We start from the raw sequence: 57,671 nt of genomic DNA, 5'->3' as shown, positions 1-57,671 counted from the left end.
TTTAGACCGCATTGAAGAGTTAATGGTGTTGTTGGGTATCGATATTGAAGACGAAGAGAAAGACGACGAAGCGGAAGAAGATATGTACCGCTTGTTGAAAGGACAGTAATGCTGCATGGCAGGGAGGATGGTCTCTCTGCCATTCATCAGAAGGATTAATTGATAATGCATTGGCTTGGATCAATTCCTGCCGGATTATTCGTCTGTTATCTCGTCTGGAGTGTCAGTAAACTTTTACGCTTGTCGCACAGGAAATCTGTGTTGACCCGACGTTTATTTTCTCGTAATGGGCGAGTTAAGCGCGACGGTAAAGCCAACGTAAGAGGTAAACATGCAGCTGCAAGACGTCGAATGGGATCAGGCACTGATTGAAAAATATAATTCTTCCTCCCCCCGTTATACCTCTTACCCTACGGCCCTAGAATTTAGCCCTCGCTTTTCTGACGATGATTTCCGTAAGGCCGCACAACGCTATCCTACGCGCCCACTTTCCCTGTATCTGCATATCCCGTTCTGCCATCAGCTTTGTTATTTTTGTGGCTGCAATAAAGTCGTCACTAGACATCCGGAAAAAGCCGCGCGCTATTTACAGCAGCTAATCGTTGAGCTTCGCCAGCGTGCGCCGCTGTTTTCCCAACGCTCGGTGACACAGATCCATTTTGGCGGCGGCACCCCGACCTTTCTTAGCGATGCGCAACTTGCCGAAGTGATGAGTGTGATAGCTGAAGTGTTTAAGGTAGCCCCTTCAGCCGAGATCTCCTTGGAATTGGACCCTCGACAATTTCCGACCGAACGGTTGCAGGCCCTACGTCTTATTGGCTTTAATCGTTTAAGTATGGGGGTTCAGGATTTCGATCCTGTGGTGCAGCAGCGGGTCAACCGTGAGCAAGATGCGGCGCAGATTATCGACCTGATCTCGACGATGAAGGCACTGGGATTTACTTCAACCAATATCGATTTAATTTACGGCTTACCTCAGCAGACGGCAGAAAGTTTTGCGCACACTATCGAGAGGGTGCTGACACTGCGTCCTGACAGAATGAGTGTGTTCAACTATGCCCATATGCCTGAGTTATTCGCCGCCCAGCGGAAAATTAAGTCAGACGAACTGCCGACCCCCGCACAAAAGCTACAGATTTTGCACCAGACCATTCAGCAGTTGCAGGCGGGAGGCTATCAATTTATTGGTATGGATCACTTCGCTTTGCCGGAGGACGAACTGGCTCGCGCGCAACGGGCTGGCAGTTTACAGCGTAATTTTCAGGGGTACACTACGCAACGTCAGACGGACTTACTAGGTGTTGGGGTATCGGCTATCAGTATGGTGGGTGACACTTACAGCCAGAATGAAAAGACACTTACCGGCTGGTCGTCACGCTTGGCTGAGGAAGGCCATGCTTTAGTGCGCGGTCTGTCGCTTAGTGTAGAAGATTGTCTACGCCGTGACATTATCACGACCCTAATGTGTCAATTTACCCTTGAGTTTCGCCAGGTTGATGCAAGGATCCCGCAACCCTTTAGCGACTATTTTGCCGAAGAACTTCGCTTATTGGCACCGATGCAGGAGGATGGCTTACTTATCATTACTCCAGAGCGGATACAGGTCACGGCCAAAGGTCGATTGTTAGTTCGCCATATTTGTCTGTGTTTTGATCAATACTCGCGAGCCCGTAGCGCCCAGCAGGCGTTTTCACGAGTGATTTAATCGGGCCTAAGCGTGCTTAGACCCGATTAGTACTACTCCATTCCTAACTCTTTCAATTTACGCGTCAGCGTATTGCGGCCCCAACCCAGTAGGCGCGCGGCTTCTTGTTTATGTCCGCGGGTATGTTGCAGTGCGGTGTTGAGTAGCACCCGCTCCATTTCCGGCTGAGCCTCTGACAGTAAATCTTGATGTCCGGAGCGTAATGCTCTTTCCGCCCACTGGGCAAGCAGTCCAGACCAACTTTCAGGGACCGATGGGCTGCTGTTATTTTCCTGCGGGACAGTGTTATCAAACAGCTCGGGCGGCAAATCTTGTAATAATACCTCTTGACCCGCCGCCATTACGGTTAACCACCGACAGGTATTTTCTAATTGCCGAACGTTACCTGGCCATGTCATATGGGTGAGGGCGTTAATGGTATCAGTGTGCAAGACTTTGGTTTCGACTCCTAGCTCGCGTGCCGCCGTTTGTAGGAAGTAGTTCGCGAGGCGAGGAATATCTTCGCGGCGCTCACGTAGCGGCGGTAGATGGATACGGATCACATTGAGTCGATGGAATAAGTCTTCGCGAAACTTACCTTCTTGGACTCGTAGCTCAAGATTTTGGTGTGTCGCGGCAATAATCCGCACATCGACCTTGACCGGCGCATAACCGCCAACGCGATAGAACTGGCCATCCGCCAAGACCCTTAACAGCCGAGTCTGTACGTCTAAGGGCATGTCACCAATCTCGTCAAGGAAAAGTGTCCCGCCGTCCGCTTGTTCAAAGCGGCCTTGTCGCACTTGTCCTGCACCGGTAAATGCCCCTTTTTCGTGGCCGAATAATTCCGATTCGATTAAGTCTTTAGGGATAGCAGCCATATTTAAGGCAATAAAAGGAGCCTTCACACGCGGGCTATGGCGGTGTAGGGCATGGGCCACTAACTCTTTACCGGTACCCGATTCACCGTTAATCAAGACACTGATGGACGAGCGTGATAGCCGACCGATAATGCGGAAGACGTCCTGCATAGCAGGTGCCTCACCGATAATATCCGTTGTCGGACCATCTTCTTGTTGATGGCGCGGTTGTTGTTGCTCTTGATAATGACTGATCGCCCGTTCGGTCAGGGCGACGGCCTCATCAATATCGAAAGGTTTAGGTAGGTAATCAAACGCGCCTTGCTGATAAGCGCTGACGGCGGCATCGAGATCGGAATGCGCGGTCATAATAATCACTGGTAGCATGGGGTGGCGTTTTTTTATCTGTTTGAGCAGTCCCAAACCATCCATACCAGGCATACGAATGTCGGATAACAAGACATCCGGCGTTTTGGTCGCTAACGCATCTAAGACGTCGTGGCTACTTTCAAAGGCAGTACATACCAATCCGGCGCCAGTCAGTGCGCGTTCAAGCACCCAGCGGATGGAACTATCGTCATCGACGATCCAAACTATCCCTTGTTGCATAGAAACCTCACTGACGAATAGGGAGAAAAATTGAAAATTCGGTATGGCCCGGCCAACTCTTGAACTCGATTTTGCCCGAATGCTGATCGATCAAGCTACGCGCAATCGACAGTCCCAATCCAGTGCCGTTTTCGCGGCCACTGACCATGGGGTAAAACAGGGTGTCATGCAGGTGAGTCGGAATGCCCGGTCCATCATCTTCAATATCGATTTGTGCGACTAAGCGATAACGTGTGCCATGGAGCGTTAGCTGAAAGGCGGTACGGGTACGCAACGTGATCGTCCCCCCCTCGCGGCCTAACGCCTGTAACGCGTTACTCACCATATTAAGTAAAACTTGTTCGATTTGGTCGGGATCATGCTGTAGTTCAGGAAGACTTGGATCGTAGTCACGCACTAAGGTGACATTATCCGGTAATTCCATCGATACCAGCTTCACTACGCGTTCGGCCACTTGATGGATATTTTGCATCACATGCATACCCGGCTGCTGTGGACCTAATAAACGGTCAACGAGATTTCGCAGGCGGTCTGCCTGTTCGATAATCACGTTGGTGTATTCTTTTAATGCCGGATCGGGCAGAGCTTTGGAAAGTAGTTGAGCTGCTCCGCGCAATCCCCCTAAGGGATTTTTAATTTCGTGGGCGAGCCCGCGAACCAGATCACGCGCAGCGATCTGCTGGGCATGCTGGAGTTGCTCTTGGCTTAGTCGGCGCTGATTATCCATTGGCGCCATCTCAAGGAGAATCTGTTGGTCAGGTAACGGCTGGGCAGTCAGTGCCAGCGTATGTGCTCGACCATCTACGACAAGCGTGACTTCGCTATCGGTAAAGCCTTGTCCAACACTCAGGCTTTCGTGCATCACTTCAACATTCAGGGAGAAATACCCGGTTAGCTCTGGAAGCGGAGTTCCAAACAGCTTACGTGAACTCTGAGCGAGTAATTGCTGCGCCGCGGGATTGGCATAATGGATCACTAATTCATGGTCGACAACGAGGACACAGTTGATCAATGAATTGAGGATCTGCACGGCATCTGAGGCGGTATTGCTAAGCATTACATCTCTCCAGAATGGGGTGGCCCGCAGGTAAGATACCCGAGAAAAAAGCCCATCCGAGGATGGGCTAAGACTTCACGGCAACACACTACAAACGAAAATTAGACGCTGTAGTAAAGTTCAAATTCAACCGGGTGTGGAGTCATACGTACGCGATCGTTATCCGCTTTACGTAATTCGATGTAAGCATCGATAGCTTCGTCGGTGAATACGCCGCCACGGGTCAGGAACTCGCGGTCTTCGTTTAGGGCATTCAACGCTTCTTCCAGTGAACCCGCTACTTTTGGAATCTCTGCATCTTCTTCCGGAGGCAGATCATAGAGGTTTTTATCCATCGCATCACCAGGGTGGATTTTGTTAATCACACCGTCTAGGCCTGCCATCAATAGCGCAGCAAAGGCTAAGTATGGGTTAGCCGCTGGATCAGGGAAGCGTGCTTCGATACGACGCGCTTTAGGGCTAGCAACAACTGGAATACGGATTGAGGCAGAACGGTTACGGGCAGAGTAAGCCAGCATAACCGGAGCTTCATAACCCGGTACCAAACGCTTATAAGAGTTGGTGGTTGGGTTGGTTAAGGCGTTAAGCGCTTTTGCGTGCTTGATGATACCGCCAATGTAGTAAAGCGCGATATCAGACAGACCGCCGTACTTATCGCCGGCAAACAGGTTGTTACCATCTTTCGATAAAGACATGTGGCAGTGCATACCCGAACCGTTATCGCCAAATATGGGTTTTGGCATAAAGGTTGCGGTTTTGCCGTATACGTGTGCAACGTTATGAACCACATACTTATAGATCTGGATTTCGTCCGCTTTTTTCACCATGGTGTTGAAGCGAGTTGCCACTTCGTTTTGACCTGCGGTCGCCACTTCATGGTGGTGTGCTTCAACCACTAAGCCCATTTGCTCCATGGTTAAACACATTGCTGAACGGATGTCTTGCGCAGAATCGACCGGTGGTACTGGGAAGTAGCCGCCTTTTAAACCAGGACGGTGGCCTTTGTTACCGCCTTCGTACTCTTTACCGGTGTTCCATGCAGCTTCGATATCGTCAATCGCAACATGGGAGCCAGAAGTAGAAGAACCGAAACGGATATCGTCGAATAAGAAGAATTCTGGTTCTGGTCCAAACAGGACGGTGTCAGCGATACCGGAGGTACGTAAGAAATCTTCAGCGCGTTTGGCGATCGAACGAGGGTCGCGATCATAGCCTTGCAAAGTGCCTGGCTCAAGAATATCACAACGGATGATTAGCGTTGGATCTTCGAAAAATGGGTCAAGGACGGCGGTGGTTACGTCAGGCATCAGTACCATGTCTGATTCGTTAATCCCTTTCCAACCCCCGATGGATGAGCCATCGAACATTTTACCTTCTTCAAAGAAGTCTTCATTCACCTGATGTGCAGGGATGGTAACGTGTTGTTCTTTACCTTTACTGTCTGTAAAGCGCAGATCAACAAACTTGACTTCATGTTCGTTCATCAACGAGAGAACGTGTTCAACGGACATATCTACTCTCCTGAAAGCTCTATTATCGTGGGGGAAATGGGAAGCATTATGCTTACGAGGGCTCACCCCTTTAACCCGAAATCCGGCAAGCGCCTAAAAACGTTTTTTAGCTATCGTTTTCGCTTATTTTTCTTAAAGCGAAAAACGTGCCAACTTTTCTAAAACACCGAAAAGACCCAGCAGAGGCGAGTTTGGCCCGCCCTCACCGTTGTCGTATTACAGGGCATTGCACCAATAATGAACAATACCGTCAACTTTAGTGACCCATAATGGTGCATTATGGGTAAAGAGTAGTCATTTTGCACTGAAATTGCACAAAAAAAGCTGGTAAAGCGGAGTCATAAAAAAAAACTGCATAAAAGGGCTGTGAATCGTCTGATCGTGTTCAGTCTTTCGCCTAATCCGTGTACAATAGCGCGCTATTTCTAATGCCTGAGGCAAAGCTGTGATCGAAAAATTGCGTAATATCGCCATCATCGCGCACGTTGACCATGGAAAAACCACCCTAGTCGACAAACTTTTACAACAGTCCGGTACCTTTGACGAGCGTACTGAAGCGACTGAGCGTGTGATGGACTCCAATGACCTGGAGAAAGAGCGTGGAATTACTATCCTCGCAAAAAACACCGCTATTAAGTGGAATGATTACCGTATCAACATCGTTGATACCCCGGGACACGCCGACTTCGGTGGTGAAGTTGAACGTGTTATGTCTATGGTTGATTCCGTACTGTTAGTCGTTGATGCGATTGATGGTCCTATGCCACAGACCCGTTTCGTGACTAAGAAAGCGTTTGCTCATGGTCTAAAACCAATTGTTGTTATCAACAAAATTGACCGTCCGGGCGCACGTCCTGATTGGGTGGTTGACCAAGTCTTCGATCTGTTCGTCAACTTAGACGCGACAGATGAGCAATTAGATTTCCCAATTATCTACGCTTCTGCAATCCAAGGGATTGCGGGCGACGATCACGCAGACATGGCTGAAGACATGACGCCACTGTACGAAGCGATCGTAAAACACGTTCCTGCGCCTAATGTTGATCAAGATGGCTCGCTGCAAATGCAGATTTCGCAACTTGATTACAACAATTACTTAGGTGTTATCGGTATCGGCCGTATCAAGCGCGGTAAAATCAAACCTAACCAACAGGTTACGGTCATCGATAGCGAAGGTAAAACACGTAACGGTAAAGTCGGTAAAGTACTGGGCCATTTAGGTCTTGAGCGTATCGAATCTGATTTAGCGGAAGCGGGTGATATTATTGCAATCACTGGTTTAGGTGAACTGAACATTTCTGACACGATTTGTGATACTCAGAAAGTTGAAGCCCTGCCAGCGCTGAGCGTTGATGAGCCTACTGTTAGCATGTTCTTCTGTGTAAACACCTCTCCATTCTGTGGTAAAGAAGGTAAGTACGTGACTTCACGTCAAATCCTTGACCGCCTGAAGAAAGAGCTAGTCCACAACGTTGCTTTACGCGTTGAAGAAACTGAAGATGCTGATGCGTTCCGTGTTTCAGGCCGTGGTGAACTCCACCTATCGGTACTGATCGAAAACATGCGTCGTGAAGGCTTCGAGATGGCAGTCTCTCGTCCTAAAGTTATCTTCCGTCAAATTGATGGACGTAAACAAGAGCCATATGAAAACGTGACCCTTGATATCGAAGAACAGCACCAAGGTTCTGTGATGCAAGCTATGGGTGAGCGTAAAGGCGACATGAAAAACATGGATCCAGATGGTAAAGGCCGCGTACGTTTAGACTATGTTATCCCAAGCCGTGGATTGATCGGTTTCCGTAACGAATTCATGACCATGACTTCAGGTACAGGTTTACTGTACTCAACCTTCAGTCACTACGACGATATGCGTCCAGGTGAAGTTGGCCAACGTCAAAACGGTGTATTGATTTCTAACGGTCAAGGTAAAGCTGTTGCGTTTGCTCTGTACAGCCTGCAAGACCGCGGTAAGTTATTCTTAGGTCACGGTGCGGAAGTGTATGAAGGCCAAATCATCGGTATTCACTCACGTTCTAACGACCTGACCGTTAACTGCTTAACCGGTAAGAAACTGACTAACATGCGTGCGTCAGGGACTGATGAAGCGACTACACTGGTTCCAGCGATCAAAATGAGCCTTGAGCAAGCGCTTGAATTCATCGATGACGACGAATTAGTTGAAGTAACGCCAGTCTCTGTCCGTATCCGTAAGCGTCATTTAACTGAAAATGACCGTAAACGTGCATCGCGTGGCGGTAAAGAGTCTTAATTCTCATTTTCTGAGTATTAAGCTAAACCTGAACCAGACTCTTCTGGTTCAGGTTTTTTTTTGCCTTGCCTCTAGCCTACTGAAGGCTGTGCGCAAAACTCGCTCAATTTTCAAAACTCGATTGGTAGAATGAGGAGGTCGGCTTTATAGTGTAGATAAGTAAAATTACGGGAGAGAGGCCATGTTATATATTTTCGATTTGGGAAACGTTATCGTTAATCTCGACTTCACCCGTGCTTTAGGCGTCTGGAGTAATCTAAGTGGTACTCCGCTTGCGCATGTTCAACAACACTTCCAACTCGGCCCTCAGGTTGAGCGCCATGAGAGGGGAGAGATATCAGATGAACAATTTGCTGAGGCACTGTGTGACGAGTTAGCGATCAACCTCAGCTATCCACAATTTGTAAGCGGCTGGCAAGCGATTTTCACTGGGGTGAATAAAGCCGTTCTAACGCTTATCCAGCAACTGCGTGCAGAGGGATATCGCGTCGTTCTCCTTTCTAATACCAATCAAATTCATACTGAATTTTTGGCGCAGCAGCATCCTGAGTTACTCGCGGTAGCCGACCAATGCTATTTCTCGCATCGTATTGGGCTACGTAAACCGGATACGGCTATTTTCCACCATGTGCTGACTGAAGAGGGCGTTGCCCCCGAGCAAGCGTTCTTTGTTGATGACCTCTTTGAAAATATTGAAGCGGCAACACAGTTAGGGATCAACACTCATCTTTACCAAGACGTTGAAGGGTTAGAAGCGGCAATTCAAGGTACTAGTAATTTTTCGTAGGGAAGCAAATTATCTATGCGGGTTAAACTCAGGACACGTTCATTCCTTCGCTGGCTGGGTGTACTTTGGCGGCGAATTAACGACGATAACATGACGGTACAGGCGGGAAACCTTACCTTTGTTTCATTACTCGGGTTAGTCCCCTTTGTGACGGTGATTTTCGCTATCTTTTCAGCGTTCCCGGTTTTCAACGATATCAGTGGTGAGATCCGACATTTTATTTTCCGAAACTTTGTTCCCACCACGGGTAACGTGATTGAAGAGTATATCGACCGCTTTGTCGTGAATGTCCATCGTATGACGGTGTTTGGCGCGATAGGCCTTATTTTTACGTCGCTGCTGTTAATGTTCTCCATCGATAGCGCGTTGAACAGCATCTGGCGAAGCTCGCGTAAGCGGCCCTTAGTATTTTCGTTTGCCGTGTACTGGATGATCCTAACTCTGGGGCCATTACTCGCTGGAGCGAGTATTGTGCTGAGTTCCTACTTGCTCTCACCGCAGTGGCTGAATATGCCCGGCATTAGCGAGATCGTTCAGTTAGTGCTGCGAAGTTTTCCCTTACTTCTCTCGTGGCTAGCCTTCTGGCTACTGTTTAGCGTGGTACCTACCTGTAATGTGGCGGGTAAGGATGCGCTGATTGGCGCGTTAGTTGCCGGTGTATTATTCGAGATTGGCAAAAAAGTTTTCACGCTGTACGTGACGATGTTCCCTGCTTATCAGCTTATTTATGGTGTGCTTGCCGTTATTCCCATGCTCTTTCTATGGGTTTACTGGACGTGGTGTATCGTGTTACTGGGTGCAGAGATTACTGTCTCGCTTGAACACTACCGTAAACTTCGTCGTCAGCGTCAACAAGAAGCGGATATCTCATGATTGCATTAATTCAACGTGTTTCAGCAGCTCAAGTCAGTGTTGAGGGAAGCGTGGTCGGTAAGATCGCGAGCGGTCTTCTTGTCCTGCTCGGTGTCGAGAAGGATGATGATGAGGCGACGGCGCGTAAGTTAGCCGAAAAAGTAGTGAACTACCGGGTATTTAGCGATGATCAAGGGAAGATGAACCTTAACCTACAGCAAGCCGAAGGGGAGTTGTTGGTCGTTTCACAGTTTACCCTTGCCGCCGATACCCAGAAAGGGATGCGTCCCTCTTTTTCCAAAGGCGCCTCCCCCGACAGCGCGCGTGAGTTGTACCATTTTTTTAGCAACTATTGCCGAGAACTGGGTATTAACACAGAAAATGGACAGTTTGCTGCAGACATGCAAGTGACGCTAACGAATGATGGTCCTGTCACTTTCTGGCTTCAGTGTTGAGGAGGGAGCAAATAAATGTATCAATTACGCGTTCCTGAAACCGACAGTGATCTTGCCGAGTATTTCCAGTTTCGTTGGCAGATGCTACGCAAGCCGTTAAATCAGCCGCCGGGTTCAGAGCAGGATGCTTGGGATACCACGGCGCATCACCAAATGCTCGTTGATGATCAGAATCGCGTGGTGGGCGTTGGACGGCTCTCTATCAGTGGCGATAACGAAGCGTCTATAAGGTTTCTCGCAGTCTCCCCGGAACTACGTGGTAAGGGACTGGGCCGACTATTGATTATGACCTTAGAGTCTGTCGCACGACAAGAAGGGGTTAAGCGAGTGACGTGCAGCGCGCGGGAGGATGCCGTCGAGTTTTTTGCTCAGCTGGGTTATATCAATCAAGGTCGAGTCACCGCTTCGCAAACCACTCGGATTCGCCACTTTTTGATGATTAAACCGATGGCGTCAATGGATGATATTCTTCATCGCGCTGATTGGTGTGAGCAGTTACAGCAGGCTTGGTATCAGCATATTCCCTTAAGTGAAAAAATGGGGGTGCGTATCCAGCAATATACCGGCCAGAAGTTTATGACGACCATGCCGGAAACCGGTAACCAAAATCCCCACCATACGCTGTTTGCCGGCAGCCAATTTTCCTTGGCCACCTTGACCGGCTGGGGACTGATTTGGTTACTGCTCCGGGAGCGAAAATTGGGTGGGACCATCGTGTTGGCAGATGCCCATATTCGCTACAGTCACCCCTTACAGGGCCGGCCAACGGCCAGTGCCGATTTGGGGTCGCTAAAAGGTGATTTAGATCGTCTTGCTTGTGGCCGTAAGGCGAGGGTGAGTTTAGACGTGACCTTAAGTGATGAGCATCATCAAGGAGCGGTGTTTCAAGGGGTATATCTTGTATTGCCAGCGGAAGCTGAGAAACCCTTGGAACAGGGCGGCTCAGCGCCTCACTAATACGTTAGGATGGGTGATAAGCCTCGCTTATCACCCGACTCCTCATTCCGATCCGACTTGCTGGCTAAAGGTCGGCGTAGTAAAGGTTCCCTGTAATGAAGAGGGTGATGCAGTGAGCGAAGGCAGATTACCCTTAAGTTTGACACTAAAGTTGCCTTGTCCGGACAAAGGACGTGGCCAGAACCAATGCGTGAAAGCCTCGTAAGGCACTCTTTCTCCCTGAAGTGAGAGGGTAAAAGGGTGCGTCGGTGATTGGGATATCGCCAAGTTGCCGATCATCGGCCCCTCCTGTATCAATCCCTTTATATCTCGCACACTTAATTCGTCAGGGGTCGCACTGACTTTGAACCAGAGCGCCCGAATATCTTGGCGATTAAAGGTTGCGGCGGCGGCATAGTATTCTGCCTCGCCCTTCCAAAGCCCCCAATGGTGCTGTTGGGCGATCTGTAGCTGACTCCCCGTAATATGAGCGGCGGTCATCTGGAAAGGAAAGTCGGGGTTAATATCAATGAAGAGGCCATTTTCCACACTGAGGTTATTAAGCGTAATCGACTGAATAGCCTGTGGCAGCGGTGACTGTAGGAACTGACGCCAATCACTGGGTAGGGTATAGCGAATATTACTGAAATCCAGCTTATCTAGCTGCAGCGCTCCGGTTTTTCTTAGCCACTGGCCTTTGGCGGAGACGGTCCCTTTCGCCCAATCGGCATCGAATTGGTCGAGAGTAAGGTTGCCCTCAGCAGCGGTGAGTCGTAGATGAGGTTGTGACCACTGTTCTGTGCCCAAAATTAGGCTCTCTGCATTGAGCGCTAAGTGACCTGCGAATCCTGAGGTGTTGCTAAGGTTCTGGCCATTGGCTGAAACATCGTTGATCACCCAATCTGGGCCAACAATACTGAGATGGTTGATCGTGAGGTCTTGAATTGTCACAGGAGGTAGCATCGCTGGGGCGAAGAGATCGGCTAACCCTTTATCGGTTTGAAAACGGATATTATCGAGTTGCAGTCTAGGGATTTGCCATTGGCCTTCCGCCGACCGTGAAAGTTTCCCCTCAAAAGTCCCACGCTCAACGGCACCAGATAATGCGGAGATCGTTAACTGCTGAAAATCTTTACTCCCCTGCGCGGCTAATTTGTCGAATTGCCGATGCGCGACATGCACATCTTCCGCTGAGAAATTGAAGGTGAATCGTTTACCCAAGACCGCTTGTGGACTCGGTGTCCAAGGGGCTAATACCCCATTAAGCTGCTTTGCAGAGAGGCAGTTGGTTGGATACGGGTTTAATAATTTAACCGTCTGAAGCTCTAAGCGATCGGCGCTGACCGGGAGTATCGCTTCAGGGGTTAAATTACTGAGGACCAATGTGCCTTGTTCAATTGTAATCTGCGCGAAATGTGTTGGGCTAATTAGCTGGCGAGCAGAGAGCGATAGCGATAATTCACCAGCAATCAGCAGCGCAGGTTGACCATCTTCACCGAAGGTGACTTGATCGATATGAAAAGTTAAGGGATGCGACCAATCATGGGAAAGTCGCGCAATCGATAAATGATAAGGCGTCGCATCACTGATCCAGCGGCAGGCTGCGGCGATGCCCCAATGGCTACGTAGCACGGCATAGCCGAGACTTAGTAGGACCAGGAGGAGTAGCACGAGAGAGAGCAGTAATTTAACGAGTAACTTCATCGACGTTTCCTAATGATGAGCGAACTGTTGGTTATGCCTCAAAATCACCGTTAGCTCAAGGAGCATCAAGACGACTGACTATCTGGATCAATAATCAGTCGGATAATATGACTTATTCCTCGCGAGGCAAGATCAGGTTTAACACGATAGCGGTTACGCCACCGGCGGCGATTCCTGAGGAAAAGAGTGTGCGCAGCCACTCAGGCGCAAACTGAAGGATTTCTGGGTGTTGCGACACCCCTAATCCAATCCCTAAAGATAATGCCATCACCATGATTGCACGGCGATTTAGGGTTTCCCGTGCCACAATACGTACACCTGAAGCGGCAATGGTACCAAACATCACTAAGGTTGCGCCACCGAGCACCGGCTCGGGGATATTCTGTACAATATCACTGACCGCAGGAAAAAGCCCCAACAGCATCAACATTATCGCGACAATAAACCCGACATAGCGGCTGGCCACCCCAGTCAGTTGGATCACACCATTGTTTTGACCAAAACAGGAATTAGGGAAAGTATTAAGCAGTGCCGAAACACAGCTATTGATACCGTTAGCCAGCACCCCGCCCTTGAGACGCTGCATATAAAGAGGGCCTTTTACCGGCTGTTCTGAGACGTCTGACGTTGCGGTAATATCACCAATGGTTTCCAGCGAGGTCACCATAAATACCAACATCAGCGGCAGTAATAAATTCCAATCGATCTCAAGCCCATAACGTAAAGGCTGCGGCCACATCACCAGTGGATGCGTGGTGCTTGGCAGCGCACTCGGTAATAGTCCCATCGCCCACGCTAGAACGTAGCCGATAAGCATGGCAATAAACAGCGCGGCAATTCTTAAGTAAGGGTTTTTTTGGCGATTCAGCAGGATGATGGTGATTAGCACCACCCCTGCCAAGAGTAAATTCGTCGGTGAGCCAAAACTATGGTCTGCCATAGCGCTAAAGCCTCCCCCAACGGAGGTTAAGCCGACCTGAATCAACGAGAGGCCGATGATCATGACGACAACTCCTGAGACTAGAGGGGTGATGACACGCTGAACATACGGGAGTATTCGCGAAATAATCATCTCGGTACAGGAAGCAATCATGAGGGTACCGAAGAGTGCCGCCATCATGTGAGAGGTGTCTGCTCCCCCTTGTTTTAAGGCAAGGCCCCCCATAATGAGCGGCGAGACAAAGTTAAAGCTCGTCCCTTGAACCGACAGTAGCCCTGATCCGATTGGGCCCCAAGTTTTAATCTGTAATAGCGAGGCGATGCCAGAGGCAAAGAGCGACATGCTAAGAATATGTCGTGTGTCTTCTGCCGGTAAGTTTAAGCCCTTACAGATTAGCAGTGCTGGCGTAATCACGGCCACAAACATGGCTAGCAAGTGTTGTAAGGCGGCAAAGACCGCTTGTGGAAGCGGAGGACGAGCTTCCAGCGTATAAATGAGCTCACTACGCGGAGCGGGTGGCGGGTTTTCAGTCGGTTCGACACGTTCGGCGGACATAGTTTTTCTCTGGCAGAGTCATAAAAAGGGGCAATTTTAAAGGAGTTGGGTAGGATTGCAAACGATTGCTTTGACGTAAGCCACTCGCGATGGCTTATACATTACTGAACAGCGTTTTGGCCGGTAACCATCGTTCAATCAGTGCCTTCGACTGTTCGGGATAGTGCTGGTGGAGATGCTTGGCGATACGCTGGATTTCTGGGATTAAGCGTTGATCACGCACTAAATCCACGACTTTAAATTCAGCGTTTCCGGTTTGTTTGGTCCCGAGCAGTTCCCCCGGGCCACGAATCTCCAAGTCATGCTGAGCAATGACAAATCCATCATTGGTATCGCGCAGCACCTGTAGGCGCTTTTGCGCCGTTTTACTAAGAGGCGGTTTATACATTAAGACACAGTGTGAGGCGACAGCACCACGACCGACTCGTCCGCGCAACTGGTGCAGCTGGGCCAGGCCAAGACGCTCGGCATTATCAATAATCATCAAACTTGAATTCGGGACATCTACGCCCACTTCAATGACGGTCGTTGCAATTAGCAGATCCAGTTCATGAGCTTTAAACTGTTGCATGATCTGCTGTTTTTCAGCCGGTTTCATTCTACCGTGTACTAAACCGATGCGCATTGCGGGAAGGGCTACTTGAAGTTCGAGTAAAGTGTTCTCAGCGGCTTGCGCTTCGAGCTGCTCTGATTCTTCAATCAAGGTACAGACCCAATAAGCTTGTCGACCCTCGGCACAAGCTTTCTCGACGCGGGAAATTATCTCACTACGTCGAGAGTCTGGAATGGCGACGGTAGTGACCGGGGTACGTCCAGGGGGAAGCTCATCAATGGTCGATGTCTCGAGATCGGCATAGGCCGTCATCGCTAAGGTACGGGGAATAGGAGTCGCCGTCATGATTAATTGATGCGGATGGAAGCCTTGTTGCTGACCTTTTTCCCATAGTGCGAGACGTTGATGAACACCAAAACGGTGCTGCTCATCGATGATTACCAGCGCCAAATGTTGGAATTGGATATGTTCTTGGAAGAGGGCGTGAGTGCCTACGACCATGTGCACTTCGCCGCGGGCAATACGTTCTTGCTCGGCAGCGCGCGCTTTTCCTTTCTGTTTTCCAGCTAACCAGCCGACTTGAATGCCAAGTGGTTCGAACCAAGTTCGGAAATTATGAGCATGTTGTTCAGCAAGTAGCTCGGTGGGAGCCATCATTACCACTTGCTGGTCGGCGGCAATGACTTGTAATGCGGCCAGTGCAGCCACCAAGGTTTTTCCCGATCCCACATCGCCTTGTACCAGTCGTAACATCGGATAGGGATGCGCCAAATCCTGTTCAATCTCCTTGACGACCCGTTGCTGAGCACCGGTCGGCGTAAAGGGGAGCTGGCTTAACAGTTGTGCCGACAAACGGTTATCTGGTTTAAAGGATAAGGCACGATACTGCTGCGCTCCGGCCCGTGCTTGTAACATACTGAGCTGATGTGCCAATAGCTCTTCGGTAATCAGGCGTAGTTGTGCTGGATGACGGCCCAACTCGACATCGGCTAACTGCATCTCCGGAGGTGGGCGGTGTAATAGCTGTAATGCTTCCGTCAGTGACAATAGGCTGCGACAAAGTTCTTGCGGCAATAGTTCCTGAATAGGGTTATGTTGCAGTAATACCAGTGCTTGATCCGTTAAATTACGCAGCGTAGCTTGGCGTATGCCATCGGTTGCGGGGTAAACCGGAGTTAAGGTCTCCTGCAGAGCGATAGATTGTTGCTCATCCTGCTGGCGATATTCAGGGTGTATAATTTCTGGACCGCGCTGTCCGCGTCGGATCTCGCCCCAGGCAATGATTCTTTTGCCAGTCGCTAGGCCATTTTTCATTCCGGCATTGAAGTTGAAAAAGCGCAGCGTGAGGGTACCTGTCCCATCACTGATTTGACACACCAGCATGCGTCGACGGCCAAAGGTGATCTCGCTGTGTATCAGCTCGCCGCAGACGGTGGTATGTGAACCGGCTTGTAAGTCTTTGATGGCGGTGAGATGGGTACGATCTTCGTAGCGTGAAGGCAGATGTAACAGTAAATCTTGTAGCGTATGAAGGCCGATTTTCGCTAACTTGGCGGATTGGCTGGCCCCGACACCGGTCAGCGTAGTGAGCGGAATGGCATCAAGCAGGCGACCTTTCATCGTTTTCTCGTGGCCTGCATACTGTCCCACCATGCCTGTTCGGCATGAATGTTACCGTCGTGGTCAATATGTGGATAAGGTAAGCCCTTATGCTTGGCGACCCGAGCAAGGGTAGGATAGCCCCCTTCAAACAGCAGTCGTTGCTGCTCTTGTGGGTCTATATCGCTATAGTCGCGCTGATATAAGCCGGCGACTTGGCGTTGTCGCTGGGCTTCATACAAGATTAAGGCCGCAGCTACCGAGACATTGAGTGACTGCACCATTCCGAGCATGGGGATCACGATATGGTGGTCAGCCAGGGCTAGCGCTTGATCACTGATACCCGTTTTTTCTTGGCCAACAATAATACAGGTCGGTTTGGTGTAATCGATCGCTCGAAAATCGACCGCTTTATCGCTTAAGTTGGTGGCGAGGACCTGCATCGTTTGCGCCTTGAATACAGACACTGCCTCCTCAATGCTGTCATGGGTATGGACATTGACCCAGTTATTGCTGCCAGCTGAAGAGGAGACAGCCGTTCGCATCCGTTCTTCAGGCCACACGGCATGAATATTGTGGATACCAATGGCATCGGCGGTGCGAATAATCGCCGAAATATTGTGTGGCTTATGGACTTGTTCAAGACACAGGGTCAGGTCGGGCTGGCGTCTAGCCAGCATTTCCTGAATTCGAGCAAGTCGTTGGGAATTCATAAGCTTAGTTACGATTCCGTTGGACTTTGATGACATCGGACATCACACGCAGTTTACGCATGATATTCGCAAGATGGACACGATCATGAACGGTAAGCCGTAAATAAGCGGTATATACCCGGCCATCACGCTCTTCGGTATTCAAGCTTTGAATATTGGAGCGTGCTTGGTTAATCGCAGCCGTTAAGTTGGCTAATACCCCTTGATGATTGAACATATCGACCTTCAATTCGGCGATAAAGTCTTGTTCAGTATGGGTATCCCACTCGACTGGCATAAATTTCTCAGCGTCTTTACTGAAGCCGCGGATATTACGGCAGGACTCATGATGCACCACTAACCCTTTGCCAGGGCTAATATGTGCCAAGATCGGATCGCCAGGAATCGGACGACAACATTTTGCAAAGGTAATCAATACGCCCTCAGCCCCTTTGATAGGAAGCTTGTGGCGCTTCGGATTACCGCTAGTTGTCGTCTCATACGATTCAGGTTGCGGCAGAAGGTTCTTGGCCACGACGACACTCATCGCGTTACCGAGGCCAATTTCGGCCAGTAGGTCGTCGAAGCTGGCGAGCTTCATACGCTCTAGCTCGTGCTGAATACTCTCTTGTGGGACTTCAGCCAGTTTTTTACTGCCACCCAGCGCGTGGCTGAGTAAGCGGCGACCCAATAATACGGAGTCTTCGCGTTTAAGATTCTTAAGCAGCTGACGAATTTTTGCGCGCGCTTTTGAGCTGACGACAAAGTTCAACCACGCTGCGTTAGGGCGAGCCCCTGGCGCGGTAATGATTTCTATCGTCTGGCCACTGGTCAACGGTTGTGACAGAGGATAGGGTTGTCGATCCACTCTTGCCCCAACACAGGCATGACCAATATCGGTATGAACTGCATAGGCAAAGTCGACCGGTGTCGCCTCGGCGGGCAGTTCAACGATACGGCCTTCTGGGGTGAAGACATAGATTTCATCTGGGAACAGGTCGGACTTCACGCTCTCGATAAACTCAAAAGAGTTACCCGAGCTTTGCTGAAGTTCAATTAAGCTCTGCAACCAACGTTGGGCGCGTAGTTGTGCGGTCGTCACGCTTTCGCCTTGCTGTTTATAGGCCCAGTGTGCAGCGACCCCCATTTCAGCCATCTGGTCCATATCTTCAGTACGAATTTGGACTTCAACGGGAACCCCGTGCGGGCCGATCATCGAGGTATGCAAGGATTGATAGCCGTTCGCCTTGGGGATAGCGATATAGTCTTTCATACGGCCTGGGCGTGGCTTAAATAAGCTGTGCATTTGGCCCAGGACGCGATAGCAGGTATCGATATCTTTGACGATGACCCGAAAGGCATAAATATCCATAATGGAATGAAAACGCTGCTCTTTCAGGTGCATTTTACGGTAGATCGAGTAAAGATGCTTTTCACGTCCGCTGACGCGACAAGGGATACCCGCTTCTTGTAAACGGCCGTCTATCTCACTCAAGATGCGTTGAATCATCTCTTTACGGTTGCCGCGTGCCGCCTTAACGACTTCTTTGATCACCCGGTAACGGTTAGGATACAAGGCTTCGAAGCCGAGTTCTTCCAATTCCGTTTTTAGGTGATGGATACCGAGTCGATGGGCAAGCGGGCTGTAGATTTCGAGGGTTTCAAGCGCGATACGACGACGTTTATCGGTACGCAACGAGCCGAGCGTACGCATGTTATGCGTACGGTCAGCCAGTTTAATTAAGATCACGCGGATGTCTTGCACCATCGCCATGATCATTTTACGAAAGTTTTCTGCTTGCGCTTCTTTCTTATCCCGGAATTTAAGTTTATCCAGTTTAGAAACGCCCTCTACCAACTCTGCGACGCTTTCACCAAATAGCTGCTCGATTTCTTGATACGTGACGGCGGTATCTTCAATCACGTCGTGCAGTAAAGCGGCCATGAGTGTTTCATGGTCAAGCTTCATCCCTGCCAAAATACAGGCAACGGCTACTGGGTGGGTGATATAGGGCTCACCACTCGAACGAGTTTGCCCTTCGTGAGCATCACGCGCGACAAGGTAAGCCTGCTTGAGACGTAGAATTTGGTCTTCAGGCAGGTACTTTTCAATCAGTTGGTTAAGGCTTTCAAACAGATACAAGGGCTACCTTCACTATAAGAATTAACGACGGCCTTCAGCGATAGCATTGACGGCTTGTAGTTCTGCCGCTTCTTGCTCGTGCTGGTCTTGGCGTTCACGCACATCAAGAATACTATTGGTAATTAAACCTTCTTCGATTTCGCGTAAGGCGATCACGGTTTGTTTATCATTTTCTTCAGGAACCAGTGCGTCTTTGCCGCCGGTTTGTAATTGACGTGCGCGGCGTGCAGCAACTAACACTAAGTCAAAACGGTTGCCCACTTGTTCTACTGCATCTTGTACGGTTACGCGTGCCATATAGGTATTACTCCACTGATCGGGTATAGATAAGGCATGATACTGAAGCTAATTCAGTCTGCCAATAATTTGCTAATTAGCGCACTGTGTCGAGATTTTTGACGATGCATCCGTAAGCGTTCTGCGCGGATAATCGTCTTTAAGTCAGACAGTGCGAGATCGAAATCGTCATTGACGATCAGATAATCGTATTCGGCATAGTGGCTCATCTCATCAACCGCTTTTGCCATTCTAGACGCGATGACATCACCGTCATCTTGACCTCGCCCACGTAATCGACGATCGAGCTCATCTTGTGAGGGAGGGAGGATAAAAATACTCCGCGCGCTGGGCATTTGTTGACGAACTTGCTGAGCACCCTGCCAATCAATATCCAAGAAAACATCCACACCCGTCGCCAACACTTGTTCGATGGCATGACGGGAGGTGCCGTAATAGTTTCCAAACACTTGTGCATGTTCGAAAAAAGCGTTCTCAGCGATCATCGCGGTAAATTCTTCTTTCGTCACAAAGTGGTAGTGCTCACCGTGCACTTCGCCTGGACGGATATTTCGCGTGGTGTGAGAAACAGAAACCTGAGTGTCGTACAACGGCTGGGTTTTCAGCAACGCTTGGATCAAACTCGATTTACCCGCACCACTGGGAGCGGAAACAATAAATAACGTACCTTGGGCCATAGTCTTCTTGGATTAGATAAAGAGCGGGGACAATATCTGAGACATTATACACAGCCTTTGCTAATGAAGCAGTCTTTTGTCTAAAAAAGCAGAGAAAAAGGAGGCAAATTTAGGCAATTAAGGGATTTGTTCTGTTTATTCGGGAAGGCCTCGAAGAAGGGGAGTGTTGTCAAAATGCAGGGTGAAGGCCGGATGTGAGAAGGACATTGATTAATTAACTTAACCTAAATATGGGATAAACATTGCGGCGAAATATATTGAGCTAATACTGATTAATATGTTGAATATAAAAGGATTGTATCAACCTGAACGCTAATGCGTATGCCAGTGACTTGTACCAAGCTGCTTGGATGATGTATCGGTGGGGGTTAGTACAGGTATGTTTTCCACTACTGCCAAAAAAGGTGTTTATGAACCGAATAATGGGCTCAGGCACGATCAAGCAAATTGGCGCGTACGCAATGCTGCAGTCTTAAAGGGGGCATGGAATGGCAGGTGTTACCTGAGCTTTCCTTAGGTATTTCAGGATGGACAGCTTTGGCGAAACGCGACGGTATATTGAATCAATATGCTTGAACGATGAAAACCCAAAAAGTTGGACTTCGGCAAGTTATCACCCGAAAAGTTATTTAAACCGTTCAAACCAATCCGAACTGAGTCTGAAATATTAGTTTTTATCAAATGATACAGCAAGAATTGGTGCAGTGAGCGGTTATCAACAAACGCGGTATCTTTTCAGTGCTTAGGGTGGTAGCTATAGCCATAATAATGATACCCAAATTGAGGCGATTTCTAATAATGTTTTGGGGGGGTGTATCGTCAGACGTACAAAACGCCATATTTTGGTCTTTTAGTTTCTGACCGTTACCAACAATGGCAAGTTGGCGGTGAAGTTAGGTATAGCGCTTGGGGACGGGCTGCTGATGTTGACGACGATCATAATGCTGACGCTACTTACACATTGCTCGTGACACAACAAAAATCAACCTCCTTATCGCTTAATGGTGAATATTATTTTACCGAAAACACTAAGGCTTATCTTGAAGGAACTTGGAGACATACGTTTAATCGAAAAGGGATGAGTCATGATCGTGAAGAAGATATCTCCGGTTCGTCAAAAAATAGTGCGGATATAGAAAATACCCCATTGTTGACGAGTTTAGGCCTCGGTAATAGCTTCTAAACTTCTTTTGAGAAGAGTACATCATCTTATAGCGGCGAGTTTCGATGACCTATATCAACTCAAGCTATCGGGTATGTTATATTATTATCTTTGGCATCGGGGTGCGTAAGGTGGACCGGGGCCAATGCTTTCATTTTGCCTTGCTTCTTTCATTCATCATCCAGGGGTTGCTATGATCAAAAAAATCGGTGTATTGACCAGCGGGGGAGACGCGCCCGGCATGAATGCTGCGATTCGCGGTGTTGTGCGTGCTGGTCTTGCGGAAGGTTTAGAATTATTTGGCATTTACGACGGTTACCTCGGTTTGTATGAAGATAGGATGTTTAGCTTAGACCGTTACAGTGTGTCGGATGTCATTAACCGTGGCGGAACATTCTTAGGTTCTGCGCGATTCCCTGAGTTTAAGGAAGAGTCCGTTCGCCAAATCGCTCTCGAAAATATGCGTAAGCGTGGTTTAGATGCCTTAGTCGTTATCGGCGGAGACGGTTCCTACATGGGGGCGAAGCGCCTGACTGAGATGGGATTTCCGTGTATTGGGTTACCCGGTACTATTGATAATGATGTCGCAGGCACGGATTACACTATCGGTTACCAAACTGCTCTTGAAACCGTGGTCGAGGCGATTGACCGCCTGCGTGATACTTCCTCTTCGCATCAACGTATCTCGATTGTGGAAGTCATGGGACGCCATTGTGGGGATCTGACGCTTTCAGCGGCGATTGCGGGAGGATGCGAATACGTGGTGTTACCTGAGATCCCTTATACCCGTGAAGAGTTAGTAGCGGAAATTTGCGCAGGTCTCAAAAAGGGTAAAAAACATGCGATTGTGGCCATCACTGAATTGATCTGCGACTGTGCTGAACTGGCACAATATATCGAAAAAGAGACGGGAAGAGAGACTCGTGCCACCGTATTAGGTCATATCCAGCGGGGGGGAGCGCCTTGTGCTTTTGACCGTATCCTTGCCTCGCGAATGGGGGCTTATGCGGTAGATCTACTACTTCAAGGATTCGGCGGTCGTTGCGTTGGGGTTCAAAATGATCGCATGGTCCACCACGATATCATCGATGCTATCGAAAACATGCGTAGACCTTTCCGTGGTGATTTAATGGCGACCGCTAAGAGACTTTATTAACGTTATGCTGCTATATGCTTTTGAGATATAAAAATACACTTTTTAATCTTTAAATTTTTCAAAATCTCATGTCACTCTACGTTTAATAGACGATAAGGGGTGACTATGAAAAAGTGGCAACTCGGCGTAGGATTGCTGATGGTCTCTGCTAGCGTGCTAGCCAAGGACTATCAGCTATTAAATGTTTCTTACGATCCAACCAGAGAGTTTTATGAGCAGTACAATAAAGCTTTCTCGGCTTACTATAAGCAGCAAACCGGTGACAACGTGGTCGTGCGTCAGTCTCACGGCGGGTCAGGTAAACAAGCCACCTCGGTAATCAACGGTATCCGTGCCGATGTTGTAACTCTCGCTTTGCAATCTGACGTCGATGCTATCGCGCAGCGGGGTCGTATTGATAAGCAGTGGCAAAAAAGGCTAGCCGATAATTCAGCGCCCTATACCTCAACCATCGTCTTCCTAGTCCGTAAAGGGAATCCAAAAGGGATCCATGACTGGAACGATCTGATTAAGCCTGGCGTAAATGTTATCACTCCTAATCCAAAAACCTCTGGCGGAGCACGCTGGAACTATCTTGCCGCCTGGGGTTATGCGCTAGATAGCCACCATGGTGATGCTAAACAAGCCGAAGCTTTTGTCCGAGCATTATATAAGAACGTTCAGGTACAGGACTCCGGTGCTCGAGGTGCAACCAATACCTTTGTTGAACGCGGTATCGGCGACGTACTCATTGCCTGGGAAAACGAGGCCTACTTAGCGGTGAATAAACTGAAAAAAGACCAGTTTGAAATTATCACCCCAAAAGAATCTATTCTTGCCGAACCGACGGTTTCTCTCGTAGATAAAGTCGTGGATGAGAAAGGTACCCGCCCAGTGGCAGAGGCCTATCTGAAATACCTCTATTCCCCGCAAGGACAACAAATCATTGCGCAAAACTATTATCGCCCTCGAGATAAAGCGGTTGAGAAACAGTATTCAGCCGTATTTAAGCCTCTCCATCTGTTTACGGTTGATGAGAAGTTCGGCGGCTGGGCGAATGCTCAAAAAACGCATTTCAGTGACGGCGGAACCTACGATCAAATTATGAAACCACAATAGTCGCTGACATTTCGCCGAGAAGTCGTACACTGGTTCTACGGTTCTCGGCGGGATAATGAAGATGAATGGGGCAGTCGTAAAAAGGATCTGTATCGTCAGTATTGTTTGTATTATGGTGTACGGCGCGTGGCGCGGTTACGCGCTTCATCGCAACAGCGATGCATTATGGAATATAGTAAGCCGTCAGTGTGTTCCTCATCAGCAACAGCAACACTCGCCAACCCCTTGCCAACAGGTTAATCTTTCTCAAGGCTACGTACTGCTGAAAGATAAAGTCGGTATTGCTCAATATTTATTAATTCCGACCGCTCAGGTTTCGGGTATTGAGAGCGATAAACTTTTGGATCCTACTACGCCCAATTATTTCTCATTAGCATGGTCATTGATGCCGAGGGTAAGCCAGCGCTTGGAAAAGCCTATACCGAACACTCTACTTTCTCTGGCGATTAATTCGAAATGGGGAAGATCGCAGAATCAGCTACATATTCATCTATCCTGCTTACGTGGTGATGTTCGCCAACGTTTAGCGGAAAAGCAGTCGACGTTGAACGAACAGTGGCAACGGCTTTCATTGCTTAACCATCCTTACTGGGTACGTACACTGACGCTTGAGCAACTTGATGCCCGCTCTTTATTTCTACGTGTCTTTACTGAATTACCCGATATCGATCCGGGCAGTGGCAGAGAAGGGATTGCAGTCACAATGCTTGCTGATGGGCGACTGGTCGTGTTGGTCTTACGCACGGATTGGGTAAAGGGGATACTGGGCTCAGCGGAAGAACTGCAAGACCATCAATGCGATGCAGTATAAAAGCAGTATCGCAGCGAGGCTACGATACTGCTGTATTATCAGGCTTTGGCCGCTGCGGCAGCTTTCACGATGACGCTAAACGCGTCGGCTTTTAGGGAAGCTCCACCGACCAGCGCGCCGTCGATATCGGGCTGACTGAATAGCTCCGCCGCGTTTTTATCGTTGACTGAACCACCGTATTGAATGATGACTTGTTCAGCGACTTGGCGGTTTTGCTTCGCAATATGATCACGAATAAATTTGTGAACTGCTTGTGCCTGCGCAGGGGTTGCTGATTTACCGGTACCAATAGCCCATACTGGTTCATAGGCAATAACAGCGCCAGTGAACGCTTCAACACCTTGAGCCTTGATGACGGCATCAATTTGACGCGAACAGACTTCTTCTGTTTTGCCCGCTTCGTTCTCTGCTTCGGTTTCACCGATACATAAAACGGGGATAAGGCCTTGCTGTTTTACAATGGCAAATTTCTCAGCAACCAGTTCATCGGTTTCATGATGGTAGGTGCGGCGTTCTGAATGGCCGAGGATAACGTAGCGTGCGCCGGTATCTTTCAGCATTTCTGCAGAGGTCTCACCGGTAAACGCGCCGGAAAGGTTCACATCGATATTTTGCGCACCAACACCGATATCGCTGCCTTCCACTGCAGCAACAGCTTGAGCCAAATACAGGGCCGGTGGGGCGATAACGACCTTACACCCTTGCACTTCTGATAGCGCTGAACGCAGACCACTGATTAACTCTGCTGTAAGGTGTTTACTACCATTAAGTTTCCAATTCCCCATTACTAATGGATGTCGCATGCTTTCCTCCGCATTACGCGCTTGAGTAAAATGCTATTACGCAGGAGTAATAGCGTCTAAGTTCACTATAAACCGTGTCGAAGCCGCCGACTTGCGTAGGATCACAAACCGGTGGATCATTTGGTCTCACTGAGTATCAATTTAACGGGTTCTGCAGCAAAGGTCATGCCCCCTTCACCTTTATCAGACAAAATATACCGTACCGCGCCTTCATTCGATAGCGTATAAGCTTTCCCTTTTCCCACCTTCAACAATTGTTCGAGGTGTTCACGGCATTGCTTAGTCGTCAGTTGTGGTGAGAAAAAGTGGATGATATTGGTGATATAGCTCATGGCTTGCTGGCGAGAGACGGTGGCTTGATTTCCTGGTACCTGGAGCCAAGTGAGCTGTATCGATTTAATTTTTGCCGTTCCTACTTCAAGCGCGGTCGAGGCGTAGACGGTTTCACTGATTTTGGTCGCTGCAATAGTCACTAATTTCTGCATTGATCCTGTTTTAATCGCCCGAAATTCTTGCAGAGGAGTGGTGGGGAATTGTTGGCTAAATTGTTGGCGAAATTGAGTGATCGTTAGCTCAAAGGTGGGAGCATCAGGCAATAGGTAAGGGGCCGTGTCAGGTAATGCCATCGATACGGGATGCGCATTAACCTGCTTGGCCACCCCGCAGCTAAGGAGTATTAGGGAAAAATAAGCGGCATATCGCATGCGAGTCCCTTACCAATAGTGTTCGCTGGTGATATGACCGGGTTTTCTGCGAAGATGCTTACGTAACCCACGTTGTTCTTTAAGATACTTTTGAGTTTCTCTCACCATCTCTGGGTTGCCGCAGATCATAACATGGCTCTGTTCAGCAGAGATGTGCGTGCTCACAGCGTCTTCTAATGTGCCGTCATCCAGTAATGCTGGGATGCGCCCCCGTAAACTCTCCGTAGAGTCTTCTCGACTAACTACCGTTTGTACCCGTAGTTTATCGCCATAGCGCTGCTGGAGTTCTTGGAATAACGGGACATAACTTAGGTCTGCAGCATAACGGGCGGCATGAACCAGAATAATCGTCTCGAAGCGCTCTAGGTCGTCGCCTTGCGCCAAAATAGATAAGTAGGGGCCGATAGCCGTCCCTGTCGCAATCATCCATAGTTCTTTGGCGTCGGGGACCTCGTCTAATACAAAATACCCGGCGGCCTCTTCGGTGACTAATACTTCGTCACCGGGTTTCAGTGATAACAGTGCTGGGCTTAGCCGTCCTTCGGGGACATGGACAAGATAAAACTCCAGAGGCGTTTGGCTGGGGGCATTGACATAAGAATATGCCCGCTGCACGGTTTCACCTTCAATAGTTAGGCTAAGTTTTGCAAATTGTCCAGCAGTAAAAGGCGCGATGGGCGCATCGACAATTAAACTAAAAAGGGTGTCGGTCCACGCCTTAACCTCAATAATTTTTCCTGTACACCAAACCGCCATCATTGCCTCCAGTAAGTCACTATTTTCGTTGTTATCGGGTCAAGGTGCTGACCGTTTTAACCCATTGCTGGCTCTGACGTTGACCGTCAATCAGTAAACTATGGGTCGTTATTGACGACTCAGAAGCCTCAACACCTTTCAGTAGATCGCCATCGGTAATTCCCGTTGCGCTGAATAACACATTGTCGCTTTTCGCCAGATCCTCTAATCGAAGCACTTGCCCCAGCGTAAGTCCCATCGCTTGGCAACGAGTCGTTTCCTCTCGGCTTGCGAGACTGTTTTCAGCGCTATAGCCTTTGACCTGTTCGCGGGTGAGTAAGCGAGCCTGCATATCGCCCCCTAACGCCCGGATGGCCGCGGCAGAAATAACGCCCTCCGGCGCGCCGCCGATACCGTACATGACATCGATAGGTTGGTCAGGGAAACAGGTCAACAGTGATGCGGAAACATCACCATCGGGAAAAGTGAAAACCCGAACCCCTAGCTGATAAAGGGCGCCGATAATTGATGTATGACGTGGCTTGTCGAGGATCGATACTGTTAAGTCAGCGAGGTTTTTATGCAATGCTTGGCTAATACGTCGTAGGTTCTCTTCGAGAGTGAGATGCAGATCGATAACCCCTTTTGCTGCAGGGCCAACAATCAACTTCTCCATATACATATCTGGGGCATGGAGCAGTGTTCCGGCTTCGGCTACCGCCATTACCGACAAAGCATTCCCTTGACCAAAGGCCGTCATCCTCGTGCCTTCTATCGGATCGACCGCAATGTCGATTTGCTGGCCGGACGTTTGCCCAACTTTTTCGCCGATATAAAGCATGGGGGCATCGTCAATTTCGCCTTCGCCAATCACGACAGTTCCGTCAATAGGCATAGCATTGAGTTGCTGGCGCATCGCGGCCACCGCTGCACCGTCTGCGAGGTTTTTATCACCCCGTCCGAGCCACCGGAAACCGGCGATTGCTGCAGCTTCGGTCACGCAATTGAATTGTTGTGTGAATGTGTGTTTCATACTGAGTCATTAGGTTAATCAGAGAAAACAGGGACTCAGTGTAACATAGCGAGGAAAGAGGAGGGATGCCCCCTGCAGAGTACAGGAGGCAGTGAGTGCTATTGTTTAGCACTCTGTGTGCTATTCTTCTTTTTCCCAACCTCTGACACGTGAGACTGCTTTTTTCCATCCCGCGTAACGATAATTACGTTCGGTGGTTTCAATGGAAGGGCGGAACTCTTTCTCTACAACGGATTTCGATCGCACTTCTTCTAAATCGTTCCAGAATCCCACAGCAAGGCCTGCCAAGTAAGCCGCACCTAACGCCGTAACCTCTTTAACTTCAGGGCGTTCCACATGTGCACCTAAAATATCGGCTTGGAATTGCATGAGGAAATTATTGGCTACCGCTCCGCCATCGACGCGTAATGTTTGTAAACGGGTATTCGCATCATGCTGCATCGCTTCCAGCACATCGCGCGTTTGGAAGGCGATCGATTCTAATGTTGCACGAATGATATGGTTAGCATTCGCGCCACGGGTAAGGCCGAAGATGGCTCCACGCGCATAGGGGTCCCAATATGGTGCGCCTAAGCCGGTAAAGGCGGGTACCATGTAAACACCGTTGGAATCTTTTACTTTGTTAGCAAAGTATTCTGAATCGTCCGCATCGTTAAATAGTTTAAGTTCGTCACGTAACCATTGAATCGATGCCCCTCCAATAAAGACCGCACCTTCCAACGCATAATTCACTTCACCGCGCGGACCACAAGCGATAGTCGTTAATAATCCATTTTTCGAAGTGATCGCTTCTTTACCGGTATTCATCAGCATAAAACAGCCGGTGCCGTAGGTATTTTTTGCCATACCGGGTTGAACACAAAGTTGTCCGTAAAGAGCTGCCTGTTGGTCGCCCGCTATCCCAGCAATCGGAATACGTGTACCGCCTTTACCGCCGATGTTAGTTTGGCCGTACACCTCGGAAGATGCTTTGACCTCCGGTAAAATCTCACGCGGGATATCAAGCAAATCCAGCATCTTCTGGTCCCACTCTAAGGTGTGGATGTTGAAGAGCATGGTACGTGAGGCATTGGTATAATCCGTAATATGCACACGGCCTTGCGTCATTTTCCAGACTAACCAAGTATCGACTGTACCAAATAGAAGCTCACCGCGTTTCGCTCGTTCGCGTGCCCCTTCAACGTGATCAAGGATCCACTTAACCTTAGTCCCTGAAAAGTAAGGATTGATGACGAGGCCTGTGGCGTCACGGATATCATCTTCGTAGCCTTGCTCTTTTAAGCTTGAACAATAATCCGCAGTACGGGGATCCTGCCATACGATTGCATTGTAAATCGGCTTACCTGTTTCTTTGTCCCATACAATCGTGGTTTCGCGCTGGTTAGTAATACCAATCGCTGCGACTTCATCTGAACTAATGTCGGCATGAGCCAAGACTTCGACCAGTGTCGAACTCTGTGTCGCCCAAATATCCATTGGGTCATGTTCTACCCAGCCGGTTTTCGGATAGATTTGCTCGAACTCACGTTGTGAAACGGCGACGATGTTTGCATCGTGATCAAGAATAACGGCTCTAGAGCTGGTTGTTCCTTGGTCAAGTGCGACGATATATTTTTTTTCTTTATTAGACATAGTGAGTTCCTATTCGCCGTGAAGATTATACTTTACGTTCTTGTACAGTCGCCTTTTCAGCAGTGACTTGCTTGGGTTCAACTTGTACTGCTAAGGGAAGATGACGGCCAATCAAGGTCCGATACAAAAATGCGCCAACTAATGCACCAACAATTGGGGCAAAGGCAGGGACTAAGAAGTAAGGAATATCTTTACCCCCAGTCAAGGCTAAATGTCCCCAGCCTGCTAAATCGGCAAAGAGCTTAGGGCCGAAGTCACGTGCTGGATTAAGGGCAAAACCGGTTAATGGACCAAAAGCCGCACCAATGGCGGCAACTAATAAACCGATTAATAAGGGAGCTAAAGGTCCGCGAGGGATTCCGTTGCCGTCATCGGTAAGTCCCATGATGACGCCCATTAATACCGCAGTAATAGTCGTCTCAATTAAGAAAGCTTGAGCTATTGAGAGATGTGCATCGGGATAGGTTGAGAAAATCCCTGCCATCGGTAAGCTGTCTAGGGTGCCGCGAACAATATGATGAGTCTGTTCGTAGTCAATAAAGAGGCTTTGGTATAGACCGTAGACTAAAGCCGCTGAACAGAAGGCTCCAGCCGTTTGTGCGAAGATATAAGGGAAAAGCTTACGGGCTTCAAAGTTACCAAATACACATAATGCAATGCTGACCGCAGGGTTGAGGTGAGCGCCAGATACCCCAGCACTGACGTAAGCACCCATCGCCACGGCAAGTCCCCAAACGATACTAATTTCCCATTGACCAAAATTTGCACCGGCCAATTTTAGCGCAGAGACACAACCGACGCCAAAAAAGATAATTAAGCCAGTACCGATAAATTCTGCAATACACTGACCAGTAAGCGTGTTGGTTGATTTACTCATAGCGTATTCCTTGACGGAGAAAGAGACAGTATTTGAGTTGCTTTAAACTACTCAAATGTGTTTTTCTTGTGAATTTATCGTTAACGAAAAAAAACGCAAAATACCGCGCGATAAAAATGTGTACTTGGTCAAAAAAAATGCGCGTTTTCGCAAATTATCTTTTTCTTTTGGTTTTCTGAAGGCGAAAAAAAGTAGGCAGACTACTCTTGAAATGGTTTCCCCTCTGGACTTGCACCGCTGCCCTCCATACAATCGGACTATCAGCGCGGCTTTATGATGTATCATAGCGATATATTGAAGGATGCGGTTTTCAACGCCTGGCGTTAATTGGAGATAGTAACAATGTCATTTGAAATGTTTGAGAAATTGGAAGCGAAAGTACAGCAGGCGATTGACACCATTACCCTGCTACAAATGGAAATTGAAGAATTAAAAGAGCAAAACAGTGCGCTTAAGCAAGATGCTCAACAAGCGGTCGGTAATCACGAGTTACTCACCCGTGAAAATCAACAGCTAAAAGAAGAGCAAACGCAGTGGCAAGAGCGTTTACGTGCTCTGCTAGGTAAGATGGAAGAAGTATAAGAAAACGGGCGGGCAGTATCGCTGTCCGCCGTTACGACCATTACTCGTCTTCGGTTAATGGTGTATCAGAGAGGATGATCCCAGTGTTGTCGGCATAGACATAATCACCGGAGAAAAAGGTGACGCCGCCGAAATTGACACGAATATCGCTTTCGCCCATACCGTCTCCCGAGGCACCTGCCGGAATAGCAGCGATGGCTTGGATACCGATATCTAACTCTGCAAGTTCATCGACTTGGCGCACAGAGCCATAAAGAATAATCCCTTCCCAATGGTTACTCACTGCTAACTGAGCAAGTTGTGCATCCACCAACCCGCGTCTTACTGAGCCACCACCATCTACAAGTAAAACTTTCCCTGAGCCATCTTCTTCAAGCAGATCGTAGAGCAGCCCATTATCTTCGAAACATTTTACTGTTGTGATCTGTCCACCAAACGAGGTACGGCCCCCAAAGTTAGAGAAAAGGGGTTCAACCACGTTAACTTCTTCATGGTAGATATCACAGAGTTCGGAAGTATCATATTTCATAGTCGTTTCATCTGGTTGCCAGAGGTGGACTAAGTATATCTCTTTCTCGGTGTGGCGGCAAAGTTCTTGGGGATGGACGGGCGTAAGCAGGGCGTTACCCAAAGCACATCGCTCTGGGTAACGGGGCGGGTTAGAGAATGAAGCGGCTTAGATCTTCATCTGCAACGAGTACATCTAAGTGCTTGCTGACGTAGCCCGCATCAATCGTAACGGTCTCACCAGAGCGGTCGCTGGCCTCGAAGGAGATATCTTCTACCAGCTTTTCCAATACGGTATAGAGGCGACGCGCACCGATATTTTCGGTGGTTTCGTTAACCTGCCATGCCGCTTCGGCAATACGTCGGATTCCGTCGTCGGTGAAGTCGATATTCACCCCCTCGGTTTCCATTAATGCCTTGTACTGCACCGTTACGGAGGCTGTCGGTTCAGTCAGAATACGCTCGAAATCGTTCACCGTTAGGGCTTGTAATTCGACACGAATCGGTAGGCGCCCTTGTAATTCAGGGATCAGGTCAGACGGGCTCGCCACTTGGAAGGCTCCGGATGCGATAAACAGGATATGGTCAGTTTTTACCGTACCGTGTTTAGTCGAAACCGTACAACCTTCAACTAGTGGTAGTAGGTCACGTTGTACCCCTTCACGAGACACGTCTGGACCTGAAGATTGTCCGCCACGCTTACAAATTTTATCGATTTCATCGATAAAGACGATGCCGTGCTGCTCGACCGCCTCAATAGCTTGTTGTTTGAGCTCTTCTGGATTGACGAGGCGTGCGGCCTCTTCCTCGATCAGCAATTTCATTGCGTCTTTGATTTTCAGCTTGCGCGATTTTTGCTTCTGGTTACCCATGTTTTGGAACATGGATTGAAGCTGATTCGTCATCTCTTCCATACCGGGAGGTGCCATGATTTCGACATCCATCGGCGACGCGGCTAAATCAATCTCGATTTCTTTATCGTCCAGCTGTCCTTCACGCAGTTTTTTACGGAAAGATTGGCGGGTCGATGACTCTTCTTGAGAACTATCAGATTCAGGTTGTCCCCAGTTATTTTTCGCAGGGGGAATCAGAACATCAAGAATACGGTCTTCAGCATGTTCAACGGCACGAGCTTTATTCTTTTCAATCGCCTGCGAACGTACCATTTTTACCGCTGCTTCGGTTAAGTCACGGATAATGGAGTCGACTTCTTTACCGACGTAACCCACTTCGGTGAATTTCGTCGCTTCTACTTTAATGAACGGCGCATTAGCAAGCTTAGCGAGACGGCGGGCAATCTCTGTTTTACCCACACCTGTTGGGCCGATCATTAAGATATTTTTCGGTGTGACTTCATGGCGCAGCTCATCGTTAAGCTGCATGCGACGCCAACGGTTACGGAGTGCGATCGAAACCGCGCGTTTAGCGTTATCTTGGCCAATAATAAAACGATTCAGTTCGCTGACGATTTCGCGAGGAGTCATTTCAGACATAACTTACTCCTTATCCCCTGAGTTGAGTTCTTCGATCGTGAGATTGTGGTTGGTATAAATACAAATATCACCGGCGATTTCTAACGCTTTTTCGGTAATCTCACGAGCATCTAATTCTGTGTTTTCGAGCATCGCCCGCGCTGCTGCTTGGGCATAAGGGCCACCTGAACCAATAGCAATCAGGTCGTTTTCTGGTTGGATGACGTCGCCGTTACCGCTTATAATCAGTGAGGCATTCTCATCAGCGACAGCGAGAAGCGCTTCTAGACGACGTAGCATACGATCCGTTCGCCAATCTTTAGCCAGTTCAACGGCAGCTTTCACCAAGTGGCCTTGGTGCATTTCAAGTTTACGCTCAAAAAGTTCAAAAAGTGTGAAAGCATCCGCGGTGCCCCCCGCAAAACCAGCGATGACTTTATCGTTATAAAGACGACGGACTTTTTTCACGTTGCCTTTCATTACGGTGTTACCGAGCGTTGCCTGGCCGTCACCGCCAATAACGACTTTACCGTTACGTCGTATGCTTACTATCGTTGTCACGGGCTGCCCCTTAATCTCTTGAAATAAAAAACTCCGCGACAAAGCGCGGAGTCACTTACAAAAACATATGGGGGTGGGTTTATAACTTTCAACCCCCTACAGAGAGAGTTATACAGTTTGTATGTCCAGAATTTTTTAACTGTTTAATCACGGAATCGATTTTCGAACGCTGAGTGTAAGGGCCAATCACCACCCGATTCCAGCCGCCACCTGTCGTCACACGGCTTTCAAACCCTTCAAATGCGAGCTTCGCGCGCGTGGACTCTGCTTGGGCTGCACCTTTGAACGATCCACATTGAATCAACCAATGTTTGGACGATGCCTCGGTTGCTGTGGGAGGTGAGGCCGGGGTTACCGGAGCCACTTTCTCAGGTTGCGCCTGACTTGGCTTAGCCGCGGTGATCGGTGCACTATGCTGCTGTTGCTGAATTTGACGCTCTAATTGTTGACGCTGCTTCTGCTGTTCGCGGTATGACTGTTGTTGGTGATCAAGCTCAAGCTTTTTTTGCTGTTCAGCATAGGCTTTTTGTTGGCGCTCATGCTGTAGCTGTATTTGTCGATTCTGTTCTTGAAGCGCTTGATTGGCAGCTTGAGCTGGGCGAGACTGGTTAAGCTGCTGCTGCTGCGAAATAAATTGCTGCTCTTGCTGTTGATACTTACGTTGTAGCGCGGCATTTTGCTGCTGCTGGCGAATAGTTTGCTGTTGCTGTTCAGGCGTTTGCTGATTCCATGGAACTTCGCTCAGTTGCGTAGGTTGCTGGCGCATGTCTTCAGCCATTTGTGCTAATAGCTGGCGCTGCTCATCGGTAAGCTGTGTCGGTGATTTTACTTCGCCACCTGCGCTAGGTTCGACTGGGCTAGGTACCGTTATTTGGCGGTTCTCTAACTCTTTGATGTATTTCCAGCGCTCTTCAGGTTTAGGAGGAAGTCCATTGGTGGTTGTCTTATGAGGGGCTGCTTCTTTTTCCGCTTGTTTCTTATGGTGAGCAAGCAGTGCTAATACACCAATAAAAAGCACTAAAGCTGCTGCAGCGATAACAACAATTACCTTAGAAATACCAGTATTCGCCTTAGAGTTTTTACGTCGGCTATTATTTTTTTTTCGTTGCGGCGTTGATGAACGTCCGCGTCCTACATAGTCTTTTTGTGCCACACCGGTACCGATATTATTTAAGCCAGCTGAAAGGCGAGATTGCCTGAAGAATTGATTAATAACAATTACTACTATGTTACTTAACCGAATGAAGTTTGACCAGTAAACTCTAGTTGAGATTTTTATTATTTGGAGTGAAATTTTCAGTAATGAAACCTAGCGCGTAGACTGCCGTAAAATAAGTTCAGTTTCCAACAGATAGGACCGATTGATAAGTGGCTTTCCTTCCATAAGCGTCATTAATAAAGAAACTGCGGCTTCACTTTGAGCGACTCTGGGTTGTGCAACGGTCGTAAGCGGTGGGTCGGCATATTGACTCTCTTCAATATCATCAAACCCAATGACAGAGAGCTGCCTTGGTATCACAATACCGAGTTGTTTAGCGCGATACATCACTCCGAGCGCCATCCTATCGTTGTGGCAAAAAATGGCATCGGGCGGTGGAGTCAGAGTCAAAAGGTGTTTGGCAGCGGCTATCCCTGATTTGAACGTGAAATCACCCCGAGTGATAAAGTAGGGATTCAAGGTAAGGTTATGCCGTTGTAATGCTTGTAAATAGCCTTGTCGTCGGTATTGGCAAATAGCTAAGTCTTCAGGTCCGGTGACACAGGCAATACGATGGTGACCGCGTTGAATAAGATAATTAACAGCATTGAAAGCGGCGCTTAAATGATCAATGTGCAAAGTGGGAGCACCATGATCGGAAGAGTATTCATTAATCACCACACTAGGCAGTGATGGGGGACGGTCAAGAGATGAGGGGGAAAGCCCCACATAGATTAGACCATCGTAGTCATCGGGTAAGCCCCTCGTTTCGGGTAGATAACGATTAAACGTTTGATGGGCGCAGTCGAACAGAGTAATTAAGCAGTGTTGTTGACTTGCTTGCATCTCGATACCACGGATGATCTCACTGTAAAAACTGTCGGTGACATCGGCAATAATCACTAGAACCTTACGCCAACGAGGGGTTACCCCACGCGGAAAAAGGGGGAACGTTGAGTAACCTAAGGTTATCGCAGCGGATTCGACGCGTTGCCGAGTAGCCGGTGAGACTTTTTCCGGGGCAGTAAACACACGCGATACCGTTGCGGTCGAGACGCCCGCTGCTAAGGCTACCGCTTTCATGGTTGCTGAGGAGGGATTTGGAGTGGTTTTCAATGGGTAACTCCTCAATGAATAAGATTTCATGTCAATCAGTTGCTGAGTCGTGTTACTTCAGCCCTTGAATAAAAGAGAGCGTAACAAAACCGATTAACTAATTGTTATTCATCGATTAATTTTAAGAGTTGCTTCACAACCTTTACTGCTCAGCTGTCTGTTGGATCGATATCCAAAGACCATTTAACCTTTTTATCGCCAGCCAACGTACCCACCAGCAGTAAGCTCTGCGAAAGGAGTTTTTGTAACCGTCCCCGCGAGGGGCTTTGAATGACGAGTTGCCAGCGCCAGCGCCCTTGACGCTTAGCATGCAGGGCAGGGACTGGTCCGATAATCCAACATTCATCATCTTTCAATGGACTTGATTCGATAAGGTTGCGTAACTGCTGTAAGAAACGCTCTGTTTGGTCGCTATCTTGGTGCTCGGCTCGAAAGATCGCTTGGCTAGAATAAGGAGGTAGCTGTAATTGTTCCCTGATCGCAAGCGTTTCAGCGGCAAACTGAAAATAGCCTTTACTGAGTAGAGTTTGGAGAAGCGGATGCTCCGGTTGGTGGGTTTGCAGTAACACTTCGCCTTGTTTTCCAGCGCGCCCGGCTCGGCCAGCCACTTGAACATAGAGTTGTGCGAAATGTTCAGTTGCTCGGAAATCAGCGGAAAATAGCGCGCCATCGACATCTAGTAATGCCACTAAGGTGACATCGGGGAAGTGATGGCCTTTGGCGAGCATCTGTGTCCCAATCAGAATTCGCGGTCCACCTTGATGAATTTGCTCAAGATGCTGTTCAAGCATCCCTTTTTTACGCGTGGTATCACGGTCAATACGGGTCAGAGGCGTATCAGGAAATAATTGCTGTAAGTTTTCTTCAAGTTGTTCGGTTCCTAATCCTGCGGGCATAAGATGAGAAGAGCCACATTCAGGGCATTGCCAAGGGATTGGCCGCTGACTGTCACAATGGTGACAGCGCAGACTACGTTGCTGCTGATGATAAGTATAGTAGTGGTCACAACGTTGGCACTCCGCTAACCATCCGCAGTCGTGACAGAGTAATGCTGGCGCGTATCCACGCCGGTTAAGAAAGAGTAGCGCTTGGTTACCGGCTTGAAGATGGGCACAGATACGTCTAATCAGTTGTGGTGATAACCCCGATTGTAGGGTGACAGATTTGAGATCAATCAGCTGCTGCTGAGCGGTGGTTGCATTACCTGCTCGCCGAGTAAGGTTGAGCTGACGGTACTTACCGACGCGGACATTATGTAAGGTTTCCAAGGCAGGTGTGGCTGAGCCAAGGATGACCGGTATTTTTTCTTTATTGGCCCGAAAGACGGCGAGATCACGAGCATGATAGCGCCAGCCATCTTGTTGCTTATAAGAGCTATCGTGTTCTTCATCGACAATGATTACACCGGGTCGGGCTAAGGGTGTAAAAATTGCTGAGCGGGTACCAATGATAATTGCTGCTTCACCCGTTTTACTTTTCAGCCACACACTGAGACGCTCGCTATCATTCAGCCCAGAGTGGAGAACTTCGACGGGCGCCTGAAAGCGTTCCCGAAAGCGAGCGATAGTTTGCGGGGTTAGCCCTATTTCTGGGACTAAGACGAGGGCTTGTTTCCCTTGTGCGAGAATATTTTCGATAACGCTGAGGTATACCTCAGTTTTTCCTGAACCTGTAATGCCTGCCAATAGCCATGGGCTAAATTGCTGAGTCGTACTATGAATTGCCCCGACCGCGGTGGCTTGCTCGGTGGTCAATTTAAGCCGGTCACCGAGAACGTGAAACTGAGGACGCCAATCGTCAAGTGATTCAGCAAGCTCATAGAGATCGCTCCACCCTTTTTTACGCAGCGCTTGGAACGTACTTTCTGGTAAGTCGTGGTCAGCGACCGCTGATCGTAACAATCCACCTTGTCGCAGGAGCATGACTGCTTGGCGCTGTTTCGCCGAACGCTTAATCTCACTTGGGTCGATAACGCGCCCCATATCGGTGAGTCGCCATTCGTACTCGATTGCCTTGCGCGCTTCTTTTCCTTGACGAAGTTGAGAGGGGATAGCGTGAAACAGAATTTCACCCAGAGGGTAATGATAATATCCGCTTGACCAAGTCAATAACTCCCAAAGACTGGGCGTAAAAAGGCTCTCGGTATCGAGAATTTCATCAATAGGCTTAAGTTGTTCGGCACTGAGGTCACTTTTCGCACTGTGTGTTACCACGATTCCTATCATTTTACGGCGACCGAAATTTACGCGGACACGACACCCTATTTGGGGGACCTGCGCAGGGTCTGCAGTGTAGTCATACAGTTTGGGGAGAGGAACCGGTAAAGCTACCTTAATGATGGTCATGCATTACTCATACTCAGTGAACCGAAACGGCAAGTGTACCGCTGATCGTGAAGTGTTTGAAATCGTCATTTGCATGTTGTTGTCTATTTTCTGTATAATATCCGGCCTTCGTTAGACAGCGGTCTTATTACGCGACGAAGGCATACACTTATATTTATTATTCAATCGCGTGTGGTGCTGTGCAAGCTAAGCTTGGCACGGAGAGCGACACGGCCTTCTACTGAGGTTATCCCATGAAAAAAGGTATTCATCCAGAATATAACAACGTTACCATTTCTTGTTCTTGCGGTAACGTAATCGAAACGCGTTCAACCCTGCGTCAGCCTTTAAACTTAGACGTATGCGGTAACTGCCACCCATTCTACACCGGTAAGCAACGTGTTGTAGACACTGGTGGTCGTGTTGATCGCTTCAACAAGCGTTTCAGCATCCCAAGCTCTAAATAAGTTTCTTGATCAGTGGGGGCTTCCCCCGCTGTATAAAAAACCCGGCAAATGCCGGGTTTTTTTATGGGGGGTAAAAGGGTTATGCTAGTAGTCCCAAGTATCGGGATCAATGCCCATTTCACGCATAATTAATTTAGCCGTTTCAGGGATCTCATCACTTCTTTCTTTTCGCAAATCGTTGTCATCTGGCAAGGGCTGGCCAGTAAAGGCATGTAGAAAAGCTTCGCACAATAGCTCGCTGTTGGTCGCGTGACGTAAATTATTGACCTGCCGACGCGTTCTTTCATCCGTTAAGATCTTCAATACTTTTAGCGGGATAGAAACAGTGATTTTCTTTACTTGCTCACTTTTTTTGCCATGTTCAGCATAAGGGCTGATATATTCGGCATTCCACTCAGCCATGGGGTACCTTATTAATAAATGTTAATTACTTGAATTCAGCTTATTATGCCAGATATCGCAGATAAAACTGGATTTATTGGTCCAAAGGTCGTCAAAAGCAATTATTCTCTTCTAAGACCGGACATTATGGTCTGATTTTACCTCTTATCAACCTATTGCTCAATCTACACGCAAATCTATTTGGATGTCTAGATGTGTTGACGTCTATTTTCTGCAAGGATATGCTAAGGATCACTTTATGACTCTTGGTTACTTCCCTATGACACAATTCAAGCAGGCGACAATTGCGGTACGCAGTGGATTAAATGAAGATCACCAATATGGCTGTGTCGTTCCTCCCATCCATCTTTCGACCACCTATAACTTTACGGATTACAACCAACCTCGGGCACACGATTATTCTCGCCGTGGTAACCCTTCACGGGATGTTGTCCAACAAGCCTTAGCGGAATTAGAGGGGGGGGCTGGTGCGGTGATGACGAATACCGGCATGTCAGCTATTATGCTTGTGATTACCGTGTTTTTAAAACCGGGTGACTGGCTGATTGCTCCGCATGACTGTTATGGGGGAAGTTATCGACTGTTTGATAGTTTACAAAAACGCGGCGCGTTTAATGTGAAGTTTATTGATCAAGGTGATCCGCAAGCCGTTGCAGAGGCCTTAACGCTAAATCCTAAGCTTTTCTTAATCGAAAGCCCGAGTAATCCGCTATTAAGGGTAGTAGATATTGAAGCGCTATGTCGAGCAGCCCGTGCAGTTGGCGCAGTGACCGTTGTCGACAATACGTTTCTCAGCCCGGCACTGCAAAACCCTCTTCAACTCGGTGCTGATTTGGTTGTGCATTCTTGTACGAAATACCTCAATGGGCACTCGGATATTGTGGCCGGTACCGTTATTGCTAAAGACCCTCAAGTGGCGACTGAACTGGCGTGGTGGGCGAATAATATTGGTGTAACCGGTTCAGCTTTTGATAGTTATCTATTATTAAGAGGTATACGGACGCTTTCTCTGCGGACTAAAGCTGCGCAAGAAAATGCGCTGGCAATTGTTGAGTATCTGAAAAATCAGCCTTTGGTGAGTAAGCTCTACCATCCCTCACTTCCAGAGAATCAAGGTCACGAGTTTGCTTGCCGTCAGCAACGTGGTTTCGGTGCGATGCTGAGTTTCGAGTTGGCTGGGGATGAACAGACGGTGCGCCAATTCTTTAAATCGCTAAAACTCTTTACCCTTGCGGAGTCGTTAGGCGGTGTCGAGAGCTTAATTTCACATACTGCAACGATGACACATGCTGGAATGTCGGCAGAAGCCCGAGCCGCTGCAGGGATTTCTGATACCTTGCTGCGTGTTTCGGTAGGAATTGAAGATCATAACGATCTGATCGCTGATCTTGACCAAGCTTTCCAACGTCTTACTCAGGAGTAATTATGGTCGGCGGTATAGATCTGAAAAGTGAAGTGATACGACAGCTGCATAAGTTTGGGGGTAGCAGCCTTGCTGATCGACGGTGTTACTTACGCGTTGCAGAAATCATGGCCGAATACAGTCACGTGGGTGACATTATGGTGGTTTCTGCCGCGGGAAGCACAACGAATCAGCTGATTAATTGGTATCGCCTGAGTCAAACTGATCGGCTATCCGCCTTCCAAGTCCAACAACATTTACGACGCTATCAATTAGAGCTGATGGAAAGTTTACTGCCTGAGGTATTAGCTGAGCCGATTGCTCAGCAATTTATCGCAGATGTCGATCACTTATCTATCCTTTTAGACGGCGAAGGCAGCGATGCGCTATATGCTAAAGTGGTCGGGCATGGAGAGATTTGGTCAGCTCGGTTGATGAGTGCCGTGCTCAATGATTGCGGAATCGATGCCCAGTGGATTGATGCGCGCACATTCTTACGAGCAGAACGTTCCGGACAGCCGCAAGTGGATGAAGGCGAATCCTATCCACTATTACAAACCATCTTGGCACAGTATCCGCATAAGCGACTGGTTATTACAGGTTTTATCTCTGCGAACCGCGCAGGTGAAACCGTTTTACTCGGACGCAATGGATCAGACTACTCCGCGACTCAAATAGGCGCTTTGGCTGGTGTTAGCCGAGTCACCATTTGGAGCGATGTTGCCGGAGTCTATAGTGCCGACCCAAGGATTGTCTCGGATGCTTGCTTGCTGCCCTTATTACGTCTTGATGAAGCTGCTGAACTCGCACGCCTCGCAGCACCGGTACTGCATACGCGTACGTTACAGCCTGTGGCGACGAGTCATATTGATCTGCAATTACGGTGCAGTTATCAACCTGAGGTGGGTTCAACCCGTATTGAACGAGTCTTAGCATCGGGAACAGGTGCAAGGATTGTCACTAGTCATGAAGATGTCTGCTTGATCGAAATACAGATTGGGCCACGCCACGATTTCACTCAATTATCGAAAGAGGTCGACCAATTCTTAATCCGTACACAGCTTCGACCTTTAGCGCGTGGTGTCCACAGTGACCGTCAATTATTGCAGCTTTGCTATACCTCTGAACTAGTTGAAAGCGCATTTTCTCAACTTCAAGCATCGGGCTTACCTATAAGCTTACGCTTACGCGAAGGACGGGTGCTGGTAGCAATGGTGGGTGCAGGGGTGAACCAAAACCCACTTCACTGTCACCGTTTTTGGCAACAGATTAAAGACCTACCCGTGGAGTTTGTTTGGCAGTCTGATGAAAAGCTGAGTTTAGTTGCCGTGCTACGTAAAACGGCGCTTCCCCCGATAGTTCAGAGTTTGCACCAATCCTTATTTAGAGCTGAAAAGCGCGTGGGTATCGTACTGTTTGGCAAAGGGAATATTGGTTCTCGCTGGTTAGAACTCTTTTCCCGCGAACAAGAGAACCTTTCTGACCGTACTGCAATAGATTTTGTATTAGCCGGTATTGCAAACAGTCGACGAAGTCTACTCAGCTATGAAGGGCTGAATGCTGCGGAGAGTTTGGCGAATTTCGAACGAGATGCGACAGCTTTAGATGAAGAATCGCTCTTTCTCTGGATGCGTGATCACCCCTTCGATGACTTGGTTGTGCTCGATGTTACCGCCAGTGAAGTGCTGGCCGAGCAATATCTAGATTTCGCGAGTTACGGTTTTCACGTGATCAGCGCTAATAAAGTGGCCGGGGCATCCTCCAACCAGCGTTGGCGACAATTGCGTGATGCGTTCGATAAGACTAGGCGTTATTGGTTAACGAACGCGACAGTCGGTGCAGGCTTACCTATTAATTATACGGTAAGGGATTTACATAATTCAGGAGATAAGATTCTGTCGATTAGCGGTATTTTTTCCGGCACTCTCTCTTGGCTATTTTTACAGTACGATGGGTCGATTCCTTTTAGTGAGTTAGTTGATCAAGCGTGGCAGCAGGGACTCACTGAACCTGATCCTCGTGTTGATCTCTCCGGAATCGATGTTATGCGTAAATTGGTGATCCTTGCGCGAGAAGCGGGATCGGATATTGAGCCTCACCAAGTGAAGGTTGAGTCCTTAGTACCGGAGGCTTGTCGTGAAAATACGATGGATTATTTCTTCGAAAATAGCGAAGCCTTGGATGAGCAGATCCAGCAGCGTTTCGACACCGCTCAAGAGCTAGGTTTAGTACTACGTTATGTCGCTCGCTTTGATACGCGGGGTAAAGCCAAAGTCGGTTTAGAAGCACTACGTCCAGATCACCCTCTTGCCGCACTTTTGCCGGGTGATAATGTTTTTGCGATCGAGAGTCGGTGGTACCGGGATAATCCTTTAGTGATACGTGGACCGGGTGCAGGACGAGATGTGACCGCCGGGGCGCTACTCTCGGATCTTAATCGATTAGCCAAGCTAATTTAAGTCAAAAAAAAAGCACCTGATGAGGTGCTTTTTTTTGGGCCTTGGCGATTTAGCCTGTGTTACGCATCCCTGCCGCAACGCCAGCTATAGTGACCATTAATGCTTGCTCAACATTAGGGTCTGTCGGTAGGTTGTTTGCTTCAGCTTGACGAGCGCGATGCAACAACTCGGCCTGTAGTACGTTAAGCGGATCGGTATAGACATTACGTAACGCAATGGATTCAGCAATCCATGGATGATCAGCCATTAGGTGTGCATCATTAGCGATGGTTAACACAGTTTTAATATCTTCTGCGAGTTGTTCGCGAAGCTGCTTTCCTAATGACCAAAGGGTTGGGTCCACTAAGCGTTGGTCGTAATATTCAGCCAGCCAAAGATCGGCTTTGGCAAATACCATTTCTAACATACCGATACGTGTTGAGAAGAAAGGCCAATCACGACACATCTCTTCTAAACTCTTCTGTTGGCCCTGATCAATCGCATTATTTAATGCTGCACCAGCTCCTAACCATGCAGGAAGCATTAAGCGATTCTGCGTCCAGGCAAAAATCCAAGGAATGGCGCGTAATGACTCAACGCCACCGGTTGGACGGCGTTTCGCTGGGCGAGATCCTAAAGGTAATTTACCCAGTTCTTGCTCTGGCGTAGCGGAGCGGAAATAAGGCACAAAATCCTTATTTTCACGGATATATCCGCGATACATATCACAGGAGTCTGCCGAGAGTTGCTTCATCACCTCACGCCATTCGGCTTTAGGCTCTGGCGGTGGAAGCAGGTTCGCTTCCAAAATTGCACTGGTATAGAGAGTTAAACTTGCAATCGTGATTTCTGGTAAACCATATTTGAAGCGAATCATCTCGCCTTGTTCGGTGACACGAAGCCCACCTTTCAAGCTACCAGGTGGTTGTGACAATAAGGCAGCATGGGCGGGCGCGCCACCACGTCCAATTGAACCACCGCGGCCGTGAAACAAAGTTAAAGCGATTCCCGCTTTGTTACAAGTCTTAATCAGTGCGTCTTGGGCTTGGTACTGTGCCCAAGAGGCAGCCATTACACCGGCATCTTTAGCGGAATCAGAATAGCCGATCATGACCATCTGTTTGCCTTGAATAAAGCCACGATACCAATCAATACTGAGTAATTGCGTCATAACGCTATCAGCGTTATTCAAGTCATCCAGGGTTTCAAACAACGGCGCAACAGGAAGCGCATAGTGGATGCCCGCTTCTTTAAGAAGAAGATGTACGGCTAATACATCGGAAGGCGTTCTCGCCATAGAGATGACGTAGGCCGCAATCGAGCCTTGTGGAACTTCAGCCGCGACTTGGCAGGTATCCAGTACTTCTTGTGTTGCTTCACTCGGTTGCCAATGACGAGGTAGCAGCGGACGAGGAGAAGAGAGCTCACGAATTAAGAAGGCTTGTTTATCAGCTTCTGACCAACTTTCATAATCTCCCAGCCCTAAGTAGCCGGTAATTTCAGAGATGGCCTCGGTATGGCGAGTGCTCTCTTGGCGTAAATCAATACGCACCAGTGGTACACCAAAACACTTAACACGGCGTAAGGTATCGAGAAGATGGCCATTGGCAATAATCCCCATCCCACTTTTTTGTAGCGACTCGTAGAGTGCATACAGAGGGGTCCAAAGTTGTTCGTTACTGACGATAATGTCTTTAGGCGGGGTGGTCTCTTCACCTTTTAAGCGTAATTCTAGATAGTTTTGAGTAGAAATGAGTCGTGTTCTTAACTGCTTCAGGACAAAGCGGTAAGGTTCTTGAATGTCTGGATCCTGACACATCGCCTTAACGACGTCGTCGCAGTTCGACATTGATAGCTCAGAAATGAGCACCGTCATATCTTTTATGAAGAGATCCGCGGCTTTCCAACGGCTCAGACGGATTGCCTGGCGGGTGACTGTCGCGGTGACGTTAGGGTTACCATCACGATCTCCCCCCATCCAAGAGGTAAATTTTACCGGTACGAAATCCACTGGCAGTGTGATACCAAAGGTGGCATGAACCTGTTCATTGAGTTCACGTAAAAAAGCAGGAACACCTTCCCATAAACTATTTTCAACGACCGCAAATCCCCATTTTGCTTCATCGATAGGGGTTGGCCGTTGTTTACGTATTTCATCGGTGTACCACGCTTGCTCCACGAGCTGGCGGAGACGACGCATAATTTTCGACGTTTCGTACTCTGTTAAGTCATTATGATCGAGACGTTCAAGACAGTTATTCACTTCGACTAGTTTATGAATCAGTGTCCGGCGGGTAATTTCGGTCGGGTGTGCCGTGAGTACCAGCTCAATAGAAAGTTCTTCAATAGCCTGACAAATATCTTTTTCAGAAATATTTTCGATTTTTTTCAAGCGCTGGAAGGTGGCTTGTAGCACTTCCGGCGGACTTTCACCTGGAGATTGGTGTGAAACCGTTTGATACTGCTCTGCAACGTTGGTTAAGTTGAGAAACTGGCTGAAAGCTCGGGCAACAGGGAGCAGCTCATCGTTTGACAAATTCTGTAAAGTGGTAAGCAAGGCTTCACGATCTTCCTCGCTGCCAGAACGTGAACCTTTCGATAATTTTCTAATTGATTCAACACGCTCTAAGATTTCATCGCCTAGGGCGTTTTTAATCGTATCGCCAAGAAGTTTTCCAAGCATACTCACGTTACTACGCATAGCTGAATATTGTTCGTTCATGTGACGCGTTAACCCCTTAGCTGTTGTCTGCCCATCAATTATTGTTATTGGTTTTCTGTATACCTATCTAGCCATGTAACGGAATGAACGTCAAATGTCAGAAAAGTGTGCGGTGACTTCAAAACATATCGTATTGATGCCCAATAAGCGCTTTAAAAGCGAATTGTGTTGAGTTTGCTATCTCCATAAAGATTTTTAATCTCTCTCTTGAAGAGGTGCCCCGATCTCTCGCTTAGCAAAAATGATGAATTAATTTTTTCAGCAGCTGATCGGTCGGCTCGATAAATTTTGTGTCAAGGTACTCATCAGGTTGATGTGCCTGCTCAATCGAACCAGGCCCCAGTACTAAGGTTGGGCAAAGCTGTTGAATAAAAGGTGCTTCGGTACAGTAATTCACAATTTCAGTTTCAGTACCCAACACTTTTTCGATTAATGCCACCATTGGATGATGAACTGGGCATTCATAACCAGGAATAGGAGGGTGTAAGTCAGTGATGGTTAAACGTCCCGGCCACTGCTCGCTGATCGGTGCCAGTGCTTGTGCGAGTAAGTCGTGAAGGTCGGGAAGAGAGAGCCCTGGTAGCGGCCGTATATCCATATGTAACTCACAACAGGCACAAATTCTATTCGGTGCATCACCACCGGAGATTTTTCCGAAGTTCATCGTTGGATAAGGGATAACAAATCCATCGTGGTTGAAGCGCTCTTTAAGCTGGCGGCGTAACCCTTGTAATTCCGTAATCGAATCATGCATGAGCTCGATCGCGTTGATCCCGTTTTCTGGATCACTGGAGTGGCCGGAGTGACCCTCAATACGAATTGCTTTCGAAAGGTGTCCTTTATGCGCTCGGACGGGTTGCAGTGAGGTGGGCTCCCCGATAATGGCACAATCTGGACGGATAGAGGTTGATTGCGCAAAGTAACTCGCTCCGGCCATCGTCGTCTCTTCATCTGCTGTGGCCAGGATGTAGAGTGGTTTAGTAAGTTTACTCAAGTCTATTTCAGTCAATGCCGCGAGAATAAAAGCAAAAAAACCTTTCATATCTGCGGTTCCTAACCCATATAAACGGTTATCGCGCTCCGTTAGGGTAAAAGGATCTTGTGTCCACCGTCCTTCATCGTAGGGCACCGTATCAGTATGCCCAGCCAAGAGCAGACCACCAGAGCCTTGACCATACTTCGCCAATAAATTGAATTTATTACGCGTATTCGGTACCGGCTGAAGTTCCACCTGAAAGCCTAAATTTTCGAACCAACCCGCGAGTAAAGTAATAAGTGGCTCGTTACTCTGATCCAGTACAGATTCTGTACCGCTGATGGAAGGCGTACCAATTAATTGACGATAAAGTTCAATAAATGGCGGTAATTTGTTATTCACTGTTGACGCTCCTTTGATTAGGATGTACAAATAATCATGCAAATTATGTGAATAAAAATACATTATTAACTGTCGAGATGACAACGATTTATTCACGATTCAAGGGAAAGTAGACACTTAACCCGCACCTGTTTATGAGAGCTCAGAAAGGTCTTTACTCATGTTAAATGCATTGATTGTTGGCGCTAGCGGATATGCCGGTGCGGAACTGGCAACCTACTTGAATCGTCACCCTGAAGTTAACCTTGCCACTGTGGCAGTGTCTGCGAAAAGTGAAGATGCAGGTAAATTATTATCAGATCTTTATCCGCAACTCAAAGGCCGACTTGATATCGCGTTACACGGGATGACTGATCCGCAGGCGTTGGCGGAAAAACATGATGTTGTCTTTTTAGCTACCGCCCATGAAGTCAGCCATGATTTAGCCCCTATTTTTCTCAATGCGGGTTGTACTGTCTTCGATCTTTCCGGTGCTTATCGGGTTAATGATCCAGAGTTTTATACCCGTTATTACGGATTTACTCACCAACATACAGACTGGTTAGCGAAGGCGGTTTATGGCTTGGCCGAGTGGCAGGCTGAAAAAATTCAGACTGCACAGCTCATCGCGGTCCCCGGCTGTTATCCCACAGCGGCCCAATTAGCGCTAAAACCTTTACTAGATCGCCAGTTATTAAATACCGATTTTTGGCCAGTCATTAATGCGACGAGCGGTGTTAGTGGTGCTGGACGTAAGGCTTCCCTTAAAACGAGTCTGTGTGAAGTCAGCTTACAACCCTATGGTATTTTTACCCATCGGCACCAACCTGAGATTGCGACACACCTTGGTACGCAAGTTATCTTTACTCCTCATTTGGGCGATTTTCCTCGGGGCATCTCTGAAACGATCACTTGTAAGCTAACACAAACACTCACTCGCGAAGAGATTTTGGCTATCTTCCATCAAGCTTATGATAGTCAGCCTTTAGTCAGAATTTATGATGAGGGCGTGCCAGCGCTGAAATCGGTCGTTGGCCTACCTTATTGTGATATCGGCTTTGCCATAGAGGGCCAGCATCTCATTTTGGTCAGTGTTGAAGATAATCTATTGAAAGGGGCGGCTTCCCAAGCAGTGCAATGCTTAAATATTCGGTTTAACTTTTCATCCACCCTTTCCTTACTTTAAGAAGAGTCATTGATTATGGAAAATCCATTAATTATTAAGCTAGGTGGTGTTCTGTTAGACAGCGAAGAAGCCCTGTCTAGGCTCTTTGACGCACTACAGCAATATCGCATGCAACATCAACGCCCATTGGTTATTGTTCATGGTGGAGGCTGCTTAGTCGATGAGCTTATGAGTCAGCTGAATCTCCCGGTGAAAAAAAAGAATGGATTACGCGTCACTCCGGCTGATCAGATCGATATCATCACCGGTGCTTTAGCGGGAACGGCGAATAAGACTTTGTTAGCGTGGGCCAAAAAATACGGTATTTCAGCCGTTGGGCTATCGTTGGGGGATGGCAGTATCACCGAAGTCACGCAATTAGATGAATCTCTTGGCCATGTAGGTAAGGCTTCTGCTGGAAATCCGGCACTGTTAAATACACTTTTAGCGGCTGAATATTTGCCAATTATCAGTTCTATCGGTATTACTGATGGGGGGCAGCTGATGAATGTTAATGCAGACCAAGCGGCGACGGCGTTGGCAGCAGCTTTAGGTGCCGATTTGATTCTTCTGTCCGATGTGAGTGGGATTTTGGACGGTAAAGGACAAAAAATCGATCAAATGTCGGCACAAATGGCGGAAACGTTGATTGATCAGGGCATTATTACTGATGGCATGATCGTGAAAGTGAATGCGGCATTAGATGCTGCGCGGACCTTAAACAGACCGGTCGACATTGCTAGCTGGCGACATGCTGAAAAACTGCCAGACTTATTTAATGGCTTAGCCATTGGTACGCGGATTGTTGCGTAATTTAAAGAATATTTTCAAGGATCTATAATGCAAACTCAAAATATTAATAAAATTGTTTTAGCGTATTCAGGTGGTCTTGATACTTCGGCGATTATCCCGTGGTTAAAAGAAAATTATGGCTGTGAAGTTGTCGCATTTGTTGCCAACGTTGGCCAAGATCCTGCTGATTTAGAAGGCGTAGAGAAAAAGGCGATGCAGTCTGGTGCCAGCGAGTGCCACGTCGTTGATTTACGTGAAGAGTTTATCCGTGAATATGTCTATCCAGTCCTACAAACAGGGGCACTGTATGAAGGGACATACTTACTGGGAACCTCTATGGCGCGTCCGATTATCGCCAAGGCTCAGGTTGAAGTGGCGCTGAAAGTAGGCGCCGATGCACTGTGCCATGGCGCGACTGGTAAAGGTAATGACCAAGTCCGTTTTGAGAGCACTTACGCAGCCTTAGCACCGCAACTGAAAGTGATTGCACCTTGGCGTGAGTGGGATCTACGTTCTCGTGAAGCTCTCTTGGATTACCTCAAACAGCGTGATATCCCTACTACTGCCAGTTTGGAAAAAATTTATAGCCGTGATGAAAACGCGTGGCATATCTCCACTGAAGGTGGCGTATTAGAGAGTCCTGCCAATGCTGCAAACCAAGATTGCTGGGTTTGGACAGTCGACCCATTAGAAGCACCAGAGCAACCTGAAGAAGTTACCCTGACGGTCGAGAAAGGCAAAGTCGTCGCGGTTAATGGTGAAAGACTAAGCCCGTTCCAAGCGTTAGAAAAACTGAATGTTCTGGGTGCCAAACATGGCGTGGGAAGAATTGATATCGTTGAAAACCGTTTAGTCGGTATGAAATCACGTGGTTGCTATGAAACCCCAGGCGGCACCATTATGGTCAATGCCTTACGTGCCGTTGAACAATTGGTTTTAGACCGTGATAGCTTCAAATGGCGCGAGCAGCTTGGTTTGGAAATGTCTTATGTCGTCTATGACGGACGCTGGTTCACTCCAATCCGTAAAGCGCTGCAAGCCTCTGCTGAATCCTTAGCGGAAGAGCTGAATGGTGAAGTGGTTATTCGTCTTTATAAAGGGCACGCCACGGCAATTAAAAAGAAATCTGACAATAGCCTCTATTCTGAAGAGTTTGCGACCTTTGGCGAAGATGAAGTTTATGATCACAGCCATGCGGAAGGATTTATCCGTCTTTACTCGCTGTCTTCTCGTATCCGGGCATTAAAACAACAATAAGTCTTTAGGTGGCCGTAGTGCCACCTCCTTATCTATTTTTTAGGAGAGTTACCATGGCATTGTGGGGCGGACGGTTCACTCAGGCAGCCGATCAGCGGTTTAAACATTTCAACGACTCATTACGTTTTGACTACCGTTTGGCTGAGCAAGATATTACTGGCTCGGTAGCGTGGTCTAAAGCCCTTGTCACCGTCAATGTTTTGACTGGTGAGGAGCAACAACGTCTAGAGCAAGCGTTGACTGAATTGCTGGCTGAAGTGCGCGACAACCCCATGCAGATTCTGGAAAGTGATGCAGAAGATATCCACAGTTGGGTTGAAGGAAAACTCATCGAGAAGGTCGGTGATTTAGGAAAAAAACTGCACACTGGCCGCAGCCGTAATGACCAAGTGGCGACCGATTTAAAACTATGGTGTAAGTTTCAGGTCAATGAATTAATCACTGCGGTCCGCGCAATTCAACGCGCACTAGTCGAAACGGCCTCTGCGCATCAAGACGTAGTGATGCCAGGCTACACTCATTTACAACGCGCTCAACCTATCACCTTTGCCCACTGGTGTTTAGCTTACACCGAAATGTTAGCCCGTGATGAAAGCCGTTTAGAGGATGCTTTAAAGCGCCTTGATGTTAGCCCTCTAGGGTGTGGTGCATTGGCTGGAACAGCGTACCCTATTGATCGTGACCAATTGGCTGAATGGTTAGGTTTCGCCAGTGCAACGCGTAATAGCCTTGATTCAGTCTCTGACCGTGACCACGCGTTGGAGTTAATGAGCCATGCCTCCATTAGTATGATGCACTTATCACGCTTCGCTGAAGATATGATTTTCTTTAACTCGGGTGAGGCGGGTTTTATTGAGCTATCCGATAAAGTCACTTCTGGCTCATCCTTAATGCCACAAAAGAAGAATCCCGATGCGCTAGAGCTCATTCGCGGTAAGTGTGGCCGTGTTCAGGGCGCTCTAACGGGTATGATGATGACGCTTAAAGGATTGCCTCTGGCTTACAATAAAGATATGCAAGAAGACAAAGAAGGGCTATTTGATGCGTTAGATACTTGGTTAGAGTGTCTGCACATGAGCTGCTTAGTCTTAGAAGATATTCAACTTAACTCCGCACGTTGCAAAGAAGCGGCAGAACAAGGCTATGCTAACTCTACGGAGCTGGCGGACTATCTGGTTGCTAAGGGCGTACCTTTCCGTGAGGCTCACCATATTGTGGGGGAAGTCGTGGTAGCGGCCATCAAACAAGGTATTCCTCTTGAGCAGTTATCGTTGGATCATTTTAAACAGTTTAGCGATACGATTGAAGAAGACGTCTATCCACTCTTATCGCTTGAGTCTTGTCTCGATAAGCGTAATGCCAAAGGCGGCGTAGCCCGTGAGCAAGTCACTTTTGCAATTGAACAAGCACGTATTCGTTTAGCGTAAAAAAAAAGCGGACGAAAATTCGTCCGCTACCCTGGTGTGGCACTTTCTTCTTATAATATTTTATACAGCAAAGTGCTTCTCTAAATCGTCGCTACCCCCGATGTGGCGGCCTCCGATAAAGACTTGTGGAACGGTAGAACGGCCCGTGATAGCGCGTAAGCTAACCGTGGTCGCATCTTGGCCCAAGACCAACTCTTCATATTGAAGACCTTTGTCTTGCAACAGCTGTTTCGCTTTTGCACAGAAAGGACAACCTGGCTTAGTAATAATTGACACAGACTCTTGTAATTTATGGTCTGGTGCCAAGTATTTCAGCATGGTATCAGCGTCAGAGACTTCAAACGGGTCGCCCGGTTGGTCTGGTTCGATGAACATCTTCTCGATTTTTCCATCGCGTACTAGCATAGAATAGCGCCATGAACGCTCACCAAAGCCTAAATCATCTTTACCGACCAACATTCCCATGCCACGGCTGAAGTCACCGTTGCCATCTGGGATAAATGTAATTTTTTCGGCGTGTTGATCTTGTTTCCATGCATTCATCACGAAAGTATCGTTAACGGAAACACATAAGATCTCATCAACGCCGTGTGCTGCGAATACACTATGCAGCTCGTTGTAACGTGGCAAATGGCTTGAAGAACAGGTTGGCGTGAATGCGCCAGGTAAAGAGAAAACAATGACAGTTTTATTTTTGAATAAATCATCGGTGGTCAGATCGACCCACTTGTCACCCTGACGTGTATGGAACGTTACTTGCGGGACGTTTTTACCTTCTTGATTCTCTAATGGCATGTTTTACTCCACTATTTGATATAGGTTAACTGTTTGATGAGTTAATAATATGAGACATTCCTTGATAGGGCTAATCGTTCGTTGCTATGCTACCTATCGTTACGACCTATCATGAAGGAAGGGGATTAATGAATATCCGTGATCTGGAATATCTTGTTTCGCTCGCAGAACATCGTCATTTTAGACGAGCGGCCGACGCTTGTCATGTCAGCCAACCCACCTTAAGTGGACAGATACGTAAACTTGAAGATGAGTTAGGCGTCATGCTACTGGAAAGAACTAGCCGCAAAGTTCTCTTCACGCAAGCCGGTTTACTTCTTGTTGACCAAGCGCGTACAGTTTTGCGGGAAGTCAAAATCCTCAAGGAGATGGCGAGCCAACAGGGTGAAACCATGTCGGGACCTTTGCATATTGGCTTAATCCCCACGGTCGGGCCGTATTTATTGCCACATATTATTCCTATGCTTCATAAAAGTTTTCCTAAACTTGAGATGTACCTCCATGAAGCACAAACTCATCAGCTACTCGCTCAGCTCGACAGTGGTAAATTAGACTGTGCCATTATGGCGTTGGTTAAGGAGTCTGAGGCTTTTATTGAAGTGCCTTTATTTGACGAGCCAATGAAATTAGCGGTTTACAGTGATCATCCATGGTGCCAGCGACAAACCATACCGATGGGTGATCTTTCTGGTGAAAAGTTACTGATGCTAGAAGACGGTCATTGTTTACGGGATCAAGCGATGGGATTCTGTTTCCAAGCTGGAGCTGATGAAGATACGCATTTCCGTGCGACGAGTCTTGAGACGTTGCGTAATATGGTTGCAGCGGGTAGCGGCGTAACCTTGATGCCTGCGCTATCTGTGCCGACGGAGAGAGAAAGAGATGGTGTCTGTTATATTGGATGTGAATCGCCGGTGCCGCAACGGACAGTCGCATTGATTTATCGACCAGGGTCACCTCTGCGTAGCCGCTATGAGCAACTCGCAGAGGCGATAAGCGCACATATGTACGCTTTACCGGCAGATGTACTAAAACAGTCTATTTAAACCGTTTAGCGCGGCCACGCGATAGGCCTCGGCCATTGTTGGATAGTTAAAGGTGGTATTCACGAAGTACTCTATAGTATTCCCACCATTTTTCTGTTCCATAATGGCTTGGCCAATATGAATAATTTCAGCGGCCCTTTCACCGAAGCAATGTATCCCTAAAATTTCCTTCGTTTCACGATGGAAAAGGATTTTTAAGCTACCGACATTCATCCCTACAATTTGTGCTCGGGCAAGATGTTTAAATTGAGCGCGACCCACCTCGTAAGGCACCTTCATTGCCGTCAGCTGTTGCTCTGTTTTCCCAATCGAACTGATCTCCGGGATGGTGTAGATCCCCGTTGGGATATCTTCGACCAGATGTGCTGTCGCCTCGCCTTTAATGATAGCTTGAGCTGCAATACGCCCCTGATCATAGGCTGCAGAAGCTAGACTTGGATAACCAATCACATCACCCACAGCAAAGATATGAGGCTGGCTGGTTTGGTACATATTATTGACTTTTAATAAGCCACGACCATCGGCTTCGAGACCCGCATTCTCCAATGAGAGAGAATCGGTGTTCCCCGTCCTACCATTAGCAAACAATAAGCAGTCGGCTTTCATTTTTTTGCCAGATTTGAGGTGCATAATTACGCCATCCTCAACGCCTTCGACCTTCTCAAATTCTTCATTGTGGCGGATCACTACGCCATTATTCCAGAAGTGGTAGGAGAGCGAATCCGACATTTCTTGGTCCAAGAATGCCAGCAGGCGATCACGGGTGTTGATGAGATCAACTTTTACCCCCAATCCACGGAAAATCGAGGCATATTCGCATCCAATTACTCCAGCACCATAAATAATGACATGGCTTGGTTCGTGTTTTAAATCTAAGATGGAATCAGAATCGTAGACTCGTGGATGTGTAAAATCGATATTATCTGGGTGGTAAGGGCGTGAACCGCAGGCAATGACGAATTTTTCTGCAGTTAATATTTCTATAGAGCCATCGTGGGTTGTGAGTTCAAGCGTATGAGCATCAATAAAGCGTGCATCGCCTTGGAATAACGCGCAATGGTTTCTTTCATAAAAACCTTGGCGCATATTGGTTTGTTGCTGAATTACGTTCTCAGTATGTTTGAGAATGTCGGCGAATGAAGAACGGAGTAGGCGAGTATGGTCGCTGTATAGGGGGTTCAAATTGAACTCGATGATACGGCTAACTGCGTGACGTAAAGCTTTAGAGGGAATCGTCCCCCAGTGCGTACAACCACCACCGATATTGTGATAGCGTTCAATAACAGCAATGTGAGCACCTTGTTTAACGAGGCCCATTGCGGCACCTTCACCACCAGGTCCAGAACCAATGACAATGGCGTCGTAATCGTAAGACTGTTTCATACCCATATGTCCTATTTCTCTATACATTTTTACAACTTGATTCTAACATCTTCACGATATTAGCTAAATGGTAAAACCAATTTTCCGCATTTCTGCACAAAAATTTAAGTAACAGAGCGTAATAATGTTTCCCCCGCTGTACGCTCAAACTTTGGTATAGTCTTATCATGAAAGATAAAAAGGCAGAAGTCATGGGCGTTAGAGCGCAGCAAAAAGAACGTACAAGACGTGCATTGGTTGAGGCTGCTTTTAGCCAGCTCAGTGCTGAACGAAGTTTTGCTAGCTTAAGTCTACGCGAGGTCGCTCGTGAGGCAGGGATCGCCCCAACCTCTTTCTATCGACATTTTAAAGATGTGGATGAATTAGGGCTGACGATGGTTGATGAAAGCGGTCTGATGCTTCGTCAACTGATGCGCCAAGCACGCCAGCGTATAGCCAAGGGCGGGAGTATTATTCGAACCTCGGTCTCGACCTTTATGGAGTTTATCGGCAATAATCCGAATGCCTTCAGGCTTCTATTACGCGAGCGATCTGGAACCTCTTCTGCATTTCGTGCCGCGGTTGCTCGAGAGATTCAGCATTTCATTGCGGAATTGGCAGATTATCTTGAACTTGAAAATCATATGCCTCGAAGCTTTACAGAAGCCCAGGCAGAAGCGATGGTTACTATCGTTTTTAGTGCTGGTGCTGAGGCGTTGGATATTGACTTGGCCCATAGGCGTCTACTTGAAGAGCGGCTAGTATTACAACTTAGGATGATTTCGAAAGGGGCTTACTATTGGTACCGCCGCGAACAAGAACGGTTAGCGTTGCATAGTGAAGGGCATGAAGAGGTGAACCCTATTCGTAAATAGGGTTCTATAACACTAACGCAATGTGAGTAGAACGCCAGATTCCATGTGATGGGTATAGGGGAATTGATCGAACAATGCCACGCGAGAGATCGCGTGTGTGTCAGAAAGTAATGACAGATTTTCGCAAAGTGTTTCCGGATTACAGGATATATAAAGGATACGCGGATATTGCTGTACCATTTTTAGCGTTTGCTCGTCGAGTCCGCTGCGAGGGGGATCGACAAAAATGGTCTCACAATTGTAAGCCTTCAAATCAATGCCTTTGAGGCGGTTAAACTCTCTAACGCCTTGCATCGCTTGTGTAAACTCTTCTGCAGACATCCGGATAATCTGTAAATTATCGATATTGTTGGCGCTAATATTATATTGTGCGGACTCCACAGAAGGTTTCGCTATCTCTGTGGCGAGCACCCGATCGAAATTTTTCGCTAGTGCAATCGAGAAATTACCATTCCCACAATAGAGTTCTAATAGATCGCCTGTCGCGTTTTGAGTGATAGATTGCGCCCATTCAAGCATGGAAATATTGATTGCTGCATTAGGCTGCGTGAAGCTGTTCTCAACTTGTCGATAAACCAGCGTTTCGCCATTTACGGTGAGTGCTTCTTCTATATAGTCTTTATCTAGGACGATTTTTGTCTTTGTCGCTCGACCTATGATGTCGATAGTGAACCCCATCTGCCGTAACCGATCTCGCAATGTTTTAGCGGCGGCGATCCATTCATCATTCAATGGTCGGTGATAGAGTAGTGTGACTAAAGCTTCACCACTTAAGGTGGTAAGATAATCGATTTGGAAGATTTTATGACGAAGGACTTGCTCCTGCTTGAGTGCCTCAATCATGATTGGCATCAGCTGATTGATTAATTCACTCGCCGCAGGGAACTGCGTAACCGGTATGCGTGACTTTGTCGCTTGGTCGAACATGATATGGTACAAATCGTCGCCTTCGTGCCAAAGGCGAAATTCTGCACGCATACGGTAATGACTCACAGGTGAACGGAAGACTTCTATCTCAGGATGGTGATAGGACGATAATAGCTCGCTGAGACGTTGATGCTTTTCAGTAAGCTGTGAATCGTATTGTGTTATGGGAAGATGTTCCGGAGTCATAAATTGAACCTATAGAATAGCCTGATCAGCGGAGAATTGTAGGGATTCTCTACACGATGTCCAGCTTCTATCGTGATCCGTTGCTGAGTTAACCCCGCCGAGAGTGGTATCATCGCCACTATAATCAGAGGCGTATGAGAAAATAATGGTTATACCGATTCAATATCCTTCAGAAATGAGTTCGTCTCAGGGCGAGGAAGCGCCAACAATCTTAATTCTTGACTCTGGAGTCGGCGGGCTTTCGGTTTATGACGAAATAGCGAAACTATTACCGACAGCTCGATATCTCTATGTTTTCGATAATGCAGGCTTTCCTTATGGTACTAAAGAGGAGTCATTCATTATCGAACGGGTCGTACAGATTACGCAGCAGATGGCGGATAGGTATCCGATCAATCTTGCGGTTATTGCTTGTAACACGGCCAGTACTATAACTTTACCTCGACTTCGGGATACATTTAGTTTTCCAGTTATAGGTGTAGTGCCAGCAATAAAACCTGCAGCGCAACTGACACGTAATGGGGTAGTGGGCTTATTAGCGACGCAGGGGACAATACGAAGGGAATACACCTACGAATTAATCAAACAATTTGCGACCGACTGTCAGATTGAGATGTTAGGTGCATCTTCTCTGGTGGAATTAGCAGAGCGCAAACTACAGCGACAAGATGTGAGCTTGAACGAAATCAGGGCAGCGGTAATGGATTGGTTAAGGTTAGCCAAGATTCCTGACACGATCATTTTAGGGTGTACGCACTTCCCTCTATTAAAGGAGGAGCTTCAGCAAGTCTTTCCAAGTGAGACAATTTTCGTGGATTCGGGGATCGCAGTCGCTCGTCGAGCGGTATTCTTACTCAAAGATTTCACTATCCCCACCCTTTCGCAATCTTCGAATATCGCTTTTAGTACACTCGAGGATGATAAATCAGCATTACTTTTACCCGTTTTACGTCAATATCGGTTTGAAAAGCTCGAAAATCTTACAAATATTGAGCGGATTGCATGAATCTCCAGCAACCGATGATTTTTTTTAAATAATCCCTTGCGCTCTGAGCGGAACTCCCTATAATGCGCATCCACTGACACGGCAAAGCGAGATA

51 protein-coding genes (1 of these 51 running past the window's edge) are annotated in these 57,671 nt (G+C 47.9%); 23 read left to right on the top strand and 28 right to left on the bottom strand.

What is annotated here, in order from left to right:
- Window positions 1-109, top strand: partial view of a Der GTPase-activating protein YihI gene (gene yihI, locus MKR94_RS10960; RefSeq protein ID WP_241586158.1) — the 3' portion only. It extends 395 nt beyond the left edge of the window; only the last 109 of its 504 coding nucleotides appear in the window; the start codon falls outside the window, past its left edge; the stop codon is at window positions 107-109.
- A 222-nt stretch (window positions 110-331) separates the two neighbouring features.
- The gene (gene hemN, locus MKR94_RS10955) at window positions 332-1,705 is read left to right on the top strand and encodes an oxygen-independent coproporphyrinogen III oxidase (protein ID WP_241646928.1); all 1,374 of its coding nucleotides are present in this window, start codon (window positions 332-334) and stop codon (window positions 1,703-1,705) included.
- Window positions 1,706-1,737: 32 nt separating this feature from the next.
- On the opposite strand, the gene glnG is transcribed toward hemN, so the two are convergent.
- The 3 genes from glnG to glnA all read right to left on the bottom strand — a co-directional run bounded on the left by glnG (window position 1,738) and on the right by glnA (window position 5,721).
- Window positions 1,738-3,153, bottom strand: coding sequence for a nitrogen regulation protein NR(I) (glnG, locus tag MKR94_RS10950; protein ID WP_048913048.1), 1,416 nt, complete (start codon window positions 3,151-3,153; stop codon window positions 1,738-1,740).
- 7 nt (window positions 3,154-3,160) lie between these two features.
- On the bottom strand, window positions 3,161-4,210 hold the full coding sequence (gene glnL / locus MKR94_RS10945; RefSeq protein WP_048913047.1) for a nitrogen regulation protein NR(II): 1,050 nt from the start codon (window positions 4,208-4,210) through the stop codon (window positions 3,161-3,163).
- A 101-nt stretch (window positions 4,211-4,311) separates the two neighbouring features.
- A complete protein-coding gene (glnA, locus tag MKR94_RS10940) occupies window positions 4,312-5,721 on the bottom strand; it encodes a glutamate--ammonia ligase (protein ID WP_241646927.1) in 1,410 nt (469 codons plus the stop codon).
- A gap of 445 nt (window positions 5,722-6,166) precedes the next feature.
- On the opposite strand from glnA, the gene typA reads away from it, so the two are divergent.
- The 5 genes from typA to fabY all read left to right on the top strand — a co-directional run bounded on the left by typA (window position 6,167) and on the right by fabY (window position 11,041).
- On the top strand, window positions 6,167-7,990 hold the full coding sequence (gene typA / locus MKR94_RS10935; RefSeq protein ID WP_241646926.1) for a ribosome-dependent GTPase TypA: 1,824 nt from the start codon (window positions 6,167-6,169) through the stop codon (window positions 7,988-7,990).
- Between the two features lie 181 nt (window positions 7,991-8,171).
- Window positions 8,172-8,777: an HAD-IA family hydrolase gene (locus MKR94_RS10930; protein ID WP_241646925.1), complete on the top strand. Its 606-nt coding sequence runs from the start codon at window positions 8,172-8,174 to the stop codon at window positions 8,775-8,777.
- A 15-nt stretch (window positions 8,778-8,792) separates the two neighbouring features.
- Entirely contained in the window at window positions 8,793-9,650 is an 858-nt protein-coding gene (locus tag MKR94_RS10925; protein WP_241646924.1) for a virulence factor BrkB family protein, read from the top strand.
- Window positions 9,647-10,084 carry a D-aminoacyl-tRNA deacylase gene (gene dtd / locus MKR94_RS10920; RefSeq protein ID WP_241646923.1) on the top strand — a complete coding sequence of 146 codons (438 nt, stop codon included), beginning with the start codon at window positions 9,647-9,649 and terminating at the stop codon, window positions 10,082-10,084. The genes MKR94_RS10925 and dtd overlap by 4 nt, the downstream gene beginning before the upstream one ends.
- A gap of 15 nt (window positions 10,085-10,099) precedes the next feature.
- Window positions 10,100-11,041 carry a fatty acid biosynthesis protein FabY gene (fabY, locus tag MKR94_RS10915; RefSeq protein ID WP_241646922.1) on the top strand — a complete coding sequence of 314 codons (942 nt, stop codon included), beginning with the start codon at window positions 10,100-10,102 and terminating at the stop codon, window positions 11,039-11,041.
- A gap of 42 nt (window positions 11,042-11,083) precedes the next feature.
- Here fabY and MKR94_RS10910 read toward each other — a convergent pair whose 3' ends face one another.
- The 7 genes from MKR94_RS10910 to gmk form a co-directional block, all read right to left on the bottom strand.
- Complete coding sequence (locus MKR94_RS10910) at window positions 11,084-12,724, bottom strand: AsmA family protein (RefSeq protein ID WP_241646921.1); 1,641 nt, start codon at window positions 12,722-12,724, stop codon at window positions 11,084-11,086.
- A gap of 112 nt (window positions 12,725-12,836) precedes the next feature.
- Window positions 12,837-14,219, bottom strand: coding sequence for a uracil-xanthine permease family protein (locus tag MKR94_RS10905; RefSeq protein WP_241646920.1), 1,383 nt, complete (start codon window positions 14,217-14,219; stop codon window positions 12,837-12,839).
- Between the two features lie 94 nt (window positions 14,220-14,313).
- The gene (gene recG / locus MKR94_RS10900) at window positions 14,314-16,392 is read right to left on the bottom strand and encodes an ATP-dependent DNA helicase RecG (RefSeq protein WP_241646919.1); all 2,079 of its coding nucleotides are present in this window, start codon (window positions 16,390-16,392) and stop codon (window positions 14,314-14,316) included.
- On the bottom strand, window positions 16,389-17,084 hold the full coding sequence (trmH, locus tag MKR94_RS10895) for a tRNA (guanosine(18)-2'-O)-methyltransferase TrmH (RefSeq protein WP_241646918.1): 696 nt from the start codon (window positions 17,082-17,084) through the stop codon (window positions 16,389-16,391). The genes recG and trmH overlap by 4 nt, the downstream gene beginning before the upstream one ends.
- A gap of 4 nt (window positions 17,085-17,088) precedes the next feature.
- On the bottom strand, window positions 17,089-19,206 hold the full coding sequence (spoT, locus tag MKR94_RS10890; RefSeq protein ID WP_241646917.1) for a bifunctional GTP diphosphokinase/guanosine-3',5'-bis pyrophosphate 3'-pyrophosphohydrolase: 2,118 nt from the start codon (window positions 19,204-19,206) through the stop codon (window positions 17,089-17,091).
- Window positions 19,207-19,227: 21 nt separating this feature from the next.
- Window positions 19,228-19,503: a DNA-directed RNA polymerase subunit omega gene (rpoZ, locus tag MKR94_RS10885; protein ID WP_048913035.1), complete on the bottom strand. Its 276-nt coding sequence runs from the start codon at window positions 19,501-19,503 to the stop codon at window positions 19,228-19,230.
- Window positions 19,504-19,556: 53 nt separating this feature from the next.
- Window positions 19,557-20,180: a guanylate kinase gene (gmk, locus tag MKR94_RS10880; protein WP_241646916.1), complete on the bottom strand. Its 624-nt coding sequence runs from the start codon at window positions 20,178-20,180 to the stop codon at window positions 19,557-19,559.
- A 361-nt stretch (window positions 20,181-20,541) separates the two neighbouring features.
- Here gmk and MKR94_RS17180 point away from each other — a divergent pair, with 361 nt between their 5' ends.
- The 5 genes from MKR94_RS17180 to MKR94_RS10860 all read left to right on the top strand — a co-directional run bounded on the left by MKR94_RS17180 (window position 20,542) and on the right by MKR94_RS10860 (window position 24,407).
- Complete coding sequence (locus MKR94_RS17180) at window positions 20,542-20,697, top strand: hypothetical protein (protein ID WP_422047519.1); 156 nt, start codon at window positions 20,542-20,544, stop codon at window positions 20,695-20,697.
- A 294-nt stretch (window positions 20,698-20,991) separates the two neighbouring features.
- Window positions 20,992-21,363 carry an omptin family outer membrane protease gene (locus tag MKR94_RS10875; protein WP_241646915.1) on the top strand — a complete coding sequence of 124 codons (372 nt, stop codon included), beginning with the start codon at window positions 20,992-20,994 and terminating at the stop codon, window positions 21,361-21,363.
- Window positions 21,364-21,535: 172 nt separating this feature from the next.
- Complete coding sequence (pfkA, locus tag MKR94_RS10870) at window positions 21,536-22,498, top strand: 6-phosphofructokinase (protein ID WP_241646914.1); 963 nt, start codon at window positions 21,536-21,538, stop codon at window positions 22,496-22,498.
- Between the two features lie 105 nt (window positions 22,499-22,603).
- Entirely contained in the window at window positions 22,604-23,596 is a 993-nt protein-coding gene (locus tag MKR94_RS10865) for a sulfate ABC transporter substrate-binding protein (protein WP_241646913.1), read from the top strand.
- A 55-nt stretch (window positions 23,597-23,651) separates the two neighbouring features.
- Complete coding sequence (locus tag MKR94_RS10860) at window positions 23,652-24,407, top strand: CDP-diacylglycerol diphosphatase (RefSeq protein WP_241646912.1); 756 nt, start codon at window positions 23,652-23,654, stop codon at window positions 24,405-24,407.
- A gap of 38 nt (window positions 24,408-24,445) precedes the next feature.
- Here the strand turns inward: MKR94_RS10860 and tpiA are convergent, their stop codons facing one another.
- The 6 genes from tpiA to MKR94_RS10830 form a co-directional block, all read right to left on the bottom strand.
- Complete coding sequence (gene tpiA, locus MKR94_RS10855) at window positions 24,446-25,210, bottom strand: triose-phosphate isomerase (RefSeq protein WP_241646911.1); 765 nt, start codon at window positions 25,208-25,210, stop codon at window positions 24,446-24,448.
- Window positions 25,211-25,326: 116 nt separating this feature from the next.
- Window positions 25,327-25,914 (bottom strand): DUF1454 family protein, encoded by a 588-nt coding sequence (locus MKR94_RS10850; RefSeq protein WP_241646910.1) that lies wholly within the window; start codon window positions 25,912-25,914, stop codon window positions 25,327-25,329.
- Between the two features lie 9 nt (window positions 25,915-25,923).
- Complete coding sequence (gene fpr, locus MKR94_RS10845) at window positions 25,924-26,670, bottom strand: ferredoxin--NADP(+) reductase (protein WP_241646909.1); 747 nt, start codon at window positions 26,668-26,670, stop codon at window positions 25,924-25,926.
- 31 nt (window positions 26,671-26,701) lie between these two features.
- Complete coding sequence (glpX, locus tag MKR94_RS10840; protein WP_241646908.1) at window positions 26,702-27,682, bottom strand: class II fructose-bisphosphatase; 981 nt, start codon at window positions 27,680-27,682, stop codon at window positions 26,702-26,704.
- Between the two features lie 120 nt (window positions 27,683-27,802).
- The gene (glpK, locus tag MKR94_RS10835) at window positions 27,803-29,314 is read right to left on the bottom strand and encodes a glycerol kinase GlpK (RefSeq protein ID WP_241646907.1); all 1,512 of its coding nucleotides are present in this window, start codon (window positions 29,312-29,314) and stop codon (window positions 27,803-27,805) included.
- 25 nt (window positions 29,315-29,339) lie between these two features.
- Window positions 29,340-30,191: an MIP/aquaporin family protein gene (locus MKR94_RS10830; protein ID WP_241646906.1), complete on the bottom strand. Its 852-nt coding sequence runs from the start codon at window positions 30,189-30,191 to the stop codon at window positions 29,340-29,342.
- A 342-nt stretch (window positions 30,192-30,533) separates the two neighbouring features.
- On the opposite strand from MKR94_RS10830, the gene zapB reads away from it, so the two are divergent.
- Entirely contained in the window at window positions 30,534-30,773 is a 240-nt protein-coding gene (zapB, locus tag MKR94_RS10825; RefSeq protein WP_241646905.1) for a cell division protein ZapB, read from the top strand.
- Window positions 30,774-30,813: 40 nt separating this feature from the next.
- Here the strand turns inward: zapB and rraA are convergent, their stop codons facing one another.
- The 6 genes from rraA to priA all read right to left on the bottom strand — a co-directional run bounded on the left by rraA (window position 30,814) and on the right by priA (window position 37,972).
- Window positions 30,814-31,302: a ribonuclease E activity regulator RraA gene (gene rraA, locus MKR94_RS10820; protein ID WP_048912980.1), complete on the bottom strand. Its 489-nt coding sequence runs from the start codon at window positions 31,300-31,302 to the stop codon at window positions 30,814-30,816.
- Between the two features lie 130 nt (window positions 31,303-31,432).
- Window positions 31,433-32,773, bottom strand: a complete 1,341-nt coding sequence (gene hslU / locus MKR94_RS10815) for an HslU--HslV peptidase ATPase subunit (RefSeq protein ID WP_241646904.1) — start codon at window positions 32,771-32,773, stop codon at window positions 31,433-31,435.
- A gap of 3 nt (window positions 32,774-32,776) precedes the next feature.
- A complete protein-coding gene (hslV, locus tag MKR94_RS10810) occupies window positions 32,777-33,313 on the bottom strand; it encodes an ATP-dependent protease subunit HslV (RefSeq protein ID WP_048912993.1) in 537 nt (178 codons plus the stop codon).
- A gap of 88 nt (window positions 33,314-33,401) precedes the next feature.
- The gene (gene ftsN, locus MKR94_RS10805; RefSeq protein WP_241646903.1) at window positions 33,402-34,466 is read right to left on the bottom strand and encodes a cell division protein FtsN; all 1,065 of its coding nucleotides are present in this window, start codon (window positions 34,464-34,466) and stop codon (window positions 33,402-33,404) included.
- A gap of 156 nt (window positions 34,467-34,622) precedes the next feature.
- Window positions 34,623-35,627: a substrate-binding domain-containing protein gene (locus MKR94_RS10800; protein ID WP_241646902.1), complete on the bottom strand. Its 1,005-nt coding sequence runs from the start codon at window positions 35,625-35,627 to the stop codon at window positions 34,623-34,625.
- Window positions 35,628-35,776: 149 nt separating this feature from the next.
- Entirely contained in the window at window positions 35,777-37,972 is a 2,196-nt protein-coding gene (gene priA / locus MKR94_RS10795) for a primosomal protein N' (RefSeq protein ID WP_241646901.1), read from the bottom strand.
- A gap of 233 nt (window positions 37,973-38,205) precedes the next feature.
- On the opposite strand from priA, the gene rpmE reads away from it, so the two are divergent.
- Entirely contained in the window at window positions 38,206-38,418 is a 213-nt protein-coding gene (rpmE, locus tag MKR94_RS10790) for a 50S ribosomal protein L31 (protein WP_062814690.1), read from the top strand.
- 84 nt (window positions 38,419-38,502) lie between these two features.
- On the opposite strand, the gene metJ is transcribed toward rpmE, so the two are convergent.
- Window positions 38,503-38,820, bottom strand: a complete 318-nt coding sequence (gene metJ, locus MKR94_RS10785) for a met regulon transcriptional regulator MetJ (RefSeq protein WP_048912975.1) — start codon at window positions 38,818-38,820, stop codon at window positions 38,503-38,505.
- A 259-nt stretch (window positions 38,821-39,079) separates the two neighbouring features.
- On the opposite strand from metJ, the gene metB reads away from it, so the two are divergent.
- Entirely contained in the window at window positions 39,080-40,243 is a 1,164-nt protein-coding gene (gene metB, locus MKR94_RS10780; protein WP_241646973.1) for a cystathionine gamma-synthase, read from the top strand.
- A gap of 2 nt (window positions 40,244-40,245) precedes the next feature.
- Window positions 40,246-42,681: a bifunctional aspartate kinase/homoserine dehydrogenase II gene (locus MKR94_RS10775; protein WP_241646900.1), complete on the top strand. Its 2,436-nt coding sequence runs from the start codon at window positions 40,246-40,248 to the stop codon at window positions 42,679-42,681.
- 49 nt (window positions 42,682-42,730) lie between these two features.
- Here the strand turns inward: MKR94_RS10775 and ppc are convergent, their stop codons facing one another.
- Window positions 42,731-45,382 (bottom strand): phosphoenolpyruvate carboxylase, encoded by a 2,652-nt coding sequence (ppc, locus tag MKR94_RS10770; RefSeq protein ID WP_241646899.1) that lies wholly within the window; start codon window positions 45,380-45,382, stop codon window positions 42,731-42,733.
- A gap of 232 nt (window positions 45,383-45,614) precedes the next feature.
- Window positions 45,615-46,760 carry an acetylornithine deacetylase gene (gene argE / locus MKR94_RS10765; protein WP_241591523.1) on the bottom strand — a complete coding sequence of 382 codons (1,146 nt, stop codon included), beginning with the start codon at window positions 46,758-46,760 and terminating at the stop codon, window positions 45,615-45,617.
- Window positions 46,761-46,920: 160 nt separating this feature from the next.
- Here argE and argC point away from each other — a divergent pair, with 160 nt between their 5' ends.
- From argC to argH, 4 genes are read left to right on the top strand one after another with little or no spacing between them, the layout of a single operon-like run.
- Complete coding sequence (argC, locus tag MKR94_RS10760; RefSeq protein WP_241646898.1) at window positions 46,921-47,925, top strand: N-acetyl-gamma-glutamyl-phosphate reductase; 1,005 nt, start codon at window positions 46,921-46,923, stop codon at window positions 47,923-47,925.
- 15 nt (window positions 47,926-47,940) lie between these two features.
- Complete coding sequence (argB, locus tag MKR94_RS10755) at window positions 47,941-48,717, top strand: acetylglutamate kinase (RefSeq protein ID WP_241646897.1); 777 nt, start codon at window positions 47,941-47,943, stop codon at window positions 48,715-48,717.
- A gap of 27 nt (window positions 48,718-48,744) precedes the next feature.
- On the top strand, window positions 48,745-49,953 hold the full coding sequence (locus tag MKR94_RS10750) for an argininosuccinate synthase (protein WP_241646896.1): 1,209 nt from the start codon (window positions 48,745-48,747) through the stop codon (window positions 49,951-49,953).
- 53 nt (window positions 49,954-50,006) lie between these two features.
- Window positions 50,007-51,380 (top strand): argininosuccinate lyase, encoded by a 1,374-nt coding sequence (gene argH / locus MKR94_RS10745; protein WP_241646895.1) that lies wholly within the window; start codon window positions 50,007-50,009, stop codon window positions 51,378-51,380.
- A gap of 60 nt (window positions 51,381-51,440) precedes the next feature.
- Here the strand turns inward: argH and MKR94_RS10740 are convergent, their stop codons facing one another.
- On the bottom strand, window positions 51,441-52,175 hold the full coding sequence (locus MKR94_RS10740; RefSeq protein ID WP_048912969.1) for a glutathione peroxidase: 735 nt from the start codon (window positions 52,173-52,175) through the stop codon (window positions 51,441-51,443).
- Between the two features lie 128 nt (window positions 52,176-52,303).
- Between MKR94_RS10740 and oxyR the strand changes: the two genes are divergently transcribed.
- The gene (oxyR, locus tag MKR94_RS10735) at window positions 52,304-53,221 is read left to right on the top strand and encodes a DNA-binding transcriptional regulator OxyR (protein WP_241646894.1); all 918 of its coding nucleotides are present in this window, start codon (window positions 52,304-52,306) and stop codon (window positions 53,219-53,221) included.
- Here oxyR and sthA read toward each other — a convergent pair.
- Window positions 53,204-54,604 (bottom strand): Si-specific NAD(P)(+) transhydrogenase, encoded by a 1,401-nt coding sequence (gene sthA / locus MKR94_RS10730; RefSeq protein WP_241646893.1) that lies wholly within the window; start codon window positions 54,602-54,604, stop codon window positions 53,204-53,206. The genes oxyR and sthA overlap by 18 nt on opposite strands.
- Window positions 54,605-54,795: 191 nt before the next feature.
- Here sthA and fabR point away from each other — a divergent pair, with 191 nt between their 5' ends.
- Window positions 54,796-55,458 (top strand): HTH-type transcriptional repressor FabR, encoded by a 663-nt coding sequence (gene fabR, locus MKR94_RS10725; RefSeq protein ID WP_241646972.1) that lies wholly within the window; start codon window positions 54,796-54,798, stop codon window positions 55,456-55,458.
- 12 nt (window positions 55,459-55,470) lie between these two features.
- On the opposite strand, the gene trmA is transcribed toward fabR, so the two are convergent.
- Window positions 55,471-56,571 carry a tRNA (uridine(54)-C5)-methyltransferase TrmA gene (trmA, locus tag MKR94_RS10720; protein WP_241646892.1) on the bottom strand — a complete coding sequence of 367 codons (1,101 nt, stop codon included), beginning with the start codon at window positions 56,569-56,571 and terminating at the stop codon, window positions 55,471-55,473.
- Window positions 56,572-56,716: 145 nt separating this feature from the next.
- On the opposite strand from trmA, the gene murI reads away from it, so the two are divergent.
- Entirely contained in the window at window positions 56,717-57,577 is an 861-nt protein-coding gene (gene murI / locus MKR94_RS10715; RefSeq protein WP_241646891.1) for a glutamate racemase, read from the top strand.
- The last annotated feature ends 94 nt before the right edge of the window (window positions 57,578-57,671 follow it).

Origin of the sequence: Rosenbergiella metrosideri (assembly GCF_022602565.1) — a bacterium.
GTDB classification, from domain to species: Bacteria; Pseudomonadota; Gammaproteobacteria; order Enterobacterales; family Enterobacteriaceae; genus Rosenbergiella; species Rosenbergiella metrosideri.
Note: the sequence above shows the minus strand (reverse complement) of the source record. Positions and strands in the feature narration are given on the sequence as shown.

Bases quoted from the DNA above. Each gene is read 5' to 3' on its own strand.
- hemN (WP_241646928.1), top strand. From the start codon at position 332: ATGCAGCTGCAAGACGTCGAATGGGATCAGGCACTGATTGAAAAATAT.
- glnG (WP_048913048.1), bottom strand. From the start codon at position 3,153: ATGCAACAAGGGATAGTTTGGATCGTCGATGACGATAGTTCCATCCGC.
- glnL (WP_048913047.1), bottom strand. From the start codon at position 4,210: ATGCTTAGCAATACCGCCTCAGATGCCGTGCAGATCCTCAATTCATTG.
- glnA (WP_241646927.1), bottom strand. From the start codon at position 5,721: ATGTCCGTTGAACACGTTCTCTCGTTGATGAACGAACATGAAGTCAAG.
- MKR94_RS10930 (WP_241646925.1), top strand. From the start codon at position 8,172: ATGTTATATATTTTCGATTTGGGAAACGTTATCGTTAATCTCGACTTC.
- MKR94_RS10925 (WP_241646924.1), top strand. From the start codon at position 8,793: ATGCGGGTTAAACTCAGGACACGTTCATTCCTTCGCTGGCTGGGTGTA.
- dtd (WP_241646923.1), top strand. From the start codon at position 9,647: ATGATTGCATTAATTCAACGTGTTTCAGCAGCTCAAGTCAGTGTTGAG.
- fabY (WP_241646922.1), top strand. From the start codon at position 10,100: ATGTATCAATTACGCGTTCCTGAAACCGACAGTGATCTTGCCGAGTAT.
- MKR94_RS10910 (WP_241646921.1), bottom strand. From the start codon at position 12,724: ATGAAGTTACTCGTTAAATTACTGCTCTCTCTCGTGCTACTCCTCCTG.
- MKR94_RS10905 (WP_241646920.1), bottom strand. From the start codon at position 14,219: ATGTCCGCCGAACGTGTCGAACCGACTGAAAACCCGCCACCCGCTCCG.
- recG (WP_241646919.1), bottom strand. From the start codon at position 16,392: ATGAAAGGTCGCCTGCTTGATGCCATTCCGCTCACTACGCTGACCGGT.
- trmH (WP_241646918.1), bottom strand. From the start codon at position 17,084: ATGAATTCCCAACGACTTGCTCGAATTCAGGAAATGCTGGCTAGACGC.
- rpoZ (WP_048913035.1), bottom strand. From the start codon at position 19,503: ATGGCACGCGTAACCGTACAAGATGCAGTAGAACAAGTGGGCAACCGT.
- gmk (WP_241646916.1), bottom strand. From the start codon at position 20,180: ATGGCCCAAGGTACGTTATTTATTGTTTCCGCTCCCAGTGGTGCGGGT.
- pfkA (WP_241646914.1), top strand. From the start codon at position 21,536: ATGATCAAAAAAATCGGTGTATTGACCAGCGGGGGAGACGCGCCCGGC.
- MKR94_RS10865 (WP_241646913.1), top strand. From the start codon at position 22,604: ATGAAAAAGTGGCAACTCGGCGTAGGATTGCTGATGGTCTCTGCTAGC.
- MKR94_RS10860 (WP_241646912.1), top strand. From the start codon at position 23,652: ATGAAGATGAATGGGGCAGTCGTAAAAAGGATCTGTATCGTCAGTATT.
- tpiA (WP_241646911.1), bottom strand. From the start codon at position 25,210: ATGCGACATCCATTAGTAATGGGGAATTGGAAACTTAATGGTAGTAAA.
- MKR94_RS10850 (WP_241646910.1), bottom strand. From the start codon at position 25,914: ATGCGATATGCCGCTTATTTTTCCCTAATACTCCTTAGCTGCGGGGTG.
- fpr (WP_241646909.1), bottom strand. From the start codon at position 26,670: ATGGCGGTTTGGTGTACAGGAAAAATTATTGAGGTTAAGGCGTGGACC.
- glpX (WP_241646908.1), bottom strand. From the start codon at position 27,682: ATGAAACACACATTCACACAACAATTCAATTGCGTGACCGAAGCTGCA.
- glpK (WP_241646907.1), bottom strand. From the start codon at position 29,314: ATGTCTAATAAAGAAAAAAAATATATCGTCGCACTTGACCAAGGAACA.
- MKR94_RS10830 (WP_241646906.1), bottom strand. From the start codon at position 30,191: ATGAGTAAATCAACCAACACGCTTACTGGTCAGTGTATTGCAGAATTT.
- zapB (WP_241646905.1), top strand. From the start codon at position 30,534: ATGTCATTTGAAATGTTTGAGAAATTGGAAGCGAAAGTACAGCAGGCG.
- rraA (WP_048912980.1), bottom strand. From the start codon at position 31,302: ATGAAATATGATACTTCCGAACTCTGTGATATCTACCATGAAGAAGTT.
- hslU (WP_241646904.1), bottom strand. From the start codon at position 32,773: ATGTCTGAAATGACTCCTCGCGAAATCGTCAGCGAACTGAATCGTTTT.
- priA (WP_241646901.1), bottom strand. From the start codon at position 37,972: ATGACCATCATTAAGGTAGCTTTACCGGTTCCTCTCCCCAAACTGTAT.
- rpmE (WP_062814690.1), top strand. From the start codon at position 38,206: ATGAAAAAAGGTATTCATCCAGAATATAACAACGTTACCATTTCTTGT.
- metJ (WP_048912975.1), bottom strand. From the start codon at position 38,820: ATGGCTGAGTGGAATGCCGAATATATCAGCCCTTATGCTGAACATGGC.
- metB (WP_241646973.1), top strand. From the start codon at position 39,080: ATGACACAATTCAAGCAGGCGACAATTGCGGTACGCAGTGGATTAAAT.
- MKR94_RS10775 (WP_241646900.1), top strand. From the start codon at position 40,246: ATGGTCGGCGGTATAGATCTGAAAAGTGAAGTGATACGACAGCTGCAT.
- ppc (WP_241646899.1), bottom strand. From the start codon at position 45,382: ATGAACGAACAATATTCAGCTATGCGTAGTAACGTGAGTATGCTTGGA.
- argC (WP_241646898.1), top strand. From the start codon at position 46,921: ATGTTAAATGCATTGATTGTTGGCGCTAGCGGATATGCCGGTGCGGAA.
- argB (WP_241646897.1), top strand. From the start codon at position 47,941: ATGGAAAATCCATTAATTATTAAGCTAGGTGGTGTTCTGTTAGACAGC.
- MKR94_RS10750 (WP_241646896.1), top strand. From the start codon at position 48,745: ATGCAAACTCAAAATATTAATAAAATTGTTTTAGCGTATTCAGGTGGT.
- argH (WP_241646895.1), top strand. From the start codon at position 50,007: ATGGCATTGTGGGGCGGACGGTTCACTCAGGCAGCCGATCAGCGGTTT.
- MKR94_RS10740 (WP_048912969.1), bottom strand. From the start codon at position 52,175: ATGCCATTAGAGAATCAAGAAGGTAAAAACGTCCCGCAAGTAACGTTC.
- oxyR (WP_241646894.1), top strand. From the start codon at position 52,304: ATGAATATCCGTGATCTGGAATATCTTGTTTCGCTCGCAGAACATCGT.
- sthA (WP_241646893.1), bottom strand. From the start codon at position 54,604: ATGAAACAGTCTTACGATTACGACGCCATTGTCATTGGTTCTGGACCT.
- fabR (WP_241646972.1), top strand. From the start codon at position 54,796: ATGGGCGTTAGAGCGCAGCAAAAAGAACGTACAAGACGTGCATTGGTT.
- trmA (WP_241646892.1), bottom strand. From the start codon at position 56,571: ATGACTCCGGAACATCTTCCCATAACACAATACGATTCACAGCTTACT.
- murI (WP_241646891.1), top strand. From the start codon at position 56,717: ATGGTTATACCGATTCAATATCCTTCAGAAATGAGTTCGTCTCAGGGC.